General features: G+C 75.9%; 43 protein-coding genes and 1 pseudogene (1 of these 44 cut by a window edge). 19 read left to right on the top strand and 25 right to left on the bottom strand.

Going from position 1 to position 44,520, the window contains the following annotated elements:
- Positions 1-150 precede the first annotated feature (150 nt).
- The 7 genes from ACI8AC_RS15605 to ACI8AC_RS15575 form a co-directional block, all read right to left on the bottom strand.
- Positions 151-1,131 carry an NAD-dependent epimerase/dehydratase family protein gene (locus tag ACI8AC_RS15605; protein ID WP_456898708.1) on the bottom strand — a complete coding sequence of 327 codons (981 nt, stop codon included), beginning with the start codon at positions 1,129-1,131 and terminating at the stop codon, positions 151-153.
- Between the two features lie 96 nt (positions 1,132-1,227).
- On the bottom strand, positions 1,228-1,716 hold the full coding sequence (locus tag ACI8AC_RS15600; protein WP_456898707.1) for a DUF5994 family protein: 489 nt from the start codon (positions 1,714-1,716) through the stop codon (positions 1,228-1,230).
- A 258-nt stretch (positions 1,717-1,974) separates the two neighbouring features.
- Positions 1,975-3,864: a translational GTPase TypA gene (typA, locus tag ACI8AC_RS15595; protein WP_456898706.1), complete on the bottom strand. Its 1,890-nt coding sequence runs from the start codon at positions 3,862-3,864 to the stop codon at positions 1,975-1,977.
- A gap of 98 nt (positions 3,865-3,962) precedes the next feature.
- Positions 3,963-4,295, bottom strand: coding sequence for a hypothetical protein (locus ACI8AC_RS15590; protein ID WP_456898705.1), 333 nt, complete (start codon positions 4,293-4,295; stop codon positions 3,963-3,965).
- 25 nt (positions 4,296-4,320) lie between these two features.
- The gene (locus tag ACI8AC_RS15585) at positions 4,321-5,403 is read right to left on the bottom strand and encodes a tetratricopeptide repeat protein (protein ID WP_456898704.1); all 1,083 of its coding nucleotides are present in this window, start codon (positions 5,401-5,403) and stop codon (positions 4,321-4,323) included.
- Positions 5,400-6,602: an AAA family ATPase gene (locus tag ACI8AC_RS15580; RefSeq protein ID WP_456898703.1), complete on the bottom strand. Its 1,203-nt coding sequence runs from the start codon at positions 6,600-6,602 to the stop codon at positions 5,400-5,402. The genes ACI8AC_RS15585 and ACI8AC_RS15580 overlap by 4 nt, the downstream gene beginning before the upstream one ends.
- Before the next feature lie 212 nt (positions 6,603-6,814).
- Positions 6,815-7,381, bottom strand: a complete 567-nt coding sequence (locus ACI8AC_RS15575; RefSeq protein ID WP_456898702.1) for a YceI family protein — start codon at positions 7,379-7,381, stop codon at positions 6,815-6,817.
- Between the two features lie 88 nt (positions 7,382-7,469).
- Between ACI8AC_RS15575 and ACI8AC_RS15570 the strand changes: the two genes are divergently transcribed.
- From ACI8AC_RS15570 to ACI8AC_RS15550, 5 genes are all read left to right on the top strand, one after another.
- Positions 7,470-7,973, top strand: a complete 504-nt coding sequence (locus ACI8AC_RS15570) for a MarR family winged helix-turn-helix transcriptional regulator (RefSeq protein WP_456898701.1) — start codon at positions 7,470-7,472, stop codon at positions 7,971-7,973.
- Between the two features lie 80 nt (positions 7,974-8,053).
- Positions 8,054-9,229: a sensor histidine kinase gene (locus ACI8AC_RS15565; RefSeq protein ID WP_456898700.1), complete on the top strand. Its 1,176-nt coding sequence runs from the start codon at positions 8,054-8,056 to the stop codon at positions 9,227-9,229.
- Positions 9,226-9,918, top strand: a complete 693-nt coding sequence (locus tag ACI8AC_RS15560; RefSeq protein ID WP_456898699.1) for a response regulator transcription factor — start codon at positions 9,226-9,228, stop codon at positions 9,916-9,918. Before ACI8AC_RS15565 ends, ACI8AC_RS15560 begins: the two co-directional genes overlap by 4 nt.
- A gap of 161 nt (positions 9,919-10,079) precedes the next feature.
- The gene (locus tag ACI8AC_RS15555; RefSeq protein WP_456898698.1) at positions 10,080-10,877 is read left to right on the top strand and encodes an ABC transporter ATP-binding protein; all 798 of its coding nucleotides are present in this window, start codon (positions 10,080-10,082) and stop codon (positions 10,875-10,877) included.
- Between the two features lie 10 nt (positions 10,878-10,887).
- Positions 10,888-13,347, top strand: a complete 2,460-nt coding sequence (locus ACI8AC_RS15550) for an FtsX-like permease family protein (RefSeq protein WP_456898697.1) — start codon at positions 10,888-10,890, stop codon at positions 13,345-13,347.
- Positions 13,348-13,414: 67 nt separating this feature from the next.
- On the opposite strand, the gene ACI8AC_RS15545 is transcribed toward ACI8AC_RS15550, so the two are convergent.
- The 3 genes from ACI8AC_RS15545 to ACI8AC_RS15535 are packed head-to-tail and all read right to left on the bottom strand — an operon-like array spanning position 13,415 to position 16,511.
- Positions 13,415-14,296: an enoyl-CoA hydratase-related protein gene (locus tag ACI8AC_RS15545; protein ID WP_456898696.1), complete on the bottom strand. Its 882-nt coding sequence runs from the start codon at positions 14,294-14,296 to the stop codon at positions 13,415-13,417.
- Positions 14,293-15,285 carry an acyl-CoA dehydrogenase family protein gene (locus ACI8AC_RS15540; RefSeq protein ID WP_456898695.1) on the bottom strand — a complete coding sequence of 331 codons (993 nt, stop codon included), beginning with the start codon at positions 15,283-15,285 and terminating at the stop codon, positions 14,293-14,295. Before ACI8AC_RS15540 ends, ACI8AC_RS15545 begins: the two co-directional genes overlap by 4 nt.
- Positions 15,282-16,511: an acyl-CoA dehydrogenase family protein gene (locus ACI8AC_RS15535; protein ID WP_456898694.1), complete on the bottom strand. Its 1,230-nt coding sequence runs from the start codon at positions 16,509-16,511 to the stop codon at positions 15,282-15,284. Before ACI8AC_RS15535 ends, ACI8AC_RS15540 begins: the two co-directional genes overlap by 4 nt.
- A gap of 105 nt (positions 16,512-16,616) precedes the next feature.
- Here ACI8AC_RS15535 and ACI8AC_RS15530 point away from each other — a divergent pair, with 105 nt between their 5' ends.
- Both ACI8AC_RS15530 and ACI8AC_RS15525 read left to right on the top strand, forming a co-directional pair.
- Complete coding sequence (locus tag ACI8AC_RS15530; RefSeq protein ID WP_456898693.1) at positions 16,617-17,252, top strand: TetR/AcrR family transcriptional regulator; 636 nt, start codon at positions 16,617-16,619, stop codon at positions 17,250-17,252.
- Positions 17,253-17,359: 107 nt separating this feature from the next.
- Positions 17,360-18,931 carry a long-chain-fatty-acid--CoA ligase gene (locus ACI8AC_RS15525; RefSeq protein WP_456898692.1) on the top strand — a complete coding sequence of 524 codons (1,572 nt, stop codon included), beginning with the start codon at positions 17,360-17,362 and terminating at the stop codon, positions 18,929-18,931.
- 25 nt (positions 18,932-18,956) lie between these two features.
- Here the strand turns inward: ACI8AC_RS15525 and ACI8AC_RS15520 are convergent, their stop codons facing one another.
- The 3 genes from ACI8AC_RS15520 to ACI8AC_RS15510 all read right to left on the bottom strand — a co-directional run bounded on the left by ACI8AC_RS15520 (position 18,957) and on the right by ACI8AC_RS15510 (position 21,884).
- Entirely contained in the window at positions 18,957-19,730 is a 774-nt protein-coding gene (locus tag ACI8AC_RS15520; protein ID WP_456898691.1) for a DsbA family oxidoreductase, read from the bottom strand.
- Between the two features lie 23 nt (positions 19,731-19,753).
- A complete protein-coding gene (locus ACI8AC_RS15515; RefSeq protein ID WP_456898690.1) occupies positions 19,754-20,902 on the bottom strand; it encodes a glycerophosphodiester phosphodiesterase in 1,149 nt (382 codons plus the stop codon).
- 130 nt (positions 20,903-21,032) lie between these two features.
- A complete protein-coding gene (locus tag ACI8AC_RS15510; RefSeq protein WP_456898689.1) occupies positions 21,033-21,884 on the bottom strand; it encodes a patatin-like phospholipase family protein in 852 nt (283 codons plus the stop codon).
- 82 nt (positions 21,885-21,966) lie between these two features.
- Between ACI8AC_RS15510 and ACI8AC_RS15505 the strand changes: the two genes are divergently transcribed.
- The 3 genes from ACI8AC_RS15505 to ACI8AC_RS15495 all read left to right on the top strand — a co-directional run bounded on the left by ACI8AC_RS15505 (position 21,967) and on the right by ACI8AC_RS15495 (position 25,804).
- Positions 21,967-23,709, top strand: a complete 1,743-nt coding sequence (locus ACI8AC_RS15505) for a class I adenylate-forming enzyme family protein (protein ID WP_456898688.1) — start codon at positions 21,967-21,969, stop codon at positions 23,707-23,709.
- Positions 23,710-23,801: 92 nt separating this feature from the next.
- Complete coding sequence (locus ACI8AC_RS15500) at positions 23,802-24,875, top strand: potassium channel family protein (protein ID WP_456898687.1); 1,074 nt, start codon at positions 23,802-23,804, stop codon at positions 24,873-24,875.
- A 284-nt stretch (positions 24,876-25,159) separates the two neighbouring features.
- Positions 25,160-25,804, top strand: a complete 645-nt coding sequence (locus tag ACI8AC_RS15495; protein WP_456898686.1) for a hypothetical protein — start codon at positions 25,160-25,162, stop codon at positions 25,802-25,804.
- Between the two features lie 54 nt (positions 25,805-25,858).
- On the opposite strand, the gene ACI8AC_RS15490 is transcribed toward ACI8AC_RS15495, so the two are convergent.
- From ACI8AC_RS15490 to ACI8AC_RS15470, 5 genes are all read right to left on the bottom strand, one after another.
- The gene (locus tag ACI8AC_RS15490; protein WP_456898685.1) at positions 25,859-26,305 is read right to left on the bottom strand and encodes an SRPBCC family protein; all 447 of its coding nucleotides are present in this window, start codon (positions 26,303-26,305) and stop codon (positions 25,859-25,861) included.
- Positions 26,306-26,363: 58 nt separating this feature from the next.
- Positions 26,364-26,528 (bottom strand): hypothetical protein, encoded by a 165-nt coding sequence (locus ACI8AC_RS15485; protein ID WP_456898684.1) that lies wholly within the window; start codon positions 26,526-26,528, stop codon positions 26,364-26,366.
- 134 nt (positions 26,529-26,662) lie between these two features.
- Positions 26,663-27,499 carry a PhzF family phenazine biosynthesis protein gene (locus ACI8AC_RS15480; RefSeq protein WP_456898683.1) on the bottom strand — a complete coding sequence of 279 codons (837 nt, stop codon included), beginning with the start codon at positions 27,497-27,499 and terminating at the stop codon, positions 26,663-26,665.
- A 119-nt stretch (positions 27,500-27,618) separates the two neighbouring features.
- Positions 27,619-28,101 (bottom strand): hemerythrin domain-containing protein, encoded by a 483-nt coding sequence (locus ACI8AC_RS15475; RefSeq protein ID WP_456898682.1) that lies wholly within the window; start codon positions 28,099-28,101, stop codon positions 27,619-27,621.
- Complete coding sequence (locus ACI8AC_RS15470) at positions 28,098-29,036, bottom strand: Rieske 2Fe-2S domain-containing protein (protein ID WP_456898681.1); 939 nt, start codon at positions 29,034-29,036, stop codon at positions 28,098-28,100. The genes ACI8AC_RS15475 and ACI8AC_RS15470 overlap by 4 nt, the downstream gene beginning before the upstream one ends.
- A 340-nt stretch (positions 29,037-29,376) precedes the next feature.
- Between ACI8AC_RS15470 and ACI8AC_RS15465 the strand changes: the two genes are divergently transcribed.
- From ACI8AC_RS15465 to ACI8AC_RS15435, 7 genes and pseudogenes are all read left to right on the top strand, one after another.
- Positions 29,377-30,045 carry a hypothetical protein gene (locus tag ACI8AC_RS15465; protein ID WP_456898680.1) on the top strand — a complete coding sequence of 223 codons (669 nt, stop codon included), beginning with the start codon at positions 29,377-29,379 and terminating at the stop codon, positions 30,043-30,045.
- A complete protein-coding gene (locus ACI8AC_RS15460) occupies positions 30,042-33,278 on the top strand; it encodes a bifunctional cytochrome P450/NADPH--P450 reductase (RefSeq protein ID WP_456898679.1) in 3,237 nt (1,078 codons plus the stop codon). The genes ACI8AC_RS15465 and ACI8AC_RS15460 overlap by 4 nt, the downstream gene beginning before the upstream one ends.
- 18 nt (positions 33,279-33,296) lie before the next feature.
- Positions 33,297-34,646 (top strand): glucose-6-phosphate dehydrogenase, encoded by a 1,350-nt coding sequence (locus tag ACI8AC_RS15455; RefSeq protein WP_456898678.1) that lies wholly within the window; start codon positions 33,297-33,299, stop codon positions 34,644-34,646.
- A 349-nt stretch (positions 34,647-34,995) separates the two neighbouring features.
- Positions 34,996-36,093, top strand: a complete 1,098-nt coding sequence (locus ACI8AC_RS15450) for an alpha/beta fold hydrolase (RefSeq protein ID WP_456898677.1) — start codon at positions 34,996-34,998, stop codon at positions 36,091-36,093.
- Between the two features lie 77 nt (positions 36,094-36,170).
- Positions 36,171-37,751, top strand: a complete 1,581-nt coding sequence (zwf, locus tag ACI8AC_RS15445) for a glucose-6-phosphate dehydrogenase (RefSeq protein WP_456898676.1) — start codon at positions 36,171-36,173, stop codon at positions 37,749-37,751.
- A 76-nt stretch (positions 37,752-37,827) separates the two neighbouring features.
- Positions 37,828-38,256: pseudogene (locus ACI8AC_RS15440) on the top strand (MFS transporter); the annotation flags it as partial.
- A 118-nt stretch (positions 38,257-38,374) separates the two neighbouring features.
- A complete protein-coding gene (locus tag ACI8AC_RS15435; protein WP_456898711.1) occupies positions 38,375-38,677 on the top strand; it encodes a hypothetical protein in 303 nt (100 codons plus the stop codon).
- A gap of 48 nt (positions 38,678-38,725) precedes the next feature.
- Here the strand turns inward: ACI8AC_RS15435 and ACI8AC_RS15430 are convergent, their stop codons facing one another.
- Genes ACI8AC_RS15430 through ACI8AC_RS15420 form a run of 3 tightly spaced genes read right to left on the bottom strand, consistent with a single transcriptional unit; the run spans position 38,726 to position 41,221 of the window.
- Complete coding sequence (locus tag ACI8AC_RS15430) at positions 38,726-39,520, bottom strand: MBL fold metallo-hydrolase (protein WP_456898675.1); 795 nt, start codon at positions 39,518-39,520, stop codon at positions 38,726-38,728.
- Between the two features lies 1 nt (position 39,521).
- A complete protein-coding gene (locus ACI8AC_RS15425) occupies positions 39,522-40,385 on the bottom strand; it encodes an alpha/beta hydrolase (RefSeq protein ID WP_456898674.1) in 864 nt (287 codons plus the stop codon).
- Positions 40,382-41,221 carry an alpha/beta fold hydrolase gene (locus ACI8AC_RS15420; protein ID WP_456898673.1) on the bottom strand — a complete coding sequence of 280 codons (840 nt, stop codon included), beginning with the start codon at positions 41,219-41,221 and terminating at the stop codon, positions 40,382-40,384. Before ACI8AC_RS15420 ends, ACI8AC_RS15425 begins: the two co-directional genes overlap by 4 nt.
- A gap of 242 nt (positions 41,222-41,463) precedes the next feature.
- Between ACI8AC_RS15420 and ACI8AC_RS15415 the strand changes: the two genes are divergently transcribed.
- Positions 41,464-42,474, top strand: coding sequence for an AraC-like ligand-binding domain-containing protein (locus ACI8AC_RS15415; RefSeq protein ID WP_456898672.1), 1,011 nt, complete (start codon positions 41,464-41,466; stop codon positions 42,472-42,474).
- A gap of 9 nt (positions 42,475-42,483) precedes the next feature.
- Complete coding sequence (locus tag ACI8AC_RS15410) at positions 42,484-42,675, top strand: hypothetical protein (RefSeq protein WP_456898671.1); 192 nt, start codon at positions 42,484-42,486, stop codon at positions 42,673-42,675.
- Positions 42,676-42,735: 60 nt separating this feature from the next.
- Here the strand turns inward: ACI8AC_RS15410 and ACI8AC_RS15405 are convergent, their stop codons facing one another.
- The 4 genes in view from ACI8AC_RS15405 to ACI8AC_RS15390 are tightly spaced (at most 31 nt apart) and all read right to left on the bottom strand, a layout consistent with a single transcriptional unit that may run on beyond the window.
- On the bottom strand, positions 42,736-43,002 hold the full coding sequence (locus ACI8AC_RS15405; RefSeq protein ID WP_456898670.1) for a DUF6510 family protein: 267 nt from the start codon (positions 43,000-43,002) through the stop codon (positions 42,736-42,738).
- Between the two features lies 1 nt (position 43,003).
- Complete coding sequence (locus tag ACI8AC_RS15400) at positions 43,004-43,750, bottom strand: ferredoxin reductase (RefSeq protein WP_456898669.1); 747 nt, start codon at positions 43,748-43,750, stop codon at positions 43,004-43,006.
- Positions 43,720-44,322: a sulfite oxidase-like oxidoreductase gene (locus ACI8AC_RS15395; RefSeq protein WP_456898668.1), complete on the bottom strand. Its 603-nt coding sequence runs from the start codon at positions 44,320-44,322 to the stop codon at positions 43,720-43,722. The genes ACI8AC_RS15400 and ACI8AC_RS15395 overlap by 31 nt, the downstream gene beginning before the upstream one ends.
- Before the next feature lie 31 nt (positions 44,323-44,353).
- A protein-coding gene (locus ACI8AC_RS15390) for an alpha/beta fold hydrolase (protein WP_456898667.1) crosses the window boundary here: on the bottom strand, positions 44,354-44,520 show its 3' portion. Its footprint extends 1,075 nt past the window's final position; only the last 167 of its 1,242 coding nucleotides appear in the window; its start codon lies beyond the right edge, outside the window — the gene reads right to left on this strand; the stop codon is at positions 44,354-44,356.

Genomic DNA, 44,520 nt, shown 5'->3' with positions numbered 1-44,520 from the left:
GCCCCCCCCCCCCCCCCCCCCCCCCCCCCCCCCCCCCCCCCCCCCCCCCCCCCCCCCCCCCCCCCCCCCCCCCCCCCCCCCCCCCCCCCCCCCCCCCCCCCCCCCCCCCCCCACGACCAGCTCACCTGATCACGGGCGGGCAGGGCGCCGTCAACGGGCGGCGAGCAGGACCGCCTCGAGCTCCCGCGGCAGGCCCGGGCGGGGCAGCCGGTGCGGCGGCTCGGGCAGGGTGTCGACCGTCTGCAGCCACGCCCAGGTGTCGGCCACCGTCTCCCGCAGCGGGCGGCTGGGCAGGCCGAGCTCGCGGGCGCGGGTGGTGTCGACGTCCCACGCCGTCCGCGCCGTCCCCCGCGGCAGCCACAGCGGCAGGTGCACCCACGGCTCCACCCCGGCCGCGAGCAGCTCCTCCTCGGGAACCGGTACCCAGTCGGCGTCCCCGCCGGTGACCTCGCGGCACAGCTCCAGCAGCCCGCCCAGCGTTGCCATCCCGGCCGGGCCGGTCGCGTTGACCGCCCCGGCCCGCCCGGCGGCGGCCGCGTCGACCAGCCAGCCGGCCAGGTCGCGCGCGTCGACAGCGGCGATCGGCTGGTCCAGCGCGTCCGGGACGACGACCGGCCCACCGGCCGCGATCCGGCGCAGCCACCAGCCCAGCCGGTCCACGACGTCCGACGGGCCCAGGATCAGCCCGGCGCGGGCGGTGAGGAAGCGGCCGGGGTGCGCCGCGGCCAGCACCCGCTCCGCCTCGGCCTTGACCGGGCCGTACTCTTCGGCGTCGCTGTCCCAGGTCGGCTCGCCGTCCTCGGGGCCGATCGGCCCCGGCGGCCAGCCGGCGTAGGCGTTCAGGCTGCTGACGAACGCGTAGCCGCGGACCCCGCGCAGCGCCGCGGCGGCGTTGCGGGCCGCCGCCCGGGTCTGGCAGGACGTGTCGACGACGGCCTCGGGCAGCCAGTCACCGAGCGCAGCGGGCAGCGCCGCCGGGTCGTCGCGGTCACCGTGCAGGGCGCGGGCACCGGCGGGCGGGGCGCCCGAGACGCCCCTCGTGAAGGTCGCCACCTCGTGCCCGCGGTCCAGCGCCGCCGCGACGACGTGCCGGCCGAGGAAGTGGGTGCCGCCGAGGACGAGCAGTCGCATGGGAGCACCCCAGCCGAGCACCCGCCCCGCCGTCCAGCCGGTTCGCCGACGGCGCAAGGCCGCCCCTGCAGCGGCCCACCCCCGGAGGGGGCTGCTTCAGACCGCCCGGGACTCCACCTGCGCGACGACGTGCGGCACGGGCGCGGTGCGCGCGGCCGCGAGCACCAGCTGCGGCGAGCGCGGCAGGTTGCGGCGGGTGCACAGGCGCAGCGCCCGCGAGCCGGTGATGACGTCGGTCTCCGGCGGGACGACGAGGAGGTTGCCGCGCCGGTTGCCGCCGGCCCAGCTCAGGCACACCAGGTTCGGGTCCATGCTGCGGAACCCTCCGGTGCGCACCACCCGGCCGTTGACGACCACCTTGCGCGGCGCGGGCAGCCACGGCTCGATGGGGTGGGTGAACCGCTCGACCCGGATCCCGTGGCGCTCCAGGGCCGCCACGAGCTCCGGGACCTCGACGGCGAGGTCGCGGCTGCGGGGGAACCAGGCCCCGTCGAAGGCCGCCTCCCCGGCACCCGCATCGCTGCGCACGCTCACCCGGACGTCGATCCCGCCGCGGAAACCGCCCGGCACCTGCGCACTGCTCATCGAGGTCCGCCCTCTCCTTCTCCGCTCCCGGGGCCGCGGGGAGACGACCCCGTCCGACCGTAGGCGGGGGGCACCGGGGCACCCGGCGAGCCGGGACCGGGCGGGTCGCCGTCCTCCGGCTCGTCATCACGTCCGGTCACGGTTCGGTCACGACGCCCCGGCCGGTCGGCGGTCGGTCAGTGCCCCGGGCTCGAGGACCGTGGTGTCGCCGTGACGGCGCCTCCCGGCCTCCTGGCAGGGGCGCGAGGAGGCCCTCCCTCAGACCTTGGGCTTCCGGTTGCGGGACTTGGCCCGCTCCGTCTGGTCGAGGATCACCTTGCGGACGCGCACGGCGGCCGGGGTGACCTCCACGCACTCGTCCTCGGCGCAGAACTCCAGGGCCTGCTCCAGGTTCAGGATCCGCGGCGGCACCAGGCGCTCGAGCTCCTCCGCGGTGGAGGACCGCATGTTGGTGAGCTTCTTCTCCTTGGTGATGTTGACGTCCATGTCGTCGGGGCGGGAGTTCTCGCCGACGATCATGCCCTCGTACACCTCGGTGCCCGGCGCGACCATGAGGGAGCCGCGCTCCTGCAGGGAGAACATCGCGTACGACGTCGCCACCCCCTGCCGGTCGGCCACGAGCGAGCCGGTCGGCCGGGCGCGCATCTCGCCGGTCCAGGGCTCGTAGCCCTCGAGGTTGTGGTTGAGGACGCCGGTCCCGCGGGTCTCGGTGAGGAACTCGGTCCGGAACCCGATCAGCCCGCGGGACGGGACGACGTACTCCATCCGCGCCCAGCCGGTGTCGTGGTGGACCAGGTTCTCCATGCGGCCGCGCCGGGTGGCCAGCGCCTGGGTCAGGGTGCCGACGTACTCGCCGGGGGTGTCGATGGTGACCCGCTCGACCGGCTCGTGCAGCTTCCCGTCGATCTCCTTGGTGACGACGGTCGGCCGGCCGACGGTCAGCTCGAACTCCTCGCGGCGCAGCTGCTCGACGAGGATCGCCAGCGCGAGCTCGCCGCGGCCCTGCATCTCCCAGGTGTCGGGCCGCTCGGTGGGCAGCATCCGCACGCTGACGTTGCCGACCAGCTCCTGGTCGAGCCGGTTCTTGATCAGGCGGGCGGTGAGCTTCTTGCCCGAGCGACCCGAGATCGGCGAGGTGTTGATGCCGATGGTGATCGAGATCGACGGCTCGTCGACGGTGAGCGGGGGCAGCGGCCGCGGGTCGTTCGGGTCGGCGAGGGTGTCGCCGATCATGACGTCCTCGATGCCGGCGATGGCGACCAGGTCGCCGGGACCGGCGCTCTCGGCCGGGGTGCGGGTGAGGCCCTCGGTGACCAGCAGCTCGGTGATCTTGACCCGCGAGACCGACCCGTCGGTCTTGCACCAGGCCACCTGCTGGCCGCTCTTCATCGTCCCGGAGTGGATGCGCAGCAGCGCCAGCCGGCCCAGGTACGGGGAGGCGTCGAGGTTGGTGACCTGCGCGCGCAGGGGCTCCTCGGCGTCGTAGGTCGGTGCCGGGATGGTCTCGAGCAGGGTCTGGACCAGCGGGGCGAGGTCGGGGCTGTCGGGGCTGGTGCCGTCGGCCGGCCGGGTGAGCGAGGCCTGCCCGGTCTTGCCGTTGGAGTAGACGATCGGGAACTCGAGGGCCTCGGGGTCCATGCCGTTGTCCTCGAGCAGCTCCATGAACAGCTCGTAGGTCTCGTCGACGACCTCGGCGATGCGGGCGTCGGACCGGTCGGTCTTGTTGACCACGAGGATCACCGGCAGCCGCTTGGCCAGCGCCTTGCGCAGCACGAAGCGGGTCTGCGGCAGCGGGCCCTCGGAGGAGTCGACCAGGAGGACGACGCCGTCCACCATCGACAGCCCGCGCTCGACCTCACCGCCGAAGTCGGCGTGGCCGGGGGTGTCGACGATGTTGACGGTCACGGGGTTGCCGTCGGCGTCGGCGAGCCGGATGGCGGTGTTCTTGGCCAGGATGGTGATGCCGCGCTCGCGCTCGAGGTCCATCGAGTCCATGACGCGGTCCTGGGTCGTGTCGGCGTCCGTGCCCTCGCCCTTGGCCCGGCCGAGCGCCCCGGCCTGGCGGAGGAGGGCGTCGACCAGCGTGGTCTTGCCGTGGTCGACGTGGGCGATGATCGCCACGTTGCGCAGGTCGTCGCGGGTGGGCATGCGGGAGGGCACCTCGGAGGTTTCGGGGACGCCGCGGCGTCGGCACGCGGCATCTCGGGTAACGGCCGCCGGCCCGGCGACCTTCCCAGGCTACGCGCTCAGCGAGCGGCGACCGCCGTCCGCGGGCGGTCGGCCACCGCCGAGGTGATCCCCGCGGCGGCGATCGTGACCAGGCTCACCGCGAGCCAGGCGGGCAGGCCGGCCCCCAGGGCCAGCACGTGGGCCAGGACGAACGCCACCAGGTACACCGCGCCCAGCCCTGCAGCCGTCGGGACGCCGCGCCGCCGGTACCAGAGCCAGCCGGCGGCGAGGCCGGCCGCGGCGAACACCGCGCCCCCGAGCGCCCGGACGCCCGTGCCCTGGGCGATGCCGAAGCCGGCCGCGAGGCCGACGGCGACGAGGAGGGACGACGGGAAGGTGCGCGACGACATGTCCACCAGTGTCCCAGTCGGCCGGTCAGCTGCCCCGCGGCCGCCGGCGCGGACGGGACGCCACGAGGCCGGCCCTCCGGACGTGCGCGCCCAGCCCCACGCGGACCGCGACCGCGACGAGCAGGGCCCCGGAGGCCGCGACGGCGTCGAGCGCGGGCACCGCTGCACCCAGGGCCAGCAGAGCGGCCGCCACCGCGAAGCCGGCGAGCGCGAGACCGGGCCAGGGACGGCGCAGCCGGCTCACCAGCACGGCGCGCACCGCCGGGGTGAGCCGGACGACGAACTGGCGCACGAACGCCACGGGTACCACCAGGAGCACCAGCGGCACCCACGACGCGGCCCGGGGCGCGTCCGGATCCATCCCGAAGGCCACCCCCCACACCGCGGCGAGGACGACGAGCACGCACGTCCGTGCCACGGCGTCGGCCACGACCAGGTCGAGGCTCGAGCGGCTCTGCGGGGCGGTGGGGTCTGCGCGCAGCGCGGTCGCGTAGCCCGAGGCCGCCGCCGCGAGCAGCGCGCCGCTGGCCGGGTGCGGGCCGCTCACCCGCAGCGTGGCCAGCGCGTGGTGCGCGGCGGCGCACTGGGGATCCAGCCGGAGGGCCGCGCGGAAGGCGGCCGCGGCGTCGCCGCGACGCCGCTGCTCCACGGCGACGTCCCCCACGGCCAGGTGCGCCTCGACCAGCTGCGGGTCCAGCGCGACCGCGTCCTCCGCGGCCCGGCGGGCGGCGGGGAGGTCGACGCCGTGGGCCCGAGCCGCGTCCGCGAACCGCACCCGGGGCAGTGCGGAGTGCGGGTCCGCGCGGACGGCGGCGGCAGCCGCGGCCACGGCGGCCGCGGGGTTCCCGAGCTGCTGCAGCGCGATGCTGGCCAGCCGGTGCGGCCACTCCTCGGAGGGTGCGGTCCCGGCGGCGGCCCCGGCGGCCCTCAGCGCCTCGGCCGGGTTGCCGGTGCCCAGGTGGGCGAACGCCAGGAGGCAGAGCGCCTGGACGTCCTGCGGGTCGGTCCGCAGGTACCGGGCGGCCGCTCGCACCGCCTCGTCGAACCGGCCCAGGTCGCACAGCGCCGTGATCCGGTCCAGCGACGTGGCCGCTGCCGGCCGGCTCACCACGCCCTCCGCTTGCGCAGGAACCCGGCGAGCTCGTCGTAGGTGCCGTCCTCGTCGGCGAACTCGGCGACGTTGCGCGCGGTGTCGAACCAGGGGCCGGTCGAGGGGCGGACCTCCGCGAGGGCGGCGAGCAGGTCGGGCATGCCGATCGGGCGGGCGGCCCCGGTGCGGGCGGAGTCCAGCAGGGCCCGCTCGGCCGCCACCTCGCACAGGTAGGCCAGGTCGGCTCCCGAGTACCCGTCGGTCCGCGCCGCCAGAGCGGCCACGTCGACCCCCTGGACCGGGCGGCCGTCCAGGTGGTGGCGCAGCACGGCCCGGCGCGCCTCCTCGTCCGGTGGCAGGACGAGCACCATGCGGTCGAACCGGCCGGGCCGGCGCAGGGCGACGTCGACGTCCCACGGCTGGTTGGTCGCACCGAGCACGAAGACACCGGTGTTGTCGGCGGCGACGCCGTCCATCTCGGTGAGCAGCTGGTTGACCGTCCCGCGCATGGCGGAGACGCGCTGCTGGCCGCGCTTCTGCCCGAGCGCGTCGACCTCGTCCAGGAAGATGACGCACGGGGCGTTCTCCCGCGCGTACCGGAACAGCGCGTGCACGTTGCGCTCGCTGTTCCCCAGGTACATGTCCAGCACGTCGGCCAGCGAGACCGGGATGAACCGCGCGCCGATCTCGCCCGCGACGGCGCGGGCGATGTAGGTCTTGCCGCACCCGGGTGGGCCGTAGAGGAGCAGGCCGCCGCGGGTCGACTTGCGGTAGAGCCGGCCGAGCTCGGGGTGGCGCAGCGGGGCGAGCAGGGCCGCCTCGAGCCGGGCCTTGACCGCGGTCATCCCGCCGACGTCGGCCAGCCGCAGCCCGGTCCGTTCCAGGTCGAACGGCGCGTCCTCGCAGTCGCTGAACCTCGGGGGCACGACGTCGGTCAGCTCCGCGTCCAGCCGACGCAGCACCTCGTCGTCGGACAGCACGTCCGCGGGACCGCCCCGAGCGGCCTCCCCCGCCGGGCCGATCGGCCGCCCGGTGACGAGGTCGAGGGCCTCGGCGTTCGCCGGCTCCCGCTGCAGCACGGCGGCAGCCTGCTGCACGGCCTCGTCCCGACGACCCGCCTCACCGAGCAGCCGGGCGAGGTGCAGCCGCAACTCCACGTCGTCCGGTGCGGCGGCGACGGCGGCACGCAGGCTGGCGAGCAGTCGGTCGGTCGACACGAGCGGACCCTAGGTCGGCGTCACCGGCCGGGGGGCGGTGTCCGCGGGGGATACCAGCCATCGGGGGGAGACCGGGCGCCGGACCGGGACCCGCCACCGGAGCGCCGTCGACCGGTGCCCAGGACGCGACGGAGGTCCCGGCGGGCACCGGGACCTCCGTCGTGGCCGCGCCCGGGACCGCCGGGCAGGGTGTGAGCTCTCGGTCGGCCTCCTCAGGCGGTGCGGAGCACGGCCTCGATCTCGAGCTCGATGGCGACCTTGTCGCCGACGACGACGCCGCCGCCGTCCATCGGCATCTTGATGTCGACGCCGAAGTCGTTGCGGTTGATCTCGGTGCGGGCCGAGAAGCCGGCGCGGTAGCCGCCGTAGGCGTCGGCCCCGAAGCCGTTGGGCTCGAGGGCCAGGGTCACCGGGCGGGTGTGGCCCTTGAGGGTCAGCTCGCCGTCGACGAACCAGTCGCCGCCCTCGGCGCGCACGCCGGTGGACCGGAAGGTCATCTGCGGGTGGTTGTCGACGTCGAAGAAGTCGGCCGAGCGGATGTGCGCGTCGCGCTGCTCCTGCCGGGTGTCGATCGAGGCCAGCTCGACGACGGCGGTGACGCTGTTCCGGGCCGGGTCCTCGGCGGTGACGATCTCGCCGCTGAACTCGCGGAAGTAGCCGCGGACCTTGCTGACCATCATGTGGCGGACCGAGAAGCCGACCGTCGAGTGGCCGGCGTCGATGTCCCACGTGCCGGCGACGTAGCCGGGGATCTGCGTGGCGGAGAGGGTGCTGGTCACGGTGAACCTCCAGGTAGTTGAGCGCTTGACCTTCTACTCGTCGAGAGCGTAGTTGAAGGCTTGAGTATTCCGCCAGTACCCTCGGGGCATGAGTTCGCACGCGTCCCCGGGCCCCGACGCCCCCGGCTCCCCCGCCGGGGAGCCCCGCTGGCTGGACGCCGAGGAGCAGAAGGCCTGGCGGGCGTGGCTCTACAGCACCCTGCTGCTGCAGGACCGGCTGGACCGCGAGCTCTCCCACGGCACCGGCATCTCGCACGCCTACTACGAGATCCTGGTGCAGCTGTCGGAGACGCCGGGCCGCATGATGCGGATGAGCGAGCTCGCCGACCGGTGCCTGTCGTCCCGCAGCCGGCTCTCGCACGCGGTCTCCCGGCTGGAGGAGCGCGGCTGGGTCCGCCGGCAGGTCTGCCCGGAGGACGGCCGCGGGCAGCTCGCCGTCCTCACCGACGAGGGTTTCGCCGCCCTCGAGGCCGCCGCCCCGGTGCACGTGGAGAGCGTGCGCACCCACCTGTTCGACCAGCTGACCCCCGAGCAGGTCGCGGCCATGCGGGACCTCGGGGAGACCCTGCTGCGCCACCTCTCCCCCCGCTGAGGCGTCGGGCCGGGGGGTGACCCGCGCGTCCGCCCCCGGGTGGACGACCGGGGACCGGATGCTGCCTAGGGTCGCCTGCGATGGACGGCCGGCCTCCCTTCGAGCGCCTGGAGGCGTGGTTGCGCGACCACCCCTCCGGCGTGGACGTCGCGATCGCCGCGGCCGTCTGCCTGGTCACGGTCCTGCTGCCGGCGACGGGGTCCACCGACGGCCCGCAGACCCCGGTCGGCCTGCTGCTCACCGTGCCGCTGGCCTGGCGGCGGCGGGCGCCGGTCCCCGCCGCGGCGGTGGTCGTGGGGGCCGGCCTGCTGGAGCTGGCCCTGGTCGACACCTTCCTGCCGGCCAACGTGGCGGCGCTGGTCATGGTGCACGCGCTGGCCGCGTACGCCCCGCGCTGGGCCGGCCGGGCCGGGCTGGCCGTCGGGCTGATCGGCGCGGTGCTCGCGGCGCTGCGCTACTACGCGTTCGGCGCCGCCGAGGCCACCCTCGTGTCTGCGGGGTCGATCGGGGTGGCCGTGGTGGCCGCCTGGGCGCTGGGCGACCTCCGCCGCGCCCGGCTGCGGCAGATGGACGACCTGCGCGAGCGAGCCCGGCTGCTGGAGCTGGAGCGCGACCAGGAGATGCGGCTGGCCGCCACCGCCGAGCGGGCCCGGATCGCCCGCGAGATGCACGACGTCGTCGCCCACTCCCTGTCGGTGGTCGTGGCGCAGGCCGACGGCGGCCGGTACGCCGGGCGCTCGGACCCGGCCGCCGCCCAGGGCGCGCTCGAGGCGATCGCGGCCACCGGGCGCCAGGCGCTGGCCGACATGCGCGGCCTGCTCGGCGTGCTCCGGGAGGACGGCGGGGACCGGTACGCCCCCCAGCCGGACGTCGCCGCCGTCCCCCGCCTGGTGGAGGACGTGCGGGCCAGCGGACTGGACGTCGACCTGCTCGCCGAGGGCGCGCCGCGGGAGCTGCCCGCCGGCCCGCAGCTGGCCGCCTACCGGATCGTGCAGGAGTCGCTGACCAACGTGCTCAAGCACGCCGGCCCGGCCGGCCGCGCCTGGGTGCGGCTGCACTGGCGGGACGACGCGCTCGAGGTTTCCGTCCTCGACGACGGCCGGGGGGCCGCCGCGGTGCCCCCCGACGGACCCGGGCAGGGGCTGGCCGGGATGCAGGAGCGGGCCCGGCTGCACGGCGGGCGGCTGACCGCGGGGCCGCGCCCGGGCGGCGGGTTCGGCGTGCACGCGGTGCTCCCCTACCCTGCGCCGCGATGAGCGCGCCGATCCGGGTCGTCCTCGTCGACGACCAGCAGATGGTGCGGGCCGGGTTCCGGATGGTCATCGACTCCCAGCCCGACCTCACCGTGGTGGGCGAGGCCGGGACCGGCGCGGCGGCGGTGCAGCTGCTGGCCGGCACCCACGCCGACGTGGTGCTCATGGACGTCCGCATGCCGGAGCTGGACGGCATCGAGGCCACCCGGCAGGTCACGGCCCGGCCGGGGGCGCCCCGCGTCGTCGTCCTGACCACCTTCGACCTCGACGAGTACGTCCTCGCCGCGATCGGCGCCGGCGCCAGCGGCTTCCTGCTCAAGGATGCGCCGCCGGAGGAGATGCTGGCGGCCGTGCGCACCGTGCACGCCGGCGACTCGGTGATCGCGGCCAGCGCCACCCGCCGGCTGCTCCAGCACGTGGCGCCGATGCTGCGCGGCGGCGCGGCACCGGCGGCGGCGGACGACGCCGCGCTCGCCGACCTGACCCCACGCGAGCGGGAGGTGCTCGTGCTCATGGCCCACGGCGCCACGAACACCGAGATCGCCGGCCGGCTGTTCGTCGGCGGGGCGACCGTGAAGACCCACGTGGGCCGGGTGCTGGCCAAGACCGGCTCGCGCGACCGGGTCCAGGCCGTCGTCCTGGCCTACCGCACCGGCCTGGTCTCCCCCGCCGAGCTGCTCCGCGACGCCTGACAGGGCCGGCCCGGGACGGGCCGAGCGGGTCCACCCGCGGGTGGACACCGGGTCACCCCCGGGTCGCAGCGGACGATCACCCTCCGCTCCGACGCGCGCACGCCCCTCCGACCGGCAGGGTCTGTCCCCGTTGCCGATCGCGCCCACCGGAGGTTGCCACCGTGTCCGCTCCCGTCCCCGTCCTGACCGTCCCCGGGGAGCCGCCGTCCTCGTCCGCCGCGGTGCGGGCGCAGGGCCTGACCAAGACCTACGGCCGCGGCGAGACGGCGGTGACCGCCCTCGGTGGGAGGGAGGGGGACGGCACGGCCGGGGTCGACGTCTCCTTCGCCCGCGGGGCCTTCACCGCGATCATGGGCCCGTCCGGGTCGGGCAAGTCCACGCTCATGCACTGCCTCGCCGGCCTGGACGCCGCCTCCGGCGGCCGGGTGTGGCTGGGCGACACCGACCTGACCACCCTGCGGGACGACGAGCTCACCCGGCTGCGCCGCGAGCGGGTGGGCTTCGTGTTCCAGTCGTTCAACCTGCTGCCGGTGCTCGACGCCCGGGAGAACATCGTCCTGCCCGTGCGGCTGGCCGGCCGGCGGCCCGACCCGGCGTGGTTCGACGCCGTGGTGGCCCGCCTCGGCCTGCGCGAGCGGCTGGGGCACCGCCCGCACGAGCTCTCCGGCGGCCAGCAGCAGCGCGTGGCGGTCGCCCGGGCGCTGCTGCCCCGCCCCGACGTCGTCTTCGCCGACGAGCCCACCGGCAACCTGGACTCCCGCGCCGGCGCGGAGGTGCTCGGCCTGCTGCGCAGCAGCGCTCGCGAGACCGGGCAGACCGTGGTGATGGTGACCCACGACCCGATGGCCGCCGCCTACGCCGACCGGGTCGTCCTGCTGGCCGACGGCCGGCTGGCCGGCGAGGTCGACCGGCCCACCGCCGACACCGTCGTGGCCGCGCTGCGCGGGCTGGGGGCCTGAGGTGCGCTCCGTGACGCTGGCCTCGGTCCGCGCGCACGCCGCGCGGCTGGTCGCCTCCTGCCTGGCCGTCGTGCTGGCGGTCGGCTTCGTCGTCGCCACGCTCGTCCTCAACGACACCACCCGCAGCACCGTGCTGGGCGCGGCCGGCGCGCGGTACCTGGGCGCCGACGTGGTGGTCACCTCCGAGGACGGGTCCCCGCTGACCGACGCCCTCCCCGCTGTCGCCGCCACCACGGGCGTCACCGCCGTCGCGCCGGAGTGGCGGACGTCGGTGCAGGCGGCCCTGCCCGGCCGGACCGGCACCCAGTTCCTGCTGGTCGGGACCGTCGCCGAGGCCCCGCAGCTGCGCTGGCAGCAGCTGGCCGAGGGCACCCTGCCCGACCGCCCCGGCGAGGTCGCCGTCAGCGAGCGCACCGGGGCCTCCGTGGGCGACCGCGTGCCGGTCGTCGCGGCGGCCCCGGACGGGACGGGGACGGCCGGCACCGTGACCGTCACCGGGGTCGTCGACCTCGGCGGCGACCCCGAGGCCGGCCTCTACGCGCGCGGCTGGGTGGTGCCGGCGCAGGCCCGGGCGTGGGGCGCGGTCGACGCCGACGAGCTGCGCGTGGCCGGCGCCCCGGGCACCGACGACCAAAGGCTGGCCGCCGCCGTCCGCGCCGCGCTCGGCGACCGGGCGACGACCGTGCGGACCGGTACCGAGCAGGCCGAGGCCCGGGCGGCCAGCATGCTCGGCAACGCCACCGCCCTCACCGCGGTGCTGCTGGTGTTCGGCACGGTGGCGGTGGTCGTCGCCGGGCTGGTCATCGCCAACACCTTCGCCGTCCTGCTGGCCCAGCGGACCCGCGAGCTGGCGCTGCTGCGCTGCGTGGGCGCCACCGCCCGGCAGGTGCGCCGCAGCGTGCTGGGCGAGGCGGCGGTCACCGGGCTGGCCGCCTCGGCGCTCGGCGTCGGTGCCGGGGTCGGGCTGGCCGCAGCCGTCTCCGCGCTGGCCGGGGGCGTCGAGTCACCGGTCCCGCTGTCGGGGCTGTCGGTCCCCTGGACCGCGGTCGCCGCCGGCCTCGCCGTCGGCACCCTGACGACCCTGCTGGCCGCGCTCGCACCGGCGCGGGCCGCCACGCGGGTGGCCCCGCTGGGCGCGCTCCGGCCGGCCGACCCGGCGCCGCTGCGCTCCCGGCCGGGCGTGCTGCGGCTGGTGCTCGGGCTGCTGCTGCTCGTCCCCGGCGCAGCGGTCACCGCGCTCGGCGCGGTGCTCGCCGACGTGTTCGTGGCCCTGCCCGGGGGCGTGGCCAGCTTCCTCGGCGTGGTGCTGCTCGCGCAGCGGGCGGTGCCGCCGGTGGTGCGCGCCGCCGGCGGGCTCGGCACCCGGCTCGGGGGCGTGCCCGCGCGGCTGGCCGCCGGCAACGCCACCCGCGCCCCGCGCCGGACCGCGGCCACCGCCACCGCGCTGCTCATCGGGGTCACGCTGACCACGGCGATGGTGGTCGGCGCCGCCTCGACGCGGGCCACGGCGACCGCGGCCCTGGACGCGGCCTACCCCGCCGACGTCGTCGTCGACGGGCTCTCCGGTGAGCTCCCGGGGACCCTGCTGGACCGGCTCGGGGCGGTGGAGGGGGTGGCCGGCGGCACCGGGCTGCGGGCCGGTGAGGTCGTGGCCCCGGACGGGCAGCCCTGGTCGGCCTACGGCATCGACCCCGCCGCCGCCGTCCCGGTGCTGCGCTCGACCGCCGACACCCCGCTGCCCGCCCCCGGTGAGGTGCTGGTGCCGGGGTGGCAGGCCGAGGGGTGGTCGGTGGCCGACGGCGACACGCTGACCCTGACCGGTGCGGGGGCCGCGCGGGACCTGCGGGTGCGGGTCGTGGCGGACGACGCGGTGCTCCTGCTGACCACGGCGGACCTCACCGCGCTGGCACCGCAGGCGCCGGTGGCGCAGCTGTGGCTGCGGCTGGCCGACGCCGGCGACCGGGCGCAGACCGAGGTGGTCGACGCGGTGACCGACGCGGTGGGGACGGCGACCACCGACGCCCAGGTCACCGGCGTGGTGAGCCTCCGGGCGCAGATGAACGAGGTGCTCGACGTCCTGCTGCTGGTGGTCACCGGGCTGCTCGGCGTCGCGGTCGTCATCGCGCTGATCGGCGTCGGGAACACCCTGGCGCTGTCGGTGGTGGAGCGGCGGCAGGAGAACGGCCTGCTGCGGGCGCTGGGCCTCACCCGCGGGCAGCTGCGGGGGGTGCTGGCCTGGGAGGCGGTGCTGGTGGCCGGGGTGGCGGCCGTGCTCGGCGTCGTCCTCGGCGCGGTGTACGGGGCCGCCGGGACCGCCTCGGTGCTCGGCTCGGCCGGGGAGGTCCACGTGGCGGTGCCGTTGCTGCAGGTGGCCGCGATCGTCGGGGTGGCCGTGCTGGCCGGGCTGCTCGCGTCGGTGCTGCCCGCGCGGCGCGCCGTCCGGACCCCGCCGGTCGCCGCCCTCGCCTGAGGTGAGCGGAGTGGGAGGGCGCGGGGAACGCGTCCCTCCCACTCCGCTCGCGCCGGCAGGGGACGCCTCAGCCGGCGTCGTCCGGCGCGGCCGGCCACCGGGGGACGCCGGCGACCCCGCCCTCCCCCAGCCGGGCGGCGAACCGGGGCGGCCGCTTCTCCAGGAAGGAGGCCACGCCCTCGGCCGCGTCGGGGCCGGCGCCCAGCTCGGCCAGCGCCCGCGACTCGGCCCGGTGGGCGTCCCACGGGGACGGCGCCCCGAGCATCGACCACAGCAGCTGCCGGGCGGCGCCGACCGCGACGCCGGAGGTGTTCTCGGCGATCTCCCGGGCCAGGTCCAGCGCCGTCGGCAGCAGCTCGTCGTCGGGCACCACCCGGGAGACCAGCCGGCCGCGCAGCGCCTCGGCGGCGTCGAACACCCGGCCGGTCGCGACCCACTCCATCGCCTGGCTGATGCCGACCACCCGCGGCAGGAACCACGTCGAGGCGGCCTCGGGGACGATGCCCCGGCGGGCGAAGACGAAGCCGAAGCGGGCCGACTCCGCGGCGATCCGCACGTCCATGGGCAGGGTGATCGTGGCGCCGATGCCCACCGCCGGGCCGTTGACCGCGGCGATGACCGGCTTGCGCAGCGCGGCCAGCGGCAGGGAGGCGATCCCGCCCCAGTCCCGCGGCACCCCGTCGATCGCGCCCCGCGGCACCGGGCCGGGCCGGCCGGCGCGGTCCCGGAACGTCCCCCGCCCACCCCCGAGGTCGGCGCCGGCGCAGAACGCCCGGCCGGCCCCGGTCACCACGACCACCCGGACGGCGTCGTCGCCGTCGGCCGCCTCGGCCACGGCCGCGAGCTCGGCGGCCATGACCGGGGTGAAGGCGTTGAGCGACTCCGAGCGGGACAGGGTGATCGTGGCGACCCCGTCGGCGACCTCGTAGCGCAGCTGGGTGGGGGTCACGCCAGCGCGCCGGCCACCGCGAGCCGGGCCACGGCGTCGAGGTGCTCGGCGGCGTCCCCCAGCAGCAGCCGGTCGACCTTCGCGCGACGCCAGTACAGGTGGGCGTCGTGCTCCCAGGTGAACCCGATCCCGCCGTGCACCTGGATGCAGGTCTCGGCGGCACGCTCGACGACCTCGGCCGCCCACGCCTTCGCCGCCGAGGCGGCCAGCGGCAGCTCGTCGGGCGCGGCATCGGCCGCCCACGCCGCCCACCACACCAGCGAGCGCAGCTGGTCCACCCCGACCCAGGCGTCGACCAGCATGTGCTTGACCGACTGGTAGGAGCCGATCCGCCGGCCGAAGGCCTCCCGCTCCTGCGCGTAGCCCACCGCCATCTGCACGCAGCGGTCGGCGGCGCCGAGCCCCTCGGCGGCCAGGACGGTGGCACCGACCCGCCGGGCCCGCTCCCACAGCGCCGTCGCGTCCGCGGCCAGCACCCGCCGCGAGGTCATGCGCACCGAGGCCAGCCCGCGGGTGGCGTCCAGGGGCGCGCCGGGGGTGGCCTCACCCTCGCCGACGACGAGCGCGCCGGTGTCGTCGAGGCCGAGGAACAGCGTCGCCGCGCCGGCGTCCAGCGACGGCGCGGAGCCGTCGACCGGCCCGTCGAGCACGGCCAGCGCCGCCGAGCCGTCGGCCAGCTGCCCGGCGAGGTCGGGGTGGTCGGCGAGCAGCACCGCCGCCCGGGCCGCCGTGACCAGCGAGGGGCCGGCCAGCACGGCACCGCCCTGCTCGGCGACGACGGCCAGGTCGAGCACCGAGCCCCCCGCGCCACCGGCCGCCTCCGGCACGGTGATGCCGAGGAAGCCGATGTCGGCCAGCGCCTTGTGGCCGGGCGCGACCGCACCGCCCTCCAGCGCGGCGCGGGCGGCGGCGGCCGAGGCCTGCGCGCGGTAGAACTCGCGGGCGCCGGCCGCGGCGTCGCGCTGGTCCGGTCCGAGGTCGAAGTTCACCGGGCACCTCCCGCCGGGCGGCCCGAGAAGGGCGCCGTCTTGTCCGAGCGCGGTTCCGGCGGCAGGCCCAGCACCCGCTCGCCGAGGATGTTGCGCAGCACCTGGTCGGTGCCGCCGGCGATGGCCAGGCCGGGCAGGTAGCCGTTGGTGCGCTGCCAGGAGTCGTCGCCGTCGGCGGCCGCGGCGTAGACCGCGTCGTCGCCGAGCAGCCGCACCCCGGCGTCGGCCACCAGCTTGGCCGCGGCGGTCCCGGCGAGCTTGCCGGCGCTGGCCTCCGGCCCGGGCACGCCGCCCTGGCTGAGCACGGTGAACCTGCGGTAGCCGGTGTAGCGGGTGGCCAGCGAGGCGACCACGGCCCGGCCCACCGCCTGGCGGGCCAGCACCTGCCGGTCGGGAGCGAGCCGGGGCAGCCGCTCGCGGGCGTGCCGGACGAGGGTCTCCACCGGCAGGCCGAGGTCGCCGCCCGCGCCGCCGATGGCCACCCGCTCGTTCATCAGCGTGGTGAGGGCGACCCGCCAGCCCTCGCCGGGCTCGCCGAGCCGCTCGCTGTCGGGGATGCGGACGTCGTCGAAGAAGACCTCGTTGAAGCCCGCCGAGCCGACCATCTGCCGCAGCGGGCGCACGGTCACCCCGGGGGCGTGCATGTCGACGACGAACATGGTCAGGCCGGCGTGCTTCGGCTTCTCCGGGTCGGTGCGGGTGAGCAGGATGCCGAGGTCGGCGACGTGGGCCAGCGTCGTCCACACCTTCTGGCCGTTGACCACCCAGTCCTCGCCGTCCCGGACCGCGGTGGTGCGCAGCGCGGCGAGGTCCGAGCCGGACGCCGGCTCGCTGAACAGCTGGCACCAGACGTCGTCGGCCCGCAGCAGGCGGGCGAGGTAGCGGGCGCGCTGGTCGTCGCTGCCGTGCGCGATGACGGTGGGGCCGCACATGCCGATGCCGATGTGGTTGATCAGCGTCGGGACGCCGACCCGGGCCAGCTCCTGGTTCACGATCGCCTGCTGCACCAGGGTGCCGCCCTGGCCGCCGAACTCCCGTGGCCAGGTGATGCCCACCAGGCCGGCCTCGGCCAGCACCCGCTGGGTGCGCCGCAGCTCGGCCTCGTGGGTACCCGCGTCCACCCGGTCGCCGGCGCCGACGTGCAGCAGGTCCCCGGCGGCCCGGTCCAGCCGGGCCCGGACGTCGGCCCGGTAGGCCGCCTCGTCGGGGGTGTCGTCGAAGTCCACGCCTGCCTCCTCCTCGAGCGAGCTCGGGGCGCAGCGTGACAGCGGTCACCCGGAACGGTCAACGGTGACTGTCCGGACGGGCGCTGCGGGCCTACCCTGCCCCGGGTGACCGTCGAGCCAGCCCCGCCGCGGACCCGGTCCGCGCGGACCGCCGACAGCCGGGCGCTCATCCTGGACGCCGCCGTGGCCTGCCTGGTGGAGTCCGGCTACGCGGGCGCCTCCACGCTGGCCGTGCAGGCGCGGGCCGGGGTGTCCCGCGGCCGGCTGCTGCACCACTTCCCGTCCCGGGCCCAGTTGCTGGTCGCCGCCGCGGGGCACCTGTCGACCACCCTGCTGGCCGAGGTCCAGGCGCGGGCCGCGGCCCTGATGGCCGACCAGCCGCCCGGGCCCGAGCGGGTCGACCGGGCCATCGATCTCATGTGGGCCACGTTCCACGAACCGCCGTTCTGGGCGGCGATGGAGCTGTGGACGGCGGCCCGCACCGACCCGGAGCTCCGGCGGGCGCTGCGGGTGGAGGAGCGCCGCCTGCGGGCCTCGATCCGGCGGGTCGCCGACGGGATCTGGGGGCCGGAGATCTCCGCCGCCCCGCTCTACGCCGAGCTGTGCGAGCTGCTGTTCACCAGCATGCGCGGGGTGGCCTGCGTGTACGCCTTCGAGGCCCGGTCCGCGGCCACCGACCCGCACCTGGCGCTGTGGAAGCGGCTGGCCGCCCGGATGCTCTTCCCGCACCCGGAGGGGTGAGGCCGGTGCTCGTCGGGCGCCGGCCCCGACCGGCCGGCGGTCAGGGTTGACCGTCAGCCCCCGCACCGAGAGCATGACCCGCGTCACACCCCGTGCGAGGAGGGCCCGTGGACGTCTCCATCCCCCGGTTGCAGGGCCGCGGCATGACGGTCAGCGACCAGCTCGCCCGCTGGGCGCGGCGGACGCCCGAGGCGACGGCGCTGCGCTTCGAGGGCACCGGGCGCAGCTACGCCGGGCTCGACGACCGGGTGACCCGGCTGGCCCGGGCGCTGGCCGACCGCGGCGTGCGGCCCGGCGACCGCGTCGCCGTCCTCGGGCTGAACTCCCTCGAGGTGTGGGAGTCCTACCTCGCGGGCGTGCGGCTCGGCGCGGTCGTCGTCCCGGTCAACTTCCGGCTGGTCGCCGACGAGGTCGCCTACGTGCTGGCCGACAGCGGCGCCGTCGCGCTCGTCGTCGACCCGCCGCTGGCCGAGGTGGCCGCCAAGGCCCGCGCCCAGGCGCCCGGCGTGCACACCGTGCTGACCATCGGCGAGGAGTTCGAGTCGGCGCTGGCGGCGGCCGGGACCGAACCGCTCGACGTCGAGGTCGACGAGGCCGACCCGGCGTTCATCATGTACACCTCCGGGACCACCGGCCGCCCCAAGGGCGCGGTGCTCACGCACCGGAACCTGGTCATGCACGTCTTCAGCCAGGTCACCCACCTCGGCGTGGACCCCTCCGACCGGGTCGGCGTGCCCGGCGCGCCCCTGTTCCACATCGCCGGGCTGGCCGGCGGGCTGCCCGCGCTGCTGCTGGGCGGCACCCACGTGATCCTCCGCTCGGGCGGGTTCGACCCGGTGGCCACGCTGGACCTCATCGAGCGCGAGCGGGTCACCAACATCTTCCTCGTGCCGGCGATGTGGGCGGCCGTGGTGGCCGTCCCCGACATCGCCTCGCGGGACCTCTCCTCGCTGCGGCGCATCTCCTGGGGCGCGGCGCCGGCGTCGACCACGCTGCTGCGGAAGATGATCGACACCTTCCCGCAGGCGGAGGTGGTCACCGCCTTCGGGCAGACCGAGTGCAGCCCGGTGACCTGCTTCCTGCGGGGCGAGGACTCGATCCGCAAGATCGGCTCGGTCGGCACCCCGATGCTCAACGTCGAGGTGCGGGTGGTCGACGAGGCGATGCAGGACGTGCCGCAGGGCGAGGTCGGCGAGATCGTGTACCGCAGCCCGATGGTCATGAAGGAGTACTGGGGCAAGCCGGAGGCGACCGCGGAGGCCTTCGCCGGCGGCTGGTTCCACTCCGGTGACCTCGTGCGCCAGGACGAGGACGGCTACTACTACGTCGTCGACCGCAAGAAGGACATGATCATCACCGGCGGCGAGAACGTGTACTGCGCCGAGGTCGAGGACGTGCTGGCCGCGCACCCGAAGGTCGGCGAGGTCGCGCTCATCGGCGTCCCCGACACCCGCTACGGCGAGGCGCCGCTGGCCGTCGTCGCCCCGCGGGACCCGGCCGACCCGCCGTCCTCCGCCGAGCTGGACGCCTGGTGCCGCGAGCGGCTGGCCCGCTACAAGAACCCGCGGGAGTACTCGATCGTCGAGGCGCTGCCGCGCAACCCCAGCGGAAAGGTGCTCAAGACCACGCTGCGCCAGGAGCACTCGGCCGGCTCCCTGGTGGCCGAGCCGGCGGTCTAGGTCCCGTCCGGGGCACCGGGATCCGTCAGCAGCCGTCCGGGCCGCAGGCGGGCGCGTCGTCGCCGCTGACCGGGACCAGCGGGGAGCGCTCGGCCCAGGCCCGCTCCAGCGCCTGCAGCAGGACGTCGGCCGGCTGGGCGCCGGAGACGCCGTACCTGCGGTCCAGCACGAAGAACGGCACGCCCCGGATGCCCAGCGCCTGCGCCTCCGCCTCGTCGGCCCGCACGGCACCGGCGTACCGCTGGTCGGCGAGCACCGCCCGGACCTCCTCGGCGTCCAGCCCGGCCTCGGCGGCCAGCCGCACCAGCGTCTCGCGGTCGCCGACCGCCTCCCCCTCGGCGAAGTAGGCGCGCAGCAGGCGCTCCTTCACCGCGTCCTGCACCCCGCGCTCACCCGCCAGGTGGATCACCTGGTGGGCGTCGAAGGTGTTGGCGCGCACCGCGCGGTCGAAGCGGAACTCCAGGCCCTCGGCGACCGCGGCCCCGGTCATGGAGTCGACCATCCGCTGGGCGGAGGCGACGTCGGTCCCGTACTTGACCGCCAGCCGCTCGGCGTACTCGGTCGCCCCGGCCGGCTGCCCCGCGGGCGCGGAGTCCGCGGTGGGGTCGAGCTCGAAGGCCCGCCACACGACCTCGACGGCCTCCCGGTGCGGGAAGCGGGACAGCGCCTGCTCGAACCGGCGCTTGCCGATGGAGCACCACGGGCACACGACGTCGGACCAGATCTCGACCTTCACGCCCGTCGCAACGCACCCACGGCGCCCGTGCTTCCCGGTGGAGTGCCACGGCGCGGGGAACACGCCCGTGGCACTCCACCGGGGGCTCAGGCCGCCGGCTGCTCGGCGCCCTCCTCGAACAGCTCCCGTGAGACCACGCCGGTGTCCGGGTTGTCGGTGAACAGGCCGTCCACCCCGGCCTCCCAGAAGGCGAGCTGCTCCTCGACGGCCCGCCCGTAGTCGTCCTCGGCCCCGCCCTCGCGCAGGTCGGCCGGCAGGAAGGTGTTCTCGTTGCGGAACGTGTACGGGTGCACCAGCAGGCCGGCGGCGTGCGCGTCGTCGACGAAGCCGGTCGGGTCGCCCAGCGTGCCGTCGTCCTCCCGCGGGATCACCTGGGCCTTCTCCGGGCCGACGCCGTCGGCGTACCCGGCGACGTCCGCCAGCCCCTCGGCGGTGGAGAGGTCGGCGTAGGTGCGGTCGTCACCGGCGGCGACCAGGTCGTAGGGCGCCCCCGACGCCGACAGCAGCTGCACCAGCGGCACGCGGACGCCGGCCTCGTCGAGCTCCCGCAGGTTCGCCGTCTCGAAGGACTGGACGAACACCGGGGAGCGGTGGTGGTCCAGGCCCGCCTCGCGGAGGTCGGCCAGCAGGGGCTCCTCGAGGGAGAGGCCGATGCCGTCGAAGTAGGTCGGGTGCTTGGTCTCGACGTAGACGCCGATCTCCTGGCCCAGCTCGCGGGACAGCTCGGCCCGCAGCTCCAGCACCTCGTCGAGGGTGGGCACCCGGTAGAGGCCGTCGTAGAGGGTGTTCTCCTCCCGGATCTCGGGCAGCCGCTCGACGGCCCGCAGGCCGCGCAGCTCCTCGAGGGTGAAGTCCTCGGTGAACCAGCCGGTGAGCTCGACGCCGTCGATGGTCCGGGTGGTGCGCCGGTCGGCGAACTCCGGCCGCTCCGCGACGTCCGTCGTCCCGGAGATCTCGTTCTCGTGCCGGGCCACGAGCACGCCGTCGCTGGTGCTCACGACGTCGGGCTCGATGTAGTCGGCACCCATCCGGGCGGCCAGCTCGTAGGAGGCCAGGGTGTGCTCCGGCCGGTAGCCCGAGGCGCCGCGGTGGCCGATGACCAGCAGCTCGCCGGCGGTCTCGCCGCCGCGCGGCACCTCCTGCGGCGGCGCGGCCGCGGCCGGCGCGGTGACCAGCAGCGGGACGGCGAGCGCCGAGGCGGTCAGGACGGCGGTCCGGCGGTGGGTGCGTGGCACGGGTCCTCCGAGGGCTCCGGCGACGCCCTTCGCCACCGGCCCCCGCTGATCCCAGGGGCCCCCGGTGTCCGCGGTCCGGCCGCCCGGCGAACGCCCGGCGACGGCTCGCCCACCGGCCGGTGCGGCGGGGTCAGCCCTGCCAGACCCCGGCGACCTCGTCGAGCACGGCGGTCGCCTGCGCCCGGCCCGCGCGGGCGGCGGCGGCCCGGGCGGCGGGGTCGAGCACGTTGCGCCCGATGGCCCGCCGGGCGGCGTCGTCCGGCGAGACCACCGCCACCCGCGCCACCATGGCGCTGACCTGTGCGTCCACGCTCGCCATCGGCCCGAACCCGCGCGGCAGGGGCGCGAGGACGACGACCCGCTCGTAGCCCGCGGCGAGGTCGGCGTTGGCCGCCGAGCGCATCCCGCCGTCGACGTAGCGCCGCCCGCCGATGGTCACCGGTGGGTAGACCCCGGGCACCGCGCAGCTGGCCGCCACCGCCTGCACGAGGGGGACCCCGGAGTCGCGGTCGAAGGGGGTGAACTCGCCGCTCCCGGCGTCGACCGCGGTGATCGTCAGCGCCCGGTCGGGCCACTCGGTGGCCACCAGCCGGGACCCGATGACGTCGAGCCGCTCCTGCTCGGACGGCGTCCGCCCGGCCCGCTCGGCGGCCAGCGCCACCTGCCCGATGCGCCGGCGGAACTCCGCGTCCCGGCCGCGGCTGCGCAGGGCGGCCCAGGCGAACCAGGCCAGCGAGGAGCGGCGCAGGTGCGCCGCCCGCTCCCCCACCGGGGGCTCGAGCTGGCGGGCGTGGGCGTCCTCCAGGTCCGCGCCGCAGGCGACCTGCGCGCCCACCACCGAGCCGGCCGAGGTGCCGACGACGAGGTCGGCGCCGGTGAGGTCCACCCCCGCCCCGGCCAGGCCGGCGAGGACGCCGATCTCCCACGCGATGCCGGTGATCCCGCCGCCCCCGAGGACGAGGGCCGTGCGCTGGTCGCTCATGTCCCCATCCTGACCTGCGGTGACCTCTCGACACCCGCTGTGACGTGAGCCACCCTGGGGGGCCCGCAGAGAGAGGACCCGCATGACCGCCACGCAGGACGCGCCGACCCCCACCGCGAACAGCTGGCCGCCCGGCCTGCCCCGCTCGCTCGACTACCCGGAGGTCGCGGTCGGCTCGATCCTGCGGGCGGCGGCCCGCCGGTGGGGCGGGCGGCCCGCGTTCGTGGACCACGACGTCCCGCTGACCTTCACCGAGCTCGCCGAGCGGGCGCACGCGGTGGCCAACTGGCTGGTCGACCACGGCGTCGGCCGGGGGGACGTCGTCGCGGTGCACATCCCCAACTGCCGGCAGTACCCGCCGGTCTACTACGGGATCCTGCTGGCCGGTGCGACGTTCTCCCCCACCAACCCGCTGCTGCCGGCCGCCGACCTCGCCGCCCAGCTGACCGACGCGGGCGCGACCGTGCTGGTCACCTGGGACCAGGTGCTGCCCTTCGCCCGCCCCGCGCTGGCGCAGACCCCGGTGCGCACGGTGGTCGTCACCGGCGAGGCGCACATCACCGACTTCACGGCGACCGTGGCGCACGAGGAGGGCGAGACCGACCTCGCCGAGCTGCTGGCCGGCGACCCGACCGACCGGCACCACGACGCCGCCGTCGACCCCGTGGCCGACCTGGCCCACCTGGCCTACACCGGCGGCACCACCGGGGTCAGCAAGGGCGTGGAGCTGCCGCACCGCAACGTCGTCACCAACGTGCTGCAGTCGGCCTGCTGGACCTCCGGCTCCCTGCCGGAGCTCGACGGGCACGGCGACGTCACGCTGCGGCAGGTGCTCGGCCCCGAGGAGATGCCGACCCGGCTGGGCGAGGGGGTGCTGGTCAACCTGACGCCGTGGTTCCACGCCATGGGGGCGATCGGCTACCTCAACGGCATGGTCCTGAGCGGGACCACCGTGGTCATCCACATGCGCTTCGACCCGGTGCGCTACGTGGAGGACGCCGTCCGGTACCGGGTGACCAGCATCGGCGGCGCCCCGCCGGTGTTCGTGGCGCTGCTGCAGGTGCCCGGCATCGAGACCGCGGACCTCTCGCAGGTGCGGGGCGTGTCCAGCGGCGCCGCCCCGCTGCCGGTCCCGCTCATCGAGCGGCTGACCGCGCTCCTGCCGGAGGCGGTGATCGGCGAGGGCTACGGCCTCACCGAGGTCACGATGCAGGCCACGGGCAACCCGTCGTTCCGGTCGGGCACGCGCAAGGCCGGCACGGTCGGGGTGCCGGTGTTCGACACCGAGATCAGCATCCAGCCGCTCGGCGGCGGCGCCCCGCTGCCCCCCGGCGAGCGCGGCGAGGTCTGCATCCGGGGCCCGCAGGTCATGCGCGGCTACGCGCACCGCCCGGAGGCGACGGCGGAGGCGATCGACGCCGACGGCTGGTTCCACACCGGGGACGTCGGGGTCCTCGACGAGGACGGCTACCTGGCGATCGTCGACCGCACCAAGGACATGCTGCTCTACAAGGGCTACAACGTCTTCCCGCGGGAGCTCGAGGAGGTCCTCTTCGGCGTCCCGGGCGTGGCCGGCGCCGCCGTGGTCGGCCGGCCGGACGAGGAGGCCGGGGAGCTGCCGGTCGCCTACGTCGTCCGCAAGGACGACGCGGCGGGCGCGGCGCTCACCGCGGAGTCGGTCATGGCCGCGGTCAACGACCGGGTGACCCCCTACAAGCGGCTGCGGGACGTCGTCTTCATCGACGCGATCCCGGTCTCCGCCGCGGGCAAGGTGCTCAAGCGGGAGCTCGCCGCGCGGGAGCGCGCGGCCGTCACCGGCGGCTGACCGGGCGCTGACCGGCCCGCCGCCCCGCCCGGCTCACCCGGGCGGGGCGGCGGGACGGGCACACGGCGCTCCGGCTCACTATCGTCCGGCGGGTGGCGAGCGACACCGGACCAGGCACCGAACACACCGGCGTGCAGATCGCGCACGTCGAGGACTCGCCGACCCGGCAGGTGACGCGGCGGCTGGTCATCGCGGCGGCCATCCTGCTGCTCACCATCCTGCTGGTGTGGCTGGACCGGGACGGGTACCGGGACAACGCGGACGACGACGTCACGCTGCTCGACGCCGCCTACTACTCCACGGTCTCGCTCTCGACCACCGGCTACGGCGACATCGTGCCCGTGACCGAGGGCGCCCGCCTGTTCAACTTCGCCGTCATCACGCCGTTGCGCGTGATGTTCCTCATCGTCCTCATCGGGACCACCCTCGAGGCGCTCACCGCGCGCTCCCGGGAGGAGTTCCGCATCCGCCGCTGGAGGTCTCGCGTGCGCCAGCACGTCATCGTGTGCGGCTACGGCACCAAGGGCCGCAGCGCCATCCGTTCCCTGCAGGCCAACGGCACCCCGCTGGACCAGATCGTCGTCGTCGACCCGGAGCCGCGGGCCATCGACGAGGCCAACTCCGTGGGGCTCACCGGCATCGTCGGCGACGCCGGGCGCACCGAGGTGCTGCGCCGGGCGTCGATCGAGCGGGCCCGCGCGGTCATCGTGGCGGCCAACCGGGACGACGCCTCGGTGCTGATCACCCTCACCGTCCGGCAGCTCAACCCCAGCGTGCCGATCACCACCAGCGTGCGCGAGGAGGAGAACGCCAACCTGCTGCGCCAGTCGGGGGCCGACACGGTCATCACCACCTCGGCGACGTCCGGGCGGCTGCTCGGGCTGTCCACCGACGCGCCGCGGGTGGTCGCCGTCGTCGAGGACCTCGTGACCGGCGGGCAGGGCCTGGACCTCAAGCAGCGGCGGGTCACCGCCGGGGAGGTCGGGCTCGGCCCCCGGCAGCTGCGCGACATCGTCCTGTCGGTGACCCGGGGCGGGCGCACGCTGCGCTTCGACGACCCGCTGATCGGCACCCTGCAGGCCGACGACGTCCTCGTGGTGGTCAAGTCGCACCCGAACACCGGGCAGCCCAGCGGCGGCACCGAGGGCCGCGCCGCCGCCGTGTGAGCGTCAGTCGGTGCGGCGCACCCAGGTGGAGGTCGGCTCGCCGCGGCCGCGCAGCTCCACCACCGCGCCGGGCAGCCACGCGCGCCGCTCCCCGCCGGCGGCCGCTCGGCGCCCACGCCGGCGCGGCGTCGAACCGTTCCGGCGCTCCGCTCGTCATCCCCCCATGTCACCGACGCGGCACCCCGACCGACTGTGACGGTTGCGTGTCGGCCCCCGTGTCGGCGTGCGCGTCCACCTGGTGAGGGGCATCCCGGTGACGACGACAGCGGACGACAGGAGGGCCCGTGAGGCATCAGCTACTCGTCGGCACCGGCGCCGCCGTGCTGCTCGGTCTGACCGGCTGCGTCGGCAGCGAGGAGGACGTCACCGAGGGCGCGGCCGGGCAGGAGGAGGAGATCGAGACCGGCTTCACCGAGCCCCCGGTGGGCGGCACCGACGAGGGCGGCGACCCGCTGGAGGTCCCGGTGAGCCCGGAGGCCACGCTGGTCGACGCGGAGGGCAGCACCGCCGGCGGCGTGCAGCTCACCGAGGGCGGGACGGGAGCCGTGCTGGTCATCGACGCCACCGGCCTGGCCGCCGGCAGCCACCCGGTCGCCCTGTTCGAGTACGGCGACTGCACCGCGGAGGACGGCGACGCGGTCGAGGAGGTCTTCCCCGCGATCGGCCCGCCCCTCGAGGGCGAGCAGTACGTCGACCTGCCCGACCTGGTCGTCACCGAGAAGGGCACGAGCGAGTACAGCTCGCTGGTGGGCACGGCGGAGATCGACGAACTGATGGACGACGACGGCTTCGCGGTCGTGGTCGGGCCGTCGGACACCGGGGGTTCCGGCTCGAGCCTGGCCTGCGCGGCGTTCTCGGACACCCAGGACGAGGGGCCCGCGGAGGACCAGGCGGGGACCGGGGACGAGGAGGTCGACCTCGGGACCTAGGACGACCGGTGACAGGTGACCGGCGACCGGCTGGGTGGTGGGGCGGCCGCTGGGTCAGCGTCGCTCGAGCACCTCGCGCAGGCGGGCCAGGTCCGCGCGGTTGGCCCGCCGGACCGCCACGGCCACCACCGGGGCCGCGAACCGGGAGAAGCCGGTGGGCCGGCCGCGGTTGCGGAGGGTCATGCGGGTGCGGCCCGGGTCCACCGGCTCCCAGGTGTAGGTCGTCTCCATCGGGAACGGGCCGTCGGCGGTCCGCATGGCCAGGCACCGGCCGGGCTCGAGCTCGACCACCTCGTAGGTGTAGGCCAGCCGGCGGCCGAGGAAGCGGGCGACGAAGTCCACGCGCGACCCGACGGCCAGGGGCCGCGGCGTGCGCTCCTCGACCGAGCAGATGGCGGCGTACCACTCGGGGGCGTGCGCCGGGTCACCGGCGTAGGCGGCCACCTCGTCGACCGGGCGGGCGACGACCGTCTCGGTCACGACGTCGACGTCCCGGGGCACGGCGCCACCTCCCGCTGGTGCGCCCATGGTCCCGCCGCGGGGGTGGGCGGTCCCGGGTTCAGACCCCGACCGCGTCGACCGCGTCGGCCTGGAGCACCAGGTCGGCCGCGGTGGTGAGCCAGCCGGCCACCAGGAGCAGCGGCCAGGGCTGCTCGTCGTCCAGCGACGCGGTGGCCGCCACGAGCCCGGCCTGCGCGACGGCACGGCATGCGAGGGTCCTCATGCCCCTGCTCTCGGCAGCCCGGGCCCGCGGCTGCAGCGGGGACACGCGGACGTCACACCAGGGAGGCAGACGTCACACCGGGGGGACGTCACCAGGGGGACGCGTCACAGGTCGACGCGTCACAGGTCGACGCGTCACAGGTCGACGGAGCCCCGGATGCAGGTGACCGTGGCGCCGCCGACCCACACCGCGCCGTCCCGCGACTCGATCTGCACGACGCCGTCCCGGCCGACCCGCGAGCCCTGCCCGGCCCGGTAGGACGGCGGCGCGGTGCCGGCCCCGATCAGCCACTGCGCGACGCCGGCGTTGAGGCTGCCGGTGACCGGGTCCTCGCGGATGCCGACCGGCGCGCAGAAGGCCCGCAGCTCGAACTGCAGCGGCGACCCCTCGGGGTGCGCGCCGACGACGCCGACGTCGTACTCGTCCATCTCCGGGCCGCGGGGGTCCAGGTCGAGGACGGCCTGCGCCGAGGCGAGCTGGACGGCGACCCAGCCGGGCCCGTTGTCCACCCACTGCGCGGCGACGACGTCCGCGCGGTCGACGCCGAGCCCGCGGACGATGCGCTGCAGGTCCGCCTCGTCGACCGGGCCGGAGCGCACCAGCGGCGGCGCCTGGAAGGCCAGGGCCCCGCCGTCCCGGGCGATCTCCACCAGGCCCACGCCGCACTCCTGGACGACGGCGTCCGCCCGCCGCGGCCGCCCGCCGGCCTCGAGCCAGGCGTGCGCCGAACCGAGCGTGGGGTGGCCGGCGAAGGGCAGCTCGCCACCGGGGGTGAAGATGCGCAGCCGGTAGTCGGCCTCCGGCACGGTCGGCGGGAGGACGAAGGTCGTCTCGGACAGGTTGGTCCAGTGCGCGAAGCGGGCCATCGCCTCGTCGGACATCCCCTCGCCGTCGAGGACGACGGCCACCGGGTTGCCCCGGTAGGCGGTGCGGCCGAAGACGTCGACCTGGGCGAACGGGCGCGCGGGCATGCGGTGCTCTCCTGTCCGGGAGGGAACTGACCGCCCGACGCTAGGCGACCGCCCCGCCCGCGGGAGCGGGCCACTGCGAGCCGGTGGACCGCATCGGGGCCACCGGCGCCCACCCGGGCTCACACCAGGCGCAGCACCGTCCGCTTCAGCCGCACCATCACCCGCACGGCCCCGGACCGGGCCAGCTCGCGCTGCCGCTCCTGCAGCCGCCGGCCCAGCTCCTGGAGGCGTTCCTCCCCCAGCGCGTGCGACTGCGGGAACATCCGCTGCTCCTCCTCGAAGGTGTGGTGGTGCAGCGTCGCCTCGAGCATGCGGACCTCGGTGGCGAACTCCGGGTCGTCCGGGGCGGTGCGCATGACGGTGGCCAGCTGGTCGTCGATCTGCCGGTGCTCGGCGTGCGCGACCGACAGCAGCGGGGAGACCTCGGCGACGGCGGGGTAGAACAGCTCGTCCTCGATCTGCGCGTGCACCTCGAGCTCCCGCAGGAACTCCGCGCGCAGCCGCCGGCGCAGCCCGGTCTGGGCGTCGGTGGTCCCCGCGAGCTCGCGCAGGAGACCGCGCAGCACGTCGTGGTGGGCCACCAGCACCTCGTCGGCCCTCACCGCGACGCCTCCTCGACGGTCGTGACCGCCGTCGGGGTGCGCCAGCGCGCGCGGCGGCGGACCTCGACCCGGCCGTCCCGGAGCCGGGCCTCGTAGCACGGCAGGGGCGCCGTCGACGGCCCCTGCACCGGTTCCCCGGTGTCCAGGTCGAAGCGCGACCCGTGCCAGGGGCAGACCAGCTCCCCCCGGTGCAGCCAGCCCTCGCCGAGCGGGGCGCCCAGGTGCGGGCAGCGGCCGCCGACCGCGCGCACCGAGCCCTCCCGCCTCACCAGCACGAGGGGGCGGCCGTCCACCTCGGCACCGACGGCCTCTCCCTCGAGCAGGTCGGACTCGTCGGCCACGGCGGTGAACCGGCGGGGCTCCGGGCTGCGGTCGGCGTGGTCGGTGCCGAGCCCGTGCCGGTAGGACAGCGCCCCGCCCAGCCAGCTGCTGGCCAGCGTGACCAGGAAGCCGGCGGCCCCGCTCAGGCGGGCGCGGCGGGCCCGCCCGCGCCCCCGGTCCCGCAGCGACCACGTGTAGAGCGCCAGTGCGGTGCTGTTCAGCGCGGCGTGCACCAGCCCGACGCGGCGAGCGCCGTCGTGGGCGTGCTGCCAGTCGGTGAGCCCGGTCGCCGCCGAGGCCACCGCGCCGGCCACGCCGATGCCGACCACGGTGCGAGCGGCCTGCCCGGTACCGGGTCCACCGCGCCCGGCGGCGTCCAGCCCGTCGAGAACCAGAGCGGCGGTCCACGCCCCGACCGGAACGGTGACCAGCGCCGGGTGCAGCGGGTGGCCGAGCCACACGCCGTGCAGCAGGTCCTGCAGCGGCCGGGCGTACCGGCCGGCCAGCAGGAACGTCAGGGAGACACCGTGCTCGACCTGGTACCCGGGCGCGTCCAGCACCTGCCAGCGCTCGACCGCCCCCAGGGCCCGCTCCAGCAGGCCGTGCACGGTCACCGGCCCCGCTCCGTCTGCGTCACGGGACGGCCCTGCCCCGGGACCCCGCGCCGAAACCCGCCGGGCCGGGCGAGACCTGCGCGTCGCCTCCTCCCCGGACCAGGAGGCCGCGGGCACGCACCGGCCGTGGCGACAGGCGGGACGATCCCGGTCCGTATGCCCTGATCAGGGCACAAGGGCCCGCATGGAGGCGCGCCGCCGGGTGTAGGCACGGGGCGTCCGCGGCTCTCCGCCCGGCGAGGCACCGCCGACCGGCAGCAGCCGCGGTCGCCCGGAGGCGACCATGCGGGTCCACGCGCGACCACGGGGCGCACCACCGACAGCGGACGGCGACGGCGGCGTGCGCACCGCCGCGCTGCGGACCTCCTACGTCGCCAAGGCCGGCTGGTCGGGCATCGTGTTCGCCCTGCTGCTCGTGGCGTCGGTGGTGCTGGTCGGCAGGGCCCCGGGGCTGACCGCCTCCGACCGGGAGTACGCGGACTTCTACGCCGGCGGCGGCGACGAGATGGTGGCGGTCGGTCTCTACCTGGTCCCGTTCGCGGGGATCGCGGCGCTGTGGCACATGACCACCACGCGGATGCTGCTGCAGGCCCGGCGGCCCGACTGGTGGACCGACGTCACCCACTGGCTGCACCTGGCGGCCTGCGTGCTGTTCGTGGCCATGCTCTTCGCCGGCGCCGCCGCCGCGGGCTCCCCGGCCCTGGTGGTCCAGTTCTCCGACGCCGCCGTGCTGGACCCGGAGGTGGCCCGCGGCATGGCGGCCGCCGGTTACACGCTGGTGTTCGTCTACGGGGTGCGCGCCGCCGGGATGTACATGATCACCACGACCGTCCTCGCCCGCGCCGCCGGGACGGTGCCCCGGTGGCTGGCCCTCCTCAGCCTCCTGGCCGCCGGGTTCCTGCTCGTGAGCACCACCTTCCACCCCGCCGTCCTGCTGGTGTTCCCCGTCTGGGTGCTGGTCGTCAGCATCCGGCAACTGGTGCGCCGGCCGACTGGAGCGACGCCATGACCGCGACCGTCACCCTCGACGAGATCCCCGGCCCGCGCGGCCTACCGCTGGTGGGCAACGCCCTGGACATCGACAGCGCCAGCCCCTTCGAGAGCCTGCTGCGGATGGCCGAGGAGTACGGGCCCGTCTTCAAGCTCACGGTTCCCGGCGGTACGCGGTTGATCCTCTCCGGGCCCGATCTCGTCGCCGAGGTCTGCGACGATGCGCGGTTCGACAAGCGGGTCGGCGCGGGAGTCGCCCAGCTGCGCGACCAGGGGGCCGGCTCGGGCCTGTTCAGCGCGGACACCGACGACCCGCTGTGGCACCGCGCGCACGACATCCTCATGGCGCCGTTCAGCCTCCAGGCGATGCGCGACTACGTGCCCCGGATGCTCGACATCGCCGAGCAGCTGATGGAGAAGTGGGCCCGGCTCAACCCCGGCGAGGACGTCGACGTACCCGCCGACATGACCCGGCTGACGCTGGACACGATCGCGCTGTGCGGCTTCGGCTACCGGTTCAACTCCTTCTACCGCGACACCCCGCACCCCTTCGTGCAGGCCATGGTGCGCGTGCTCACCGAGTCCCAGGCCCGCGTACGCCAGCTGCCCATCCAGACCCGGCTGCGGATCCGCGCCCAGCGGCAGCTGGACGAGGACAGCGCCTTCATGGCCGACCTGGTCGACCGGCTCATCGCCGAGCGCCGGGCGCAGGGGGACGCCGGCGACACCACCGACCTGCTGGGCCGGATGCTCACCGGCGTCGACAGGGACGGCCAGCGGCTCCCCGACAGCAACATCCGGCAGCAGTGCATCACCTTCCTCATCGCCGGCCACGAGACGACGTCCGGCCTGCTGTCGTTCGCGCTCTACTACCTGGTGAAGAACCCGGCGGTCCTGGAACGCGCGCGCACCGAGGTGGACTCGGTGCTGGGCAGCACGGCGGAACCGACCTTCGAGCAGGTCCAGCGGCTGCGCTACGTCCGGCAGGTGCTGGACGAGACGCTCCGGCTGTGGCCCACCGCCCCGGCGTTCAACCGCTACCCGTACGAGGACACCGTCATCGGGGGGCGGTACGCCATCCCGGCGCACACGGCCCTGACCGTGCTCTCGCCGGCGCTGCACCGCCAGACCTCGGTGTGGGGCCCGGACGCGGACCGGTTCGACCCGGACCACATGGCGCCCGAACGGGTCGCCTCCCTGCCGCCCGACGTCTACAAACCCTTCGGCACCGGGCAGCGTGCCTGCATCGGCCGGCAGTTCGCCCTGCAGGAGGCCACGCTGGTGCTCGGGATGCTGCTGCAGCGCTTCGACCTCGTCGACCACCTCGGCTACGAGCTGCGCACGAGGTCGACGCTCACCGTCAAGCCCGAGGACTTCCACCTGCAGGTCGTGCCCCGCACCGACGTGCACCTCGACCGCCCGGCCTCGGCGGCCGCCGCGGCACCGGCCGCCGAGGCCACACCCGCGGCGGCCCCGCCCCGGCTGCCGGCCGTTCCCCACCACGGCACGCGGCTGACCGTCCTGTTCGGCTCCAACCTCGGGACGGCGGAGTCGATCGCCACGCGGCTGGCCCGGGAGGGCACCGAGCGCGGCTTCGACGTGACCCTCGGCCCGCTCGACGGCCACGTCGACGACCTGCCGCACGGTGGCGCGCTGTTCGTCGTGTGCTCCTCCTACAACGGCACGCCACCGGACAACGCGGCGGCGTTCTGCCGGTGGATCCGCACCGCCGGCGCGACGGCGGCGGCCAACGTCTCCTACGCCGTCTTCGGCTGCGGCAACACCGAGTGGGCCTCGACCTACCAGGCGGTGCCCGCGCTGCTCGACACCGAGCTCGAGGCGCGCGGGGGGCAGCGCATCCACGACCGCGGCGAGGGCGACGCCGCCGGTGACTTCGACGCGGCGTACCGGGGCTGGCACGGGGACCTGTGGTCCGACGTCGCCACCGCCCTGGACCTGCCCGCCGAGGTGGCGGCCACGGCGCCGGCCGTCCCGCGGCTGTCGATCACGCTGACCAACCGGCAGGTGACCAACCCGGTGATCGTCTCCTACTCGGCGCGGCCGGCCCGGGTCCGGGCCAACCGCGAGCTCGTCACCGGCTCCCCGGACGGGCTCCCGCCGCGGTCCACCCGGCACGTCGAGATCGCCCTGCCGGCCGGCACGACCTACCGGACCGGCGACCACCTCGGGGTGCTGCCACGCAACTCGATCGACCTCATCCGCCGGGTGATGACCCGCTTCGGCCTGGACGCCGGGCAGTTCATCACCATCATCCCGAACGGCGGGACGCACACCCACCTGCCGATCGACGAGCCGGCCCCGCTGCTCGGCGTCCTGGCCAGCTGCGTCGAGCTGCAGGACGTCGCCACCCGGGACGACGTGGAGGTCCTCGCCCGCTACACCGACGACCCCGGCCAGCGGGCCGCGCTGGAGGCGATGACCGGCGACGACGAGGAGTCCCGGAACCGGTACCGGGAGCAGGTGCACGAGCCCAACCGCTCGGTGCTCGACCTGCTCGACGAGTTCCCCGCCTGCCGGCTGCCGTTCGAGGTCTACCTCGACCTGCAGCCCCCGCTGCGCCCGCGCTTCTACTCGGTCTCCTCGTCGTCCCGGGTGTCCCCGGACGTCTGCAGCATCACCGTCGGGGTGCTGCGGGCGCCGGCCCGGTCCGGGCAGGGCACCTTCGCCGGGGTCGGGTCCACGCACCTCGCGGCGCTGCCCGAGAACGGCACGGTCTTCGTCTTCGTGCGCGAGCCGACCATCCCCTTCCACCCGCCCGAGGACCCCGGCGTGCCCATGCTCATGGTCGGCGCGGGCACCGGGCTGGCCCCGTTCCGCGGGTTCCTGCAGGAGCGGGCCGCCCAGCAGGAGCAGGGCGCCACCGTCGCGCCGTCCCTGCTCTTCTTCGGCTGCCGGCGGCCGGACGTCGACGTCCTCTACGCCGACGAGCTGCTGGAGTACCAGCGCCGCGGGCTGGTCCGGGTGGAGAACGCGTTCTCGCAGGAGCCCGGGCGGCCGTGCCGCTACGTGCAGGCGGCGGTGCTCGACCGCGCCGACGAGGTGTGGGACCTGCTGCAGCGCGGCGCGGTGGTGCTGGTGTGCGGCAACGCCCGGACCATCGCCCCCGGGGTGCGGGCCTCGCTGGCGAGCATCTTCCGGGAACGCACGTCGGCCTCCGAGGCCGACGCGCAGGCCTGGCTGGCCGGGCTGCGCACGGCCGGCCGGTTCGTGGAGGACATCTGGGGCGGCTGACGGCGCGGAGGTGTCGGCGTGATCGAGCGGATGGTGGTCCTCGGCGCCTCCGGCGACCTCACCAGCCGGCTGCTCATGCCGGCGGTCGCCGCGCTCGCCGACGCCGGGGAGCTGCCCCCGCGGCTGACGATCCTCGGCTCGGCCACCACCGACCGGTCGACCGAGGACTTCCGGGCGCACATCGCCGCGGGGCTGGACGAGCACGCCGCGGTGTCACCGGCCGCCCGGGACGCCGTCGTCCGGATGCTGGAGTTCCGGGCCGCCGACGCCACCGACCCCGCGGACGTCCGGCGGCTGGTCGGTGACGGGCACCCGGGCACGCTGGTGTACCTCGCCCTCCCGCCGGGCCTGCTGCCCGCCACGCTGGCCGCCCTGGCCGGCGCCGGGCTGCGCGGCTCGGACGCCCTCGCCGTGGAGAAGCCGTTCGGCACCGACCTGGCCTCGGCGCGGGAGCTCAACGAGCTGCTGCGCACCCGGCTGCCGGCGCCGCAGGTGTTCCGGATCGACCACTTCCTCTCCGACGAGCTGGTCCAGCGCATCGTCGCGCTGCGCTTCCTCAACCGGGTCTTCGAGCCGCTGTGGAACGCCGTCCACGTCGAGCGGGTGGACATCAGCTGGCGCGAGACGCTCGCCCTCGAGGGCCGGGCGCGGTACTACGACCGCACCGGCGCGCTGCGGGACATGGTGCAGAACCACCTCATGGAGGTGCTGGCCCTGGTGCTCATGGAGCCGCCGGCCCGGCTGGACGCCGACTCCTTCCGCAGCGTCCGGGTCGAGGCGCTGCGCTCGATCGCCACCCCCCGGGCGGACTGCATCGCCTCCCGATCGGTGCGGGCCCGCTACACGGCGGGGACGATCGGGTCCCGGCAGGTGCTCTCCTACGTCGACGAGCCCGGCGTCGACCCGGCCCGCGGCACCGAGACCTGGGCGTCGCTCACGCTGGAGGTCGACTCGCCGCGGTGGGCCGGCGTGCCGGTCACGCTGCGGTCGGGCAAGGCCCAGCCGGAGGACGCCGCGGAGATCGCCGTCCACTTCCGCCCCCTGCCGCGGTACGTGCGGGAGAGCTGGCCGGCCGTCACCCCCAACGTGCTGCGCCTGGGGTTGATGCAGCCCTGCGTGAGCCTGGGGACGACGCTCAACGGGCCGGGGCGCAGCACCCGCGACTGCCGGCTCGAGGCCGGGTCGGAACCGCCGCGGCTGCCGGCCTACGCGCACCTGGTGCGGCAGATGCTGGCCGGCGACCCGATGCTGTTCATCCGCGGGGACGAGGCCGAGGAGGCGTGGCGCGTCGTGGACCCCGTGATGGCCGCGTGGCGGGAGGGGCGGGTCCCGATGCGCGAGTACCCGGCCGGCAGCCCGGCGCCCTGACCGGTCCCCGGGACCGCGGTCGGCGGGGCTGCCGGGCCGGCGGGGCTGCGGGCGGCCCGGCAGCCCGCTGGTCGAACTGCCGGGCCTCGGCCTCGCGCCTGCGCGCCGACGCGGGGTCGTGGGGTCGTGGGGTCGGCATGCCCGCGTTCAGCGATCGGTGCCCCTCCGGGGCGCGGGGTCGGGCAGCACCCCGGTGGCGCACAGCTCTTCGGCGATGCCGACTCTTCGGCGATGTCGACCCCACCCGGTCGGGTGCCGGCGTCACCCCCGGAAGCCGGGCCACGACGGCGGGGCCCGGCAGCCCCCTGCTGCCGACCCGCTCCCGCCCCCGGGACGGGATGATCGCGGCATGCCACGCCGTCCGGCACCGCGGGTCGCGGTGGCGGTGGGCGTCGTCGTCACCGTGCTCGCCGTCGCGGCCTTCCTGCTGCACCCGGCCGTGACCGCGACCGCGAAGTCAGCCTTCGTGCTCGACGGCGCGTTCGACGGGCCGCTGCCCCGGCCGTGGGCGCCGCCGGTCGAGCGCGACGAGCGGGAGGTGGCCGGCGTCGTCGTCGACCGCTACGCCCCGCCCGGCGGTGCACCGCCGGTCCTCCTGCTGCCCGGTGCGGCGCCCGCCGGCCGGGACGACGAGCGCGTCGTGTCCCTGGCCACGTCCCTGGCCGCCGCGGGGCGGGAGGTGGTGGTCCCGGAGCTCCGCCTCTACGCCGAGGAGCTGGACGTCGACGACGTCGACCGGGTGGTGCGGGTGGCCGCGCAGCTCTGCCGCGGGGGTGCCGGGCTGGTGCTCCTGGGGTTCTCCTACGGCGGGTCGCTCGCCCTGGTCGCGGCCGCGGACGACCGGGTGGCCGGCTGCGTCGACCTGGTCGCGACATTCGGCGCCTACGGCGACCTCGTGGGGGTCGTCCAGGCGGCGGTCACCGGGGTGTCCGTGGTGGACGGCGAGGTCCACCCGTGGGACGCCGCCGACGAGGCCGTCGTCCGCACGGTGGTCCGGGACGCCGCGACGAGGCTGGTGCCCGAGGACGAGCGGGAGCCGCTGCGCCGCGCGCTCGAGCGGCAGGACCCCGGCGGGCTGCCCGCCGCGGCGCGCCTGGTGTACCGGATGGTGACCACCGACGACCCGGCGCTGGTGGCCGAGCTCGCGGATCGCCTCCCGCCGCCCGGGGACGCCCTCGTCGAGACCTTCTCCCCCGTGGACGTGGCCGACGACGTCGAGGCCGACGTGCTGGCCGCGCACGCCCTCGACGACCCGGCCGTGCCGGTCGCGGAGCTGCTGCGGCTGCAGCGGGCCTTTCCCGAGGCGCGGCTGGTGACCCTGCGCTCGTTCGAGCACGTGGACCTGAGCACGGAGGACGGCCTCGGCCCGCTCGTCCGCGACCTGCTGGCCGCCTGGGCCTTCGTGCAGGCGCTGCTGCGGCCGCAGGAGGACTGGCCCTGGGAGTAGGGCCGCGACGTCGGTGGCCGCCGTCCGGCACCGTGCCGGGGGCCGTCCGCCGCCGAGAGGGTGGGATCTGCGCGAGGATGTCCCCACGCTGCGGCGGGGCCCAGGCCGATCGGCGCCAGGAGCCCGGCGACCCGCGGCTGCAGGGCGCGGAGAGCTGGCAGGGCACGCCGATGACCGACCTGGACCGCCGATCACCGCCGTGCGCGCTGGTCATCTTCGGCGCCTCCGGCGACCTCACCGCGCGCAAGCTGCTGCCGGCCCTGGAGCGCCTGGCCGCCTACGGCGCGCTGCTGCCCCGGGTGGCCCTGATCGGGGTGGCCCGCACCCCGATGTCCGACGACGAGTTCCGGGACTACTGCCGCGAGCGGGTGCCCGGCACGGCCGACCCCGGCTGGGCCGACCTGACCGCCGGCGCCCGGTACGTCGCCGGCGGGTACGACGACCCCGCCACCTACCGGCGCCTGGCCGAGGTCCTCGACGAGTGCGACCGCGACGTGGGGACCGCCGGCAACCGGGTGTACTACCTCTCCACCCCGCCCCGGCTCTTCAGCCCCATCGCGCTCCACCTGGGCGAGGCCGGGCTGGGCCGGTCGCCGGTCGGCGGGTTCGTCCGGGCGGTGATCGAGAAGCCGTTCGGCTGGGACGAGGCCAGCGCCCGCGACCTGTACGCCGACCTGTCCTCGGCGTTCGCGGAGGAGCAGATCTTCCGGATCGACCACTACCTGGCCAAGGAGACGGTGCAGAACCTGCTCGCCCTGCGCTTCGCCAACTCCATCTTCGAGCCGATCTGGAACCGCACCTGGGTGGACAACGTGCAGATCACCGTCGCCGAGACGCTGGGCGTGGGTGAGCGCGGCGGCTTCTACGAGACGACCGGTGCGATGCGCGACATCGTGCAGAACCACGTGCTGCAGGTGCTCTCCCTGTTCCTCATGGAGCCACCGACCTCCTTCCACCCGGAGGCGATCCGGGACGAGAAGGTGAAGCTGCTGCGCGCCATCCGGCCGCTGGACGAGGAGGCGGACATCACCGCCAACGCCGTCCGCGGCCAGTACACCCGCGGCGGCACGCGGGAGGACCTGATGCCCGGCTACCGGGACGAGCCGGGCGTCGACCCGCTGAGCCCGACCGAGACCTTCGTCGCCCTGCGCCTCGACATCGACAACTGGCGGTGGACCGGGGTGCCCGTGTACGTGCGCACGGGCAAGCGGCTCCCCTGCCGGGTCACCGAGGTCGCGATGGAGTTCCACCGGCCGCCCCAGCTGCCGCTGTTCCCCGGCCCCGCGGCCGACCTGGAGCCCGACGCGCTGGTCGTCCGCGTGCAGCCGGACGAGGGGCTCAGCCTCCGGTTCGGCGCGAAGGTCCCGGGCCACGCGTTCCGCGTGCAGAAGGCCTCCATGGACTTCTCCTACGAGAGCTTCGAGGAGCAGGCCCCGGACGCCTACGAGCGGGTGATCCTCGACGCCCTCATCGGGGACCCGACCCTGTTCATCCGCGCCGACGAGGTGGGCCGTTCCTGGCGCATCGTCGACCCGGTGCTGCGGCACTGGTCCGACGACCCCGGGCCGATCCCGCTCTACCAGGCGGCCACGTGGGGCCCTCCGGAGGCCGCGTCCCTCATCGCCCGCGACGGCCGGCGCTGGCGCTCGCCGTCCTGACCGGCGGGCGTGCGGGGACCCGTGCTCCCCGCGCCCGGGCGCTGCCGGACTGGTCGGGCGCGACGCGGGGGCGGTCGTGGTGACGACACCCGGGCCCCTGCGGCTGACCCTGCCCTTCCTGCCGGTGGGCGGGGCGCTGTTCTGCACCAGGCTCGACTTCTTCTCCCTCGCGCTCGCGCTCGCGACCATCGCGACCGACCTCGCGTCGACCACGACGGACCTCCAGTGGCTGCTGAGCGGCTACATGATCGCGCTGGGGTCGCTGCTGGTCCCGGCCGCGCGCTCCGGCGACGTGCTGGGCCGGCGCCGCGTGCTGCTGCTCGGCATCACGGTGTTCGGGGCGACGTCGCTGGTGTGCGGGCTGACCTCGGCGGTCCCGGTGCTGATCGCCGCCCGCGTGGTGCAGGGCCTCGGGGCCGCGATGATCGTGCCGACGGCGCTGGCCCTGGTGACGAACGCGACGGCCGAGGACGTGCGGCCGCGGATCACCGGCGCCCTGCTCGGTACCGCGGGCGTCGGGACGGCGCCGGGCCCGGTGGTCGGCGGTGTGCTGGCCTCGGAGGTCAGCCGGCCCGCTGCCGGTCCACGTCGTCGCGCTCACGCGCTGCGGCCCCACGACCGGCATGGGGTACTCCCTCGGCCAGGTCGCCGCGCAGAACGTCCTCCCTCCGGCGCGCTCCGCGGAGGGGAGCAGCGTGCTCCTCACGGTCCTGATCAGGGTGGGCGGCGTCGGCGTCGTGGCCGCCACGGCGGTCGTCGAGGCGGCCGGCGGCGGTCGGGCCACGACCGGCGGGGTCGAACCCGTCCTGGGCGGCCTCGCCGCCGTGCTGCTCCTGGCCGGGGTCGTCACGCTCGTCGCCGGAGCGCGGCGGCTCCGCCCCGCGCGACCGACCGGTCGGCCGGACCGCAGCCGGCTCCCGACGTAGCCCGTGCCCGACCCCGACCGCCCGCCACAGCACGGCGGGGGCAGCCGGTCACGTGCCGGTCGAGGTCACCGCCTCGCCCAGCGGCAGCCAGCGGACCGCCCGACGGACGTCGTCCGGCGCCCGGGCGAACTCCCGCTCCGCGGCCTCCCTGCCTTCGGTGAAGTGCGACCACCCCTCGTAGTGCACCGGCACGACGGTGCGCGGCCGCAGGTCACGGCACAGCTCCACGGCGTCGCGGGCGGTCAGCGTGTAGCTGACCGGCCCGGTGACCCCGAAGCGCACCCGGCCCAGGTGCAGCAGCGCGGTGTCGACCTGCAGCCGCCGCGCCACCTGCCGCAGCCCGCGGAAGAGCACGGTGTCGCCGCTGATCCACAGCACGCCGTCGGTCTGCCCCGGCCAGCGGAGCGCGAAGCCGGTGGCCTCCCCCACGACCGGCCGGCTGAGCGGGGGGCCGTGCCGGGCCGGCGTCGCGGTCACCTCGATCGCCGGACGGCCGGGTGAGGTCAGCTCCGTCGTCCCCCACCGGCCCAGGCCCCGGGCGGGCGGGCCGAGCCGGGACGCCGCCGACGGTGTGGTGACCACCGCACCCACCGACGCCAGCAGCGCCCGGCCGGCCTCGTCGAGGTTGTCGCCGTGCTGGTCGTGGGTGAGCAGCACCGCGTCGACCGGGCCGAGGTCGGCGGCCGCGACCGCCGGCCCGGTGAGCTTCCGCGAGGAGCTGCCCCAGCCGAACGACCACCGCCGCCCCGGCGGGTCGAACGTCGGGTCGGTCAGGAGCCGCCAGCCGGCCACCTCGACCAGGACGGTCGGGCCGCCGACGTGGGTCAGCCGGAGCCCGTCCACCTCACTGCGCGCCGGCGACCCCGGCCCGCGGGCGGGCGTGCCGCACCGCCCAGTCGAGGACGTGGTCGGCGATCTGCTCCCACCCCTCCTGCGCCGGCAGCAGGTGCGCGTAGCCCGGGTACTCCTCGATCTCGGTGACCGTGCCGCCGTGGTAGTGCCGGGCGTTCGAGCGCTGCACGCTCGGCGGCATGATGTGGTCCTCGCCGCCGGAGACGAACAGCAGCGGCGGGCGGTCCTGGTTCGAGTAGTCGACGGCGGCGTCCTGCGGGCCGGGCATGAAGTTGGCCAGCACCGAGCTCCACAGGATCCGGCCGGAGGCCGGCACGTGGTAGCGCCGGTAGAGCCGCAGCGACTCCTCCTCGCCGAACGTGTTGGTGAACGCGTAGTGCCACTGCTCCGGGCTCAGGCCCACGGCCCGGTGCCGGTTGGCCGGGTTCTTGAAGGCGACGAAGGTCGACCGCAGCTGCGACAGCGGCAGCACGCGCACCCCCTCGGTCGGCGCGGAGTTCAGCGCGACACCCACCGCGCCGTGGCCGCGGTCGAGCAGGATCTGCACCAGCGTGCCGCCCGCCGAGTGCCCGATGAGGATCGGCGGCTGCTCCAGCGCCCCGACCACCGACACGAGGTGGTCGACGACCACCGGCAGGGTCAGCTCGGCGATCGGCGTCGGATCGGCGTTGAGCGCCTCGACCTCGACCTCGAACCCCGGGTAGCCCGGGGTCAGGACGCGGTACCCCTTGGCCTCGTAGTGGGCCTTCCACCCCTCCCAGCTGCGGGGCGTCACCCAGAAGCCGTGGACGAGGACGATCGTGTCCGGACCGCCCGGGCGGGGGCCGGGGCGCGGGGTGGGGACGGCGTCGGTCATCGGAGGTCTCCTCGGTCAGGCCCGCGCAAGGCGAGCAGGTCGGCGTCGAACTCGCGCTCGTAGTCGCCCACGAGGCCGTGCGGGCGACCGGGGTAGGTCTTCAGCTGGGCGTCCTTGAGCAGCTCGGCCGTCTTCGGGGCGGAGTTCGCGTACGGCACGATCTGGTCGTCGTCGCCGTGGGCGACGAGCACCGGCACGTCGATCTGCTGCAGGTCGGCGGTGAAGTCGGTCTCGCTGAACTGCCGGATGCAGTCGTGGGCGCCCTTCAGGCCGGCCATCATGCTCATCCGCCAGAAGTCGTCGATCACGCCCTGCGGCAGCTCGGCGCCGTCGCGGTTGCCGCCGTAGAAGGGGACGGCGAGGTCCCGGTAGAACTGCGAGCGGCCGTGCCGCACGCCGGCCCGGATCTCGTCGAAGACCTCGACGGGCAGGCCGTCGGGGTGGGCATCGGTACGGAGCATCAGCGGCGGGATCGCGCCGAGCAGCACCGCCTTGGTCACCCGTGCGGTGCCGTGCCGGCCCATGTAGCGGGTGATCTCGCCGCCGCCGGTCGAGTGGCCGACGAGGACGACGTCGTGCAGGTCGAGCGCCTCGATCAGCTGGGCGAGGTCGTCGGCGTAGGTGTCCATGTCGTTGCCCTGCCAGGGCTGGCCCGACCGGCCGTGCCCGCGGCGGTCGTGGGCGATGGCGCGGAAGCCGTTGCTCGCCATGTGCAGCAGCTGGCCGTCCCAGGCGTCGGCGCACAGCGGCCAGCCGTGGCTGAACAGCACGGGCCGCCCCTCGCCCCAGTCCTTGACGTGGATGTCGGTGCCGTCGGTCGTGGTGACGGTGCTCATCGCGGTCTCCCCCTGCTGTGGAACTGACGAGTCCTGCCGGGGGCCGACCCTGGCAGCGCGGGAGCGGACGGGATGGCCTGTGCGTGCACGGTTCTGACCCCTGGGTGCACGCCGCCCCGACGTCCGGCACCTGGTGCGGGGTTCCCGTGGGAGCGCTTCCGCCGGCCCTGCGGCTCTGCCACGCTGACCCGGCGCGAGGGAGCGCACCGACCGCACCGTGTCGCTCCGCCGGGAGGTCCCCGATGCTGCTGCTCGACACCGCGACGGTCCCGCCGGAGGACCGGGTGAGCGCCTTCCGGGCCGCCTTCGACCAGGCCTCGGTGCCCTGCCGAATCGAGCACCTCGACCCGGAGGACCGGGTGCGGGCGCGCATGCACCTCTGGCACTTCGGGGCGGCCAACCTCTTCACCACCGACGCCTCGGGGTTCCGCCTCCTGCGCACGGCGCGGCACGTGCGCGTCGAGAGCCCGGCGGTCGTCGCCCTCGCCCTGCAGACCAGCGGGGTCGGCCGGTTCCGCCAGTTCGGCACGGACTCCGTCGTCCCCGCCGGCGAGCTCATGCTCACCGACCTGACCGGCCCGTACGACTTCTCCTGGGTGGGCAACGGCGGTTCCCGCGCCTTCCAGATCCCCTACGAGCGCCTCGGTCTGCCGGTCGACGTCGTCCGCGCCGGTGCGTGGCGGCTGCGCGCGAGCCCGCTGCACGACCTGGTGCGCGACCACCTCGAACGGCTGGCCGCCCGCCCGGAGGAGCTCTCCGCCGACCCCGGCGCGGCGGTGCTCGGGTCGGCGACGGTCGACCTGGTACGTGCGCTGCTGGTGTCCGCCGCCGGGCACGCCGGCCTCGCGCGGCCGGTGCGGGAGGAGACGCTGCTGACCCGGCTGCGGGCCTACGTCGGCCGGCACCTCGCCGACCCCGGGCTGACCCCCGAGGTGATCGCATCGGCGCACAACGTGTCCGTGCGCCGGCTGTACCGGGCCTTCGCCGAGGCCGGGCTCAGCCTGGAGCAGTGGGTCATCGGCCAGCGGCTGGAGGCGGCGCGCTCGGCGCTGGTGTCGCCGGCCGGGATGCGCCGCTCGGTCGAGGCGACCGCACGCTCCTGCGGGTTCGGCAGCCCGAGCCACTTCACCCGCCGCTTCCGGGAGGCCTACGGCCTGACACCGCGGGAGTGGCAGCGGCAGCACCGGGAACAAGGCGGTGCAGGCCCGGCGCAGGGCCGTCCGCCCCTGTCCGGCGGGGTCCCCGGCTCCTAGCGTCGGTCCATGACCGGGAAGCCACTGCGGTGCCGGTTCGGGCTCCACGCCTACGTCCGGCGGCACCCCGACGACGAACGGCCCTCGGGGCCGGACCACCGGATCTGCCTCCGGTGCGGGAAGCACACCGACGTCCCGTTCGGCAACGTGCCGGGGATGGGCCTCGGGGGCGGTGGCGGCGGGGGCGGGGTCGGCCTCTGACGCCGGCCGCGCGGCGCCCGGCCGACCTCCCCCGCCCGGCCTCGCTGCCGAGGTCACGGCTCAGGCTCCGTCGACCGGGACCTGCAACGTCCGGATCCCCGGGAAGCCGATCCACAGGCGCCCCTCCGCCGGGACGAGCGTCACCATGGCCTGCTCGCAGTGCGGGCAGCGGAGGACGAACCCGGCTCCCCGGTAGACCTGGGTCGCCCCCATCGGCGAGGGTGCGCCGCAGCCCGCGCACGTCGCGATCGCGGTGGTCGTCTCCACCGCGAAGACGTCCTGGAGCAGCCCGGCGACGGCGTTGCCGTCGAGCATCGCCTCGTCCATCTCATCCTCCCGTCGGCCCGAAGCGTTCGGTCCTGATCCGCTGCGGCTGGTGTCCGAGGGTCACCAGCGCCTCCGCCACCGTCTCGACGAAGGGGGTGGGACCGCAGACGAAGGCGTGCGGCCGCGCGGCCGGGCCGGGGCCGACCTCGGCCAGCATGTCGGCGTCGACCCGACGCGCGTACCCGCTCCACCCGGCCGGCCGGGCCCCCGTCACCGTGTGCACCACGGTCAGCCCTCCCCCGGCGAGCCGCTCGAGCTCGGCGCGGTAGAGGATCTCCTCCTCGCTGCGCGACGACACGAGCAGCCGGGTCTCCACCCGGCTGCCGACCGCGGCCCGCAGCCGGACCATCGCCATCAGCGGCGCGAGACCCGAGCCGCCGCCCACCAGCAGCAGCGGTCCGCCCTGCGCCGGCTCCCAGACGAAGTAGCCCCCGACGGGCCCCCGCAGCTCGATCCGGTCGCCGGGGCCGACGTCGCCGGTCAGGTAGGGCGAGACCTCGCCGTCCGCGATGCGCACCACGGTCAGCTCGATGCGCGTCCCGTCCGGCGCGGAGGCGATCGAGTAGCTGCGCTGCGCCTGGTAGCCGTCCTCGGCCGTGAGCCGGAGGTCGACGTGCTGCCCGGCCCGGTGGCCGGCCCAGCCCGGGACGTCGAGGACGAGCGTCGTCGCCCGCGGCGTCTCCGCGCGGACGTCGACGACGTCGGCGACCCGCCAGGTCAGTCGCCCCAGTACCGCTGTTCCCGCCATGGGTCTCCGTAGTCGTGGTAGCCGTTGACCTCCCAGAAGCCCGGCTCGTCGTGGGTCGACAGGCGCAGGCCGCGCACCCACTTGGCGCTCTTCCAGAAGTAGAGGTGCGGCACGAGCACGCGCGCCGGGCCGCCGTGCGCCGGCTCGAGGGGCTCGCCCTCGTACTCGAACGCGATCCAGGCCTTGCCGCCGAGCAGGTCCTCGAGCGGCAGGTTCGTGGTGTAGCCGCCGTCGCTGTACTGCACGACGTGGTCGGCCGACGTCTCGATGCCGTCGAGCAGCGTGTCCACCGACACCCCTCGCCAGACGGTGTCCAGCTTGGTCCACTTCGTCACGCAGTGGATGTCGCGGGTGACCTCCTCGCTCGGCAGCGCCCGGAACTCCTCCCACGTCCACCGGCGCGGCTCGTCCACCTCCCCGTCGATCGAGAAGTCCCACCGGGCCGGCGGGGTGTGCGGGGTGGGGCCCGCGGAGAGGACCGGGAAGTCCCGCGTGACGTACTGGCCCGGTGGCACCCGGTCGGTGGAGACCGCCTCGCGGCGTCCCCGGAAGCCGCGCGAGATGATCGACATGGTCGGCTCCGTCCTTCCTGGAGGTCGCTGGTCAGCGACGCGGCTCGGGGACGCGGGGCTCGCGCAGCGACCGGAAGCCCGCACGGATCTCCTCCGAGAGGAGCTGCGGCTCCTCCCACGCCGCGAAGTGCCCCCCTCGCTCGACCCGGCCGTAGTGGACGAGGCCGGGGTAGGCCCGCTCCGCCCAGCTGCGGGGGG

It is taken from the genome of Geodermatophilus sp. SYSU D00758, from assembly GCF_054049955.1.
This window is presented reverse-complemented; position numbering and strand designations above follow the sequence as displayed.

What these genes read in the sequence shown, in the direction of transcription:
- ACI8AC_RS15605 (WP_456898708.1), bottom strand. Translation starts at nt 1,131, where the DNA reads ATGCGACTGCTCGTCCTCGGCGGCACCCACTTCCTCGGCCGGCACGTC.
- ACI8AC_RS15600 (WP_456898707.1), bottom strand. Translation starts at nt 1,716, where the DNA reads ATGAGCAGTGCGCAGGTGCCGGGCGGTTTCCGCGGCGGGATCGACGTC.
- typA (WP_456898706.1), bottom strand. Translation starts at nt 3,864, where the DNA reads ATGCCCACCCGCGACGACCTGCGCAACGTGGCGATCATCGCCCACGTC.
- ACI8AC_RS15590 (WP_456898705.1), bottom strand. Translation starts at nt 4,295, where the DNA reads ATGTCGTCGCGCACCTTCCCGTCGTCCCTCCTCGTCGCCGTCGGCCTC.
- ACI8AC_RS15570 (WP_456898701.1), top strand. Translation starts at nt 7,470, where the DNA reads ATGAGTTCGCACGCGTCCCCGGGCCCCGACGCCCCCGGCTCCCCCGCC.
- ACI8AC_RS15565 (WP_456898700.1), top strand. Translation starts at nt 8,054, where the DNA reads ATGGACGGCCGGCCTCCCTTCGAGCGCCTGGAGGCGTGGTTGCGCGAC.
- ACI8AC_RS15560 (WP_456898699.1), top strand. Translation starts at nt 9,226, where the DNA reads ATGAGCGCGCCGATCCGGGTCGTCCTCGTCGACGACCAGCAGATGGTG.
- ACI8AC_RS15510 (WP_456898689.1), bottom strand. Translation starts at nt 21,884, where the DNA reads ATGAGCGACCAGCGCACGGCCCTCGTCCTCGGGGGCGGCGGGATCACC.
- ACI8AC_RS15505 (WP_456898688.1), top strand. Translation starts at nt 21,967, where the DNA reads ATGACCGCCACGCAGGACGCGCCGACCCCCACCGCGAACAGCTGGCCG.
- ACI8AC_RS15485 (WP_456898684.1), bottom strand. Translation starts at nt 26,528, where the DNA reads ATGAGGACCCTCGCATGCCGTGCCGTCGCGCAGGCCGGGCTCGTGGCG.
- ACI8AC_RS15480 (WP_456898683.1), bottom strand. Translation starts at nt 27,499, where the DNA reads ATGCCCGCGCGCCCGTTCGCCCAGGTCGACGTCTTCGGCCGCACCGCC.
- ACI8AC_RS15460 (WP_456898679.1), top strand. Translation starts at nt 30,042, where the DNA reads ATGACCGCGACCGTCACCCTCGACGAGATCCCCGGCCCGCGCGGCCTA.
- ACI8AC_RS15450 (WP_456898677.1), top strand. Translation starts at nt 34,996, where the DNA reads ATGCCACGCCGTCCGGCACCGCGGGTCGCGGTGGCGGTGGGCGTCGTC.
- zwf (WP_456898676.1), top strand. Translation starts at nt 36,171, where the DNA reads ATGTCCCCACGCTGCGGCGGGGCCCAGGCCGATCGGCGCCAGGAGCCC.
- ACI8AC_RS15435 (WP_456898711.1), top strand. Translation starts at nt 38,375, where the DNA reads ATGGGGTACTCCCTCGGCCAGGTCGCCGCGCAGAACGTCCTCCCTCCG.
- ACI8AC_RS15425 (WP_456898674.1), bottom strand. Translation starts at nt 40,385, where the DNA reads ATGACCGACGCCGTCCCCACCCCGCGCCCCGGCCCCCGCCCGGGCGGT.
- ACI8AC_RS15420 (WP_456898673.1), bottom strand. Translation starts at nt 41,221, where the DNA reads ATGAGCACCGTCACCACGACCGACGGCACCGACATCCACGTCAAGGAC.
- ACI8AC_RS15415 (WP_456898672.1), top strand. Translation starts at nt 41,464, where the DNA reads ATGCTGCTGCTCGACACCGCGACGGTCCCGCCGGAGGACCGGGTGAGC.
- ACI8AC_RS15410 (WP_456898671.1), top strand. Translation starts at nt 42,484, where the DNA reads ATGACCGGGAAGCCACTGCGGTGCCGGTTCGGGCTCCACGCCTACGTC.
- ACI8AC_RS15405 (WP_456898670.1), bottom strand. Translation starts at nt 43,002, where the DNA reads ATGGACGAGGCGATGCTCGACGGCAACGCCGTCGCCGGGCTGCTCCAG.
- ACI8AC_RS15400 (WP_456898669.1), bottom strand. Translation starts at nt 43,750, where the DNA reads ATGGCGGGAACAGCGGTACTGGGGCGACTGACCTGGCGGGTCGCCGAC.
- ACI8AC_RS15395 (WP_456898668.1), bottom strand. Translation starts at nt 44,322, where the DNA reads ATGTCGATCATCTCGCGCGGCTTCCGGGGACGCCGCGAGGCGGTCTCC.